General features: G+C 60.8%; 39 protein-coding genes, 2 tRNA genes, 1 pseudogene and 1 riboswitch. Of the genes and pseudogenes, 9 read left to right on the top strand and 33 right to left on the bottom strand.

Annotated features, from left to right (window positions below):
* The 19 genes from HMPREF2928_RS03105 to rpsB form a co-directional block, all read right to left on the bottom strand.
* A partial coding sequence (locus HMPREF2928_RS03105; protein WP_210399867.1) for a translation initiation factor IF-2 N-terminal domain-containing protein occupies positions 1-522 on the bottom strand: 522 nt, incomplete at its 3' end.
* Positions 523-741: 219 nt separating this feature from the next.
* Complete coding sequence (locus HMPREF2928_RS03100) at positions 742-1,083, bottom strand: YlxR family protein (protein WP_070629115.1); 342 nt, start codon at positions 1,081-1,083, stop codon at positions 742-744.
* Between the two features lie 253 nt (positions 1,084-1,336).
* Positions 1,337-2,422 carry a transcription termination factor NusA gene (gene nusA, locus HMPREF2928_RS03095; protein WP_070594115.1) on the bottom strand — a complete coding sequence of 362 codons (1,086 nt, stop codon included), beginning with the start codon at positions 2,420-2,422 and terminating at the stop codon, positions 1,337-1,339.
* A 109-nt stretch (positions 2,423-2,531) separates the two neighbouring features.
* On the bottom strand, positions 2,532-3,203 hold the full coding sequence (rimP, locus tag HMPREF2928_RS03090) for a ribosome maturation factor RimP (protein ID WP_070687341.1): 672 nt from the start codon (positions 3,201-3,203) through the stop codon (positions 2,532-2,534).
* A 99-nt stretch (positions 3,204-3,302) separates the two neighbouring features.
* Positions 3,303-5,135, bottom strand: coding sequence for a proline--tRNA ligase (locus HMPREF2928_RS03085; RefSeq protein WP_049328005.1), 1,833 nt, complete (start codon positions 5,133-5,135; stop codon positions 3,303-3,305).
* Positions 5,136-5,246: 111 nt separating this feature from the next.
* Positions 5,247-6,512, bottom strand: coding sequence for a GNAT family N-acetyltransferase (locus tag HMPREF2928_RS03080; protein ID WP_070687340.1), 1,266 nt, complete (start codon positions 6,510-6,512; stop codon positions 5,247-5,249).
* A gap of 193 nt (positions 6,513-6,705) precedes the next feature.
* A complete protein-coding gene (gene ispG / locus HMPREF2928_RS03075) occupies positions 6,706-7,848 on the bottom strand; it encodes a flavodoxin-dependent (E)-4-hydroxy-3-methylbut-2-enyl-diphosphate synthase (RefSeq protein ID WP_044142245.1) in 1,143 nt (380 codons plus the stop codon).
* 139 nt (positions 7,849-7,987) lie between these two features.
* Positions 7,988-9,343: a M50 family metallopeptidase gene (locus HMPREF2928_RS03070; protein WP_070687339.1), complete on the bottom strand. Its 1,356-nt coding sequence runs from the start codon at positions 9,341-9,343 to the stop codon at positions 7,988-7,990.
* A gap of 429 nt (positions 9,344-9,772) precedes the next feature.
* Positions 9,773-11,821: an ABC transporter ATP-binding protein/permease gene (locus HMPREF2928_RS03065; protein ID WP_070687338.1), complete on the bottom strand. Its 2,049-nt coding sequence runs from the start codon at positions 11,819-11,821 to the stop codon at positions 9,773-9,775.
* Between the two features lie 9 nt (positions 11,822-11,830).
* Positions 11,831-13,021: an efflux RND transporter periplasmic adaptor subunit gene (locus HMPREF2928_RS03060; protein WP_070687337.1), complete on the bottom strand. Its 1,191-nt coding sequence runs from the start codon at positions 13,019-13,021 to the stop codon at positions 11,831-11,833.
* A gap of 198 nt (positions 13,022-13,219) precedes the next feature.
* Positions 13,220-14,056, bottom strand: coding sequence for a YajG family lipoprotein (locus tag HMPREF2928_RS03055; protein ID WP_070687336.1), 837 nt, complete (start codon positions 14,054-14,056; stop codon positions 13,220-13,222).
* A 3-nt stretch (positions 14,057-14,059) separates the two neighbouring features.
* Positions 14,060-14,446: a peptidase inhibitor family I36 protein gene (locus tag HMPREF2928_RS03050; RefSeq protein ID WP_160311331.1), complete on the bottom strand. Its 387-nt coding sequence runs from the start codon at positions 14,444-14,446 to the stop codon at positions 14,060-14,062.
* Positions 14,447-14,943: 497 nt separating this feature from the next.
* The gene (dxr, locus tag HMPREF2928_RS03045; protein ID WP_070687335.1) at positions 14,944-16,269 is read right to left on the bottom strand and encodes a 1-deoxy-D-xylulose-5-phosphate reductoisomerase; all 1,326 of its coding nucleotides are present in this window, start codon (positions 16,267-16,269) and stop codon (positions 14,944-14,946) included.
* 139 nt (positions 16,270-16,408) lie between these two features.
* Positions 16,409-16,996: a cell division protein DivIVA gene (locus HMPREF2928_RS03040; RefSeq protein ID WP_012903944.1), complete on the bottom strand. Its 588-nt coding sequence runs from the start codon at positions 16,994-16,996 to the stop codon at positions 16,409-16,411.
* A 203-nt stretch (positions 16,997-17,199) separates the two neighbouring features.
* Positions 17,200-18,108 carry a phosphatidate cytidylyltransferase gene (locus HMPREF2928_RS03035; protein ID WP_049356008.1) on the bottom strand — a complete coding sequence of 303 codons (909 nt, stop codon included), beginning with the start codon at positions 18,106-18,108 and terminating at the stop codon, positions 17,200-17,202.
* Positions 18,109-18,114: 6 nt separating this feature from the next.
* A complete protein-coding gene (frr, locus tag HMPREF2928_RS03030) occupies positions 18,115-18,672 on the bottom strand; it encodes a ribosome recycling factor (protein WP_049350195.1) in 558 nt (185 codons plus the stop codon).
* Between the two features lie 295 nt (positions 18,673-18,967).
* A complete protein-coding gene (gene pyrH / locus HMPREF2928_RS03025) occupies positions 18,968-19,711 on the bottom strand; it encodes a UMP kinase (RefSeq protein ID WP_005507067.1) in 744 nt (247 codons plus the stop codon).
* Between the two features lie 195 nt (positions 19,712-19,906).
* Entirely contained in the window at positions 19,907-20,737 is an 831-nt protein-coding gene (gene tsf, locus HMPREF2928_RS03020; protein ID WP_005507065.1) for a translation elongation factor Ts, read from the bottom strand.
* A gap of 153 nt (positions 20,738-20,890) precedes the next feature.
* Entirely contained in the window at positions 20,891-21,688 is a 798-nt protein-coding gene (rpsB, locus tag HMPREF2928_RS03015) for a 30S ribosomal protein S2 (protein ID WP_005508818.1), read from the bottom strand.
* Positions 21,689-22,110: 422 nt separating this feature from the next.
* Here rpsB and HMPREF2928_RS09235 point away from each other — a divergent pair, with 422 nt between their 5' ends.
* The gene (locus HMPREF2928_RS09235) at positions 22,111-22,860 is read left to right on the top strand and encodes a M23 family metallopeptidase (RefSeq protein ID WP_246823547.1); all 750 of its coding nucleotides are present in this window, start codon (positions 22,111-22,113) and stop codon (positions 22,858-22,860) included.
* A gap of 131 nt (positions 22,861-22,991) precedes the next feature.
* On the opposite strand, the gene HMPREF2928_RS03005 is transcribed toward HMPREF2928_RS09235, so the two are convergent.
* The 10 genes from HMPREF2928_RS03005 to HMPREF2928_RS02960 form a co-directional block, all read right to left on the bottom strand.
* The gene (locus HMPREF2928_RS03005) at positions 22,992-25,232 is read right to left on the bottom strand and encodes a hypothetical protein (RefSeq protein ID WP_049356006.1); all 2,241 of its coding nucleotides are present in this window, start codon (positions 25,230-25,232) and stop codon (positions 22,992-22,994) included.
* 1 nt (position 25,233) lies between these two features.
* Positions 25,234-26,319: a hypothetical protein gene (locus tag HMPREF2928_RS03000; protein WP_049356004.1), complete on the bottom strand. Its 1,086-nt coding sequence runs from the start codon at positions 26,317-26,319 to the stop codon at positions 25,234-25,236.
* Positions 26,320-26,578: 259 nt separating this feature from the next.
* Positions 26,579-26,652 (bottom strand) — tRNA-Ile (locus HMPREF2928_RS02995).
* A 114-nt stretch (positions 26,653-26,766) separates the two neighbouring features.
* Positions 26,767-27,972, bottom strand: a complete 1,206-nt coding sequence (locus tag HMPREF2928_RS02990) for a glycosyltransferase (RefSeq protein ID WP_070687334.1) — start codon at positions 27,970-27,972, stop codon at positions 26,767-26,769.
* A gap of 329 nt (positions 27,973-28,301) precedes the next feature.
* Positions 28,302-29,174 (bottom strand): phage holin family protein, encoded by an 873-nt coding sequence (locus tag HMPREF2928_RS02985; protein ID WP_005508823.1) that lies wholly within the window; start codon positions 29,172-29,174, stop codon positions 28,302-28,304.
* Positions 29,175-30,011: 837 nt separating this feature from the next.
* Positions 30,012-30,087: transfer RNA gene (locus HMPREF2928_RS02980), tRNA-Asn, on the bottom strand.
* 216 nt (positions 30,088-30,303) lie between these two features.
* Entirely contained in the window at positions 30,304-32,403 is a 2,100-nt protein-coding gene (gene dnaG, locus HMPREF2928_RS02975) for a DNA primase (protein WP_070687333.1), read from the bottom strand.
* Between the two features lie 138 nt (positions 32,404-32,541).
* Positions 32,542-33,708: a tRNA dihydrouridine synthase DusB gene (gene dusB, locus HMPREF2928_RS02970; protein ID WP_049355088.1), complete on the bottom strand. Its 1,167-nt coding sequence runs from the start codon at positions 33,706-33,708 to the stop codon at positions 32,542-32,544.
* A 219-nt stretch (positions 33,709-33,927) separates the two neighbouring features.
* Positions 33,928-34,905: a GNAT family N-acetyltransferase gene (locus HMPREF2928_RS02965; RefSeq protein ID WP_070667184.1), complete on the bottom strand. Its 978-nt coding sequence runs from the start codon at positions 34,903-34,905 to the stop codon at positions 33,928-33,930.
* A gap of 126 nt (positions 34,906-35,031) precedes the next feature.
* Positions 35,032-36,411: a glycine--tRNA ligase gene (locus tag HMPREF2928_RS02960; RefSeq protein WP_005507052.1), complete on the bottom strand. Its 1,380-nt coding sequence runs from the start codon at positions 36,409-36,411 to the stop codon at positions 35,032-35,034.
* 232 nt (positions 36,412-36,643) lie between these two features.
* Here HMPREF2928_RS02960 and HMPREF2928_RS02955 point away from each other — a divergent pair, with 232 nt between their 5' ends.
* Positions 36,644-36,859 carry an RNA-binding S4 domain-containing protein gene (locus tag HMPREF2928_RS02955; RefSeq protein ID WP_005507051.1) on the top strand — a complete coding sequence of 72 codons (216 nt, stop codon included), beginning with the start codon at positions 36,644-36,646 and terminating at the stop codon, positions 36,857-36,859.
* A gap of 403 nt (positions 36,860-37,262) precedes the next feature.
* On the opposite strand, the gene HMPREF2928_RS02950 is transcribed toward HMPREF2928_RS02955, so the two are convergent.
* Positions 37,263-38,015 carry an alpha/beta hydrolase gene (locus tag HMPREF2928_RS02950; protein WP_070687332.1) on the bottom strand — a complete coding sequence of 251 codons (753 nt, stop codon included), beginning with the start codon at positions 38,013-38,015 and terminating at the stop codon, positions 37,263-37,265.
* Between the two features lie 94 nt (positions 38,016-38,109).
* Here HMPREF2928_RS02950 and HMPREF2928_RS09230 point away from each other — a divergent pair.
* Together HMPREF2928_RS09230 and HMPREF2928_RS09225 are read left to right on the top strand one after the other, a co-directional pair.
* Positions 38,110-38,391 (top strand): annotated as a pseudogene (locus HMPREF2928_RS09230) (MerR family transcriptional regulator); the annotation flags it as partial.
* Between the two features lie 72 nt (positions 38,392-38,463).
* Positions 38,464-38,925, top strand: coding sequence for a TipAS antibiotic-recognition domain-containing protein (locus HMPREF2928_RS09225; RefSeq protein WP_246823549.1), 462 nt, complete (start codon positions 38,464-38,466; stop codon positions 38,923-38,925).
* A 138-nt stretch (positions 38,926-39,063) separates the two neighbouring features.
* Here HMPREF2928_RS09225 and HMPREF2928_RS02940 read toward each other — a convergent pair whose 3' ends face one another.
* The 3 genes from HMPREF2928_RS02940 to HMPREF2928_RS02930 all read right to left on the bottom strand — a co-directional run bounded on the left by HMPREF2928_RS02940 (position 39,064) and on the right by HMPREF2928_RS02930 (position 42,636).
* Positions 39,064-39,414, bottom strand: coding sequence for a MerR family transcriptional regulator (locus HMPREF2928_RS02940; protein WP_012903963.1), 351 nt, complete (start codon positions 39,412-39,414; stop codon positions 39,064-39,066).
* A 355-nt stretch (positions 39,415-39,769) separates the two neighbouring features.
* Positions 39,770-41,098, bottom strand: coding sequence for a homoserine O-acetyltransferase MetX (locus HMPREF2928_RS02935; protein ID WP_210399866.1), 1,329 nt, complete (start codon positions 41,096-41,098; stop codon positions 39,770-39,772).
* Between the two features lie 191 nt (positions 41,099-41,289).
* The gene (locus HMPREF2928_RS02930) at positions 41,290-42,636 is read right to left on the bottom strand and encodes a bifunctional o-acetylhomoserine/o-acetylserine sulfhydrylase (RefSeq protein ID WP_070687330.1); all 1,347 of its coding nucleotides are present in this window, start codon (positions 42,634-42,636) and stop codon (positions 41,290-41,292) included.
* Positions 42,637-42,739: 103 nt separating this feature from the next.
* Positions 42,740-42,852: riboswitch (SAM riboswitch) on the bottom strand.
* A gap of 329 nt (positions 42,853-43,181) precedes the next feature.
* Between HMPREF2928_RS02930 and HMPREF2928_RS02925 the strand changes: the two genes are divergently transcribed.
* The 5 genes from HMPREF2928_RS02925 to HMPREF2928_RS02905 all read left to right on the top strand — a co-directional run bounded on the left by HMPREF2928_RS02925 (position 43,182) and on the right by HMPREF2928_RS02905 (position 49,558).
* The gene (locus tag HMPREF2928_RS02925; RefSeq protein WP_070616810.1) at positions 43,182-44,168 is read left to right on the top strand and encodes an ABC transporter ATP-binding protein; all 987 of its coding nucleotides are present in this window, start codon (positions 43,182-43,184) and stop codon (positions 44,166-44,168) included.
* A complete protein-coding gene (locus HMPREF2928_RS02920; RefSeq protein WP_070616808.1) occupies positions 44,165-45,037 on the top strand; it encodes an ABC transporter permease in 873 nt (290 codons plus the stop codon). Before HMPREF2928_RS02925 ends, HMPREF2928_RS02920 begins: the two co-directional genes overlap by 4 nt.
* 1 nt (position 45,038) lies before the next feature.
* Positions 45,039-45,869 (top strand): ABC transporter, encoded by an 831-nt coding sequence (locus HMPREF2928_RS02915; RefSeq protein WP_070687329.1) that lies wholly within the window; start codon positions 45,039-45,041, stop codon positions 45,867-45,869.
* 75 nt (positions 45,870-45,944) lie between these two features.
* Positions 45,945-47,165: a ribosome small subunit-dependent GTPase A gene (rsgA, locus tag HMPREF2928_RS02910; RefSeq protein ID WP_070687328.1), complete on the top strand. Its 1,221-nt coding sequence runs from the start codon at positions 45,945-45,947 to the stop codon at positions 47,163-47,165.
* A gap of 215 nt (positions 47,166-47,380) precedes the next feature.
* Entirely contained in the window at positions 47,381-49,558 is a 2,178-nt protein-coding gene (locus HMPREF2928_RS02905) for a S9 family peptidase (RefSeq protein WP_070687327.1), read from the top strand.
* The last annotated feature ends 151 nt before the right edge of the window (positions 49,559-49,709 follow it).

Raw genomic sequence — 49,709 nt, 5'->3', positions numbered from 1 at the left:
ACCGCCGTTACCGCCGGGGCGTGCGCCACCGTTGCCACCGGGACGACCGTTACGTGCCGGACGGGGACCGCCGGAACGCTGGGAGTCGCCGCCGCCACGCTTCATGCCCTGCTGGGATGCGAAGGGGTTGTTACCCGGGCGGGGGCCACCGGGCTTGGGTGCTGCTGCCGGCTTTGCGGCGGGCTTAGCTGCTGCAGGCTTGGGAGCTGCGCTCTCAGCTGCGGGCTTGGGTGCCGGCTTAGCGGCAGGCTTTGCCGCTGCGGGCTTGGGTGCCGGCTTAGCGGCAGGCTTAGCCGCTGCGGGCTTGGGAGCCGGCTTAGCGGCCGACTCTGCGGGACCTGCCTTTGCGGCAGGCTTAGCGGCTGCGGCGGGGAATTCCGCGCGCAGCTTCTTCAGAACCATGGGGTTCAGGGTGGAAGAGGAGCTCTTAACGAACTCGCCCATATCCTTGAGCTTGGCGATAACTTCCTTGGAAGGTACGCCTACTTCTTTAGCAAACTCGTGTACTCGAGGCTGAGCCAAATTTTCTCCATTCCCGGTCCGCACCGGGAATGGTGCGGACACTAATGTTTACGGGGTGCACGCCCGAAGGCGCGCCAATTCGTGAAATTGCCGGTGGGTGAGCACGAAAGGGTACTCATTTCGCGGCACTCATTAGATATCCATCAGTTTTCTGACTCGCTTTCAGATAAGAAGTCGTCAAACTCGTTGACTTACAGAGGGCATATACCCGAAAAGCGTCTACGAGGGGGTCGAGTCCGCAATCACGGCTCGAATCTGCTCGCAGCACGCCTGCAGCTGGGCTGCAGGGACCGCTTTTTTGAAGGCGCGCGCCAGACCGTTCTTTTTCTGCAGAGCGGCTACGCACTTTTCGCTCGGATGGATCCAAGCGCCTCGTCCGGGCATAGTTCCCGCCGTATCGGGCTGATAGGGCGGGGTTTCCGCCTGCTCGGTAGCAGACGTGACGGGTGTGCGGGCGATGCGCAGCAGGTTGCGCTGTTCATCGCGGGCACGGCATCCGATGCAGGTGCGGACCGGTCCTTCAAACGCTTCGGAGGTTGCGGTGAGGTCGTGATTGCTCATGGTCCTCTCCCCTCTCTAGCGTGTGTGCAGAACCGCGTTCGCAGTACATTCGTGATGCTCTATCCGGTGTGTGCGAGGGCGCGTTAAAGCGCCCGGTTACACACCGGCACATCTTAATAGTGTATCCCGTTTTTAAGAATCATGGGCAAAACTGTGACGCAGGCGCAAGAACACCGGGCACGTACCTGCCCGATATCTTGCGCCTGCATCAAACGGATATGCCGCGGGATACGCCCCTCACCGGGGCTAATGCTTATTCAGCGTTCTGTGCGGACTCTTCTGCTGCCTCTTCAACTGCAGCTTCTTCAGCCAGGCTACGAGCCACGCGAGCTGCAACCTCTTCCTCGGCACGAACCTGAGCGTACTTGGACTCGGAGAGAATATCGATACGCCAGCCGGTCAGCTTCGCTGCCAGGCGCGCATTCTGACCCTCACGGCCGATAGCCAGGGACAGCTGATCGTCCGGAACCACGGCACGAGCGGAGTACTCACGCGGGTTCGCGATAATGACCTCGGTGACCTTCGCCGGGGACAGCGCCGCAGCGATGAAGGTTGCCGGATCGGTCGAGTAGTCGACAATGTCAATCTTCTCGTCGTTCAGCTCGGCAGCAACCGCACGCACGCGGGCACCCATATCGCCGATGCACGCACCCTTAGCGTTAATGGTCGGGTTCTTCGCGGACACAGCAATCTTGGAGCGGTGGCCAGCTTCACGTGCGATGGAGTTAATGGAAACCAAGCCCTCAGAAATTTCGGGAACCTCGTGCTCGAACAGGCGCAGAACCAGGTTCGGGTGCGAACGAGAAACCACAATCGAGGGGCCCTTCGGGCCGCGGCGAGCCTCAACCAGGTAGGCGCGCAGGCGGGTACCGTGCAGGTACTTCTCGCCCGGAACCTGCTCGTTGCTGGGCAGAACAGCCTCAACGGTGCCCAGGTCAACCTGAACCATACGCGGGTTGTTGCCCTGCTGAATCACGCCGGACACCAGGGTGCCCTCACGGTCCTTGAACTCACCCAGAACGGATGCGTCCTCAGCGTCACGCAGACGCTGCGACAGAACCTGACGGACGGTTGCGGCAGCGATACGGCCAAAGTTGTTCGGGGTATCGTCGAACTCGTCAATCTTCTGGTTGTCCTCATCAAGCTCAGGAGCCAGAATGACGAACTCGCCGGTGGTGCGGTCGATGACGGCACGAGAGCCCTTAATAGCGCCGGGCTGCTTCATGTACGCGAGCAGCAGGGCGTTCTCAACCAGGGTGAAGAGCTCCTCCATGACGAGAGAGCGCTGCTTCGCCAATGCGCGCAGTGCGCCCAGGTCAATAGTTTTAATATCCTCCACGCTTTTCAGCCTTTCCCAGTTAGCACGGCGCCGGGACGCTTAGTGCGCCCCGGCTCCCGAACGGTATATACCTGGCACGGAGCACCCCGTGCCTGAAGCTTTAATAACTCTATTCTACCGGCTCAGCAGGCGAATTGAAGTCAATCTCGACGTGAGCAGAAGCAATATTTTCCCACGGAAGCAAAGACGGCTCGTGGTACGACTCCTTCTGACCCTTCTTCGTGTTCTTCTTACGAGCCAGCACCGGACCCTCGTCCTGCACCTCGTGCAGACGCGCCAGGTATTCGGTGCCATCGGGTGCGGTGACCGCAATCAGGCGGGTGCGGGCACGCTCCCAGTGGCGGCGCTCGGTCAGGGCGCGGGTAGCGCCGGGCGAGGACACCTCCAGCTCGTAGGGGAAGAACTCGTCGTTTTCATCCGCACGGTCCAGGGCGCTCGAAATCGCACCGGAAATCTCCGCGAGGGAATCCAACGACAACGAATCGGTACGCTCAGCGGTGTAGTCCACCGTAATCTTCACGGTGCGGTTCGCCGCCGGGCCCGAAATCTTCAGGCCCTCCAGCACCAGCGAAAACTCGGAGATAACCGGGGCAATCGCCTCGGCAGCTTCTTCCTCACGGATCGCGCGGGTACCCACGCGCACCGGTGCCTCCACCACGGGCTCACTCTCAACGCGAGTGCGGGGAGTGTTCACACCATTCGCCACGCGGGATGCGGCACGGCGAGCGCGCGCATTCGGGGCGCTCTTCTTAGAGCCAGAACGCTTCGGCTTGTACGCCATAGTTCTCTTCTTTCATTCTTCCGCCGCTACCCTGCCCCACCTCTTGGGAGGTAGGGCAGGTGGCGACGGTTTTACGTCTTTGCGGGCTAGTGGCGTGCCTTAGGCGCCGCGCACCTCAGCGATGACCTCAGCCACCGCGTTCTCGACGGACACCTCGCGAGCCTCACCGCTGCGGCGGTCCTTCAGCTCCAGCACGCCGTCCTTGAAGCCGCGACCAATCACCAGGATGGTGGGCACACCCAGCAACTCGGCGTCGCCGAACTTCACGCCGGGGCTGGTCTTCGGGCGGTCGTCCAGCATGACCTGCAGGCCGGCGGATTCCAGGGATGCGCTGAGCTCTTCAGCGTACTCGTGGGATGCTGCATCCTTGCCGGTGATGACGATATGCACGTCTGCCGGTGCCAGGTTACGCGGCCAGATCAGGCCCTTCTCGTCGTGGTTGCCCTCGGCGATAGCGGCAAGTGCGCGGGTCACGCCCACGCCGTAGGATCCCATGGTCACGGTCTGCAGCTTGCCGTTCTGGTCCAGGACCTTCAGGCCCAGTGCCTCAGCGTACTTGCGGCCCAGGGCGAAGATGTGGCCCATCTCGATACCGCGGGCTGCGACCAGCTCGCCGGAGCCGTCCGGTGCCGGGTCGCCTTCGCGTACCTCGCACGCCTCAATCACGCCGTCGGCGGTGAAGTCGCGGCCGAAGACCAGGTTCGCCACGTGCTTGCCCTCTTCGTTTGCGCCGGTCACCCAGCGGGTACCGCGCACCACGCGGGGGTCAACGAAGAAGGGAATACCGGTTGCGGAAGCTACCGCATCCTCGTCCTCGGTGTGCGCGCCGAACAGGGGCGCATCCAGGCTCAGGCCGGGGCCAATGTAGCCCTTGACCAGCTGCGGGTATGCCTTCAGGTCCTCTTCGCTGGCTGCCTCAACCTCAACCTCGCCGCCGATGCCCAGCAGGGCGCCGATGTTGACCTCAACGCGGCCCAGGTCCACGGCACGGTCGCCGGGAACGCCCACGGCGAAGACCTTACGCTCGCCGGAGGGGGTGATGACGGTGCCGAGGAAGCACTTGAGGGTCTGCGAAGCTTCCAGGGTGCCGCCGGTCACCTCGGAGTGCAGTTCGTTCATGCGCTCCACCAGGGTCTCAATGGTGGCGGAGTCGGGGGTGTCCACAACGAGTGCCGCCGGGGTGTCCTCGGTGATTTCGATTTCCTCGGGAACCACGGTGGTGACGGCCTCAACGTTTGCCGCGTAGCCGCCCGCGGAACGCACGAAGGTGTCCTCACCGATGGGGGTCGGGTGCAGGAACTCTTCACTGCGGGAGCCGCCCATTGCGCCGGACTGTGCGGTCACAATAACAATCTCCAGGCCCAGGCGCTCGAAAATGCGCTGGTAGGCGGCACGGTGCGCCATGTACGCCTCGTTCAGGCCCTCATCGTCAATGTTGAAGGAGTAGGAGTCCTTCATGACGAACTCGCGGCCGCGCAGCAGACCCGCGCGGGGGCGTGCCTCGTCGCGGTACTTGGTCTGAATCTGGTACAGGTAAACCGGCAAATCCTTGTAGGAGGAGTACAGGTCCTTGACCAGCAGGGTGAACATTTCCTCGTGGGTGGGTGCCAGCAGCATGTCTGCACCCTTGCGGTCCTTGAGGCGGAAGAGGTTGTCGCCGTACTCGTCCCAGCGGTTGGTTGCCTCGTAGGGTTCGCGGGGCAGCAGCGCGGGGAAGTGAACTTCCTGCGCGCCAATGGCGTCCATCTCTTCGCGGATGATGTTCTCGACCTTGCGCAGTACCTTCAGGCCCAGGGGTAGCCAGGTGTACACGCCGGGGGCGGCGCGGCGGATGTAACCGGCGCGGACCAGCAGCTTGTGGCTGGCGACCTCAGCGTCTACGGGGTCCTCGCGCAGAGTGCGCACGAAGAGGTTGGAAAGGCGAAGTACCACGATTCTCCTTGAAAGGTCGATAGGTTTAGGTAGGGTGCCCGAGGCTCACCGGGTGAGCCGTAAATAGGCACAGTCGTCTTTAATTTTATAGCGTTTTAGGGTTCGGCGTGTTTAGCGCTCAAAAATGATGGTCGAGAACTGCCCAATCTGCTCCCAACCGGTCCCCCGGTACATGGCAAGAGCACGGGCGTTGTAGTCGTTCACGTACAGGCTCAAATGCGGGTAGTAGCGCTGCAGAATCTGCGCGGCGGCGGCAAAGAACGGCTTAGCCAGCCCGTAGCCGCGGTAGTCCGGATGCAGCCACACGCCCTGCACCTGCGCGGCGTCCAGGTTCACGATGCCCGCATCCGCCTTGAAGATAACCCGCCCATTCACATCGGTGACAATGGCGCTGCGCTGACCGGCAATGAGCGTGCGCAGACGCGCCGCATAGCCGTCACCGTAGCGGGCAACAGGGTCGAAGCCGACCTCCTCGGTGAACATGGCGGCCGCGGCAGGCAGAAGCTCCCCCAGGTCCGCGGAGGTGGCAAGGCGCGCATACCCGGCAGCCTCACCGCCGAGTTGGACAGCACCGGCGGGACTCTCCCCCGGCTTGAGGGGCCTGGGTTTGATGGGCACGGGTTTGAGAGGCGCGGGCAGGTGCGCCGGCAGCTCAGGAAGCTCCGTCTCGTAGAAGCGGGCGAGGTCCTTCTCCGGCGGCAGATACAGCAACGGTTGATTGGGGCGCTCCGACAGAACCCGCGCACGGTGATCGCAACCGTCACCCAGGCTCGGCTGCAGCATCTGCAGTAGCGGGCTCTTACCGCCGCGAGTCTGCTCGCACAGCTCCTGCATGCGCGTCCACAGAGGCATCACGAAGGCGCTCTCACCGAACATGGAATCCAGTCGAGAACCCACCTGCAGTAGCAGCTGAGCCAGCGCGTCACGATGCGCGAGCGCCGTAGCATCCGGGGTGGTAGCGTCCGCCGCTTCAGCAACGGGAGAATCCGCACCTTGCTCAGCATGTTCAACGGCGGCGTGTTCAATTGCGGCACCGCACAGCCGCACCGGCACCACATTCGAACCCAACAACAGCACACAGCACAACTGCCCGTCACGCTCACAACCCACAAAGCCCTGATAGTAGTGCAGCGGAATACGCGGGGACCTCACCGGAAGAGGGCACGCCAAATAATGCTCAATGGAGTACAGATTCGGGACCGGGTCACTGAACAGGACCTCCTCCAGCTCATCGCACCACCGAGCATCCAGAGCAAAAACGTGTTCCTTCACGCGATCAGGCATAGGGGAAGAATCCATCGACGAAACAGCAGCAGACGAAACAGCAGCACGCCGGGCACGATCAGCCTTACGGCGGCGAGAAAAAAGAGTGAACATGACCTGTTGAGTGATAGAGAATGAGCGACAAAAAATAAGTGAAAACACGGGGACACGCACCCCCGAAAAAGCGACCGGATCCTGCGGCCACAACCAGCAGCGGCAAGCACCAAGCCTGCCACCACCATAACCGGACATAACCGGAAAAGCGCGGAGGCGCCCTCACCAGGGCGCCTCCGCGCACAAAAGCTAACTAGCTCACCGAAACAGCCGGGGAACCCTCGGGAACATACTCGCCCGAAGCCTCCATCTCAGCAGCAATACGGGTCGCCTCTTCAATCAGAGTCTCAACAATCTGATCCTCAGGCACAGTCTTAATGACCTCACCCTTCACAAAAATCTGGCCCTTACCGTTACCGGACGCCACACCCAGGTCAGCCTCACGAGCCTCACCCGGACCGTTCACCACGCAACCCATCACGGCAACACGCAGCGGAACCTTCATGTGCTCCAGGCCCTTAGTCACGTTCTCAGCAAGCTCCCACACGTTCACCTGCGCACGACCACACGACGGGCAAGACACAATATCCAGCTTGCGGGGGCGAAGGTTCAGCGACTCCAGGATCTTGGTGCCCACCTTCACCTCCTCAACCGGAGGAGCAGACAGCGACACGCGAATAGTATCGCCAATACCCTGAGACAGCAGAGTACCGAACGCCACCGAGCTCTTAATAGTGCCCTGGAACGCCGGACCAGCCTCAGTCACACCCAGGTGCAGGGGCCAGTCACCGCGCTCAGCCAGCTGACGGTACGCCTCCACCATCACCACAGGGTCATTGTGCTTCACAGAAATCTTGAAATCACGGAAACCGTGCTCCTCAAAGAGCGAAGCCTCCCACACAGCAGACTCAACCAGAGCCTCCGGAGTAGCCTTACCGTACTTCTCCAGCAGACGCTTATCCAGCGAACCAGCATTCACACCAATGCGCAGAGAAACGCCGTGGTCCGAAGCCATCTGAGCGATTTCCTTCACCTGGTCATCGAACTTACGGATATTACCCGGGTTCACACGCACAGCACCGCAACCAGCCTGAATAGCCGCATACACGTACTTCGGCTGGAAGTGAATATCAGCAATCACCGGAATACGGGACTGCTTCGCAATAATGGGCAGAGCCTCCGCATCCTTATCAGTCGGGCACGCCACACGCACAATATCGCAACCGGCAGCGGTCAACTCAGCAATCTGCTGCAGAGTCGCACCAATGTCGTGGGTCTTAGTGGTCGTCATCGACTGCACCGAAATCGGAGATTCAGAACCAACACCGACAGAACCCACCTTAAACTGGCGAGTCTTACGACGCGGGGACAGAACCGCGGGAGCGGGCTTCGGCATACCAAGGCTGACCGACAAGGTTTTCCTCCATACATGGGTTATGAAGGACGTACGACGCATCCTTCGTTCAACTTTTTATTGTGCCACTGACGCGAAAGAAAGCACTAATACGGGTACCCTTACCGCGCGTGACAACACACTAAAACAGGGTGATGGGCTTAACAATATCCGCCACAATCAGAATGACAGACATCACAATGAAGGCGCCCGCCACCACATACGTCAACGGCAGCAACTTCACCGGATCAAACGGGCCCGGATCCTTACGCCCAGTCAGACGCGCCAAGAAGCGACGCGTACCCTCCCAAAGGGCACCCAACACGTGGCCACCATCCAGAGGCAACAGCGGAATCAGATTGAACGCAAAAAGCATCAGATTCATATTCGCCACCAGCGAGACCAACATCGCCGCTTTCGCCTTCACATCAATACGGTCAGTAGCCGTCACCTCACCGGCAATACGGCTCACACCAACCACAGACACCGGCGACTCAGCGCTACGCTCGCCACCAGTCACCAGAGTCACCGTCAGCTCCCACACACGCTGCGGCAACGAAAGCATTGACGAACCCACACGCGAAAGCGTATCGCCCACCATCGCAGGCACCTCAGTAATAGAACCAGGCACCAACTCACTCGACGGCGAAACACCCACAAAACCGCCGCGAGTCGTCGCAATCGAACCATCCGCAGCACGCGCATACTGGCCCTTACCATCAGAAACCGGGCGAATCATCTCAACCGGAGTCACCGACAAATCCAGACGCTGACCATTACGCTCCACCGTCAAAGTGCTCGGGTGAGAACCCGCCGCACGAATCGCCGAAGACACAGCCTCCCACGAACCCGTCGACGCACCATTCACAGCAACCACACGGTCACCCACCTGCACACCCGCAGCCTTCGCAGGCGACGGGGTGGACTTATCCGTACACTCGCCATAGCTAATCGAATCATGAGTGACATTCACGCTCGGCACGCACTCAGACACCGCCGACACCTTATTCGTCATCTGCGCCGTACCAAAACCACAAATCAGCACGGCAGTACACACCACACCAATCAGCAGGTTCATCGTCGGGCCACCCAGCATAATTACCATGCGCTTGAGCACCGGCAACTTATAGAACAGGCGGTCCTCATCGCCGGGCTTCAGGCGCTCAGCATCCGCCGCACGAGCCTCCTCAGCCATGGACGCAAACGGGCTGGTACTGCCCGAATGGCCCTCCTCATGGTGCTCCTTCACCTCAGCAGGGCTCGGCGGGTACATACCAATCATCGAAATGTAACCGCCCAACGGGATCGCCTTGAAACCGTACTCAGTCTCGCCGCGGCGGAAAGAGAACACGGTCTTACCGAAGCCAATCATGTACTGCGGAACGCGCACATTGAACAGCTTCGCGGGCACCAGATGCCCCACCTCGTGCAGGGCAATCGAGACGGCAATAGCGATTGCCATGAGGATAATGCCCACAGCGTACAGCAGGATTTCCACGCTTTTTCTCGTTTCGGTTCGGGGATACGAAGCTTCTAGGATACTCGCTTAGCCTGTGAAGGCGCCCTCCCTCGCTTTCTGGAGGGGCTGGATGAGGACGGTAAGAGGGGCGGTGTTCGTCCTCGTTCCTACAGGGAACCCGCCCTCGCTTCGCTTCGGGCACCCTGATGTCACTTTCGGACGACACCGCCCCTCCGCGCACCAATCTACCCGAGGTGGCGCGCCGTGTTTTCCGGATGCGCTCTCAGGGTGTCAACCCGGACGCTCTCCGTAGCGAAGCAAGGAGAGGGCGGAGCGTCCGGGTGACGGGTGCCCCTGCGTAGGCGCGGAGGAAACATACGGCGTGCCGTCCCAGACACTGCATGAGGCGAGAGGACGAACACCGCCCCCTCCAAGCCCCAACCGGGGGCAAGCACCTACTCAACGCGATTAGCCTGCCGCCAGGGTCTGTGCCGGATCAATACGCGAAGCCTTCGCCGCCGGGTACAGACCAGCCAACACACCAACCAGTGCGCCAGCGCCCAGGCCCAGCAGAATAGTGTCAGCGCTAATAATCGGCGTCCAACGGTTCAGCAAAGACACAATCGAAATGCCGTTAACCGCCAGCACAATACCAGCCACCGCGCCCAAGATGCCGGTCAGTAGCGCCTCCGCCGAGAACTGCAGCAGAATACCCGAAGGGCGCATACCAATAGCCAGACGCAAACCCACCTCACGGCGACGCTCCATCACCGCAACCAGGAACGTGTTCATAATGCCCATCGCACCAATCACGAGGGTAATAACGCTCATGGCTAGAAGCATGGTGCGTTGCTGCTGGTCGACAGCCTCACGAAGGGTCTTCGGCTCCGGCGGCACACTCACGCTATACAGGGCGGGATGTTCCGGCGAGAGCGCGTACGGTGCTTCCTCCGCAATCTGGTTTGCGGCACCGGCAACAGTACTCACCACGATCTGAGTGGAACGCTTACCGGTCTGCGCCGCAGCGGCACCGCCACCGGCAGCGGGCTGCGCTTCTTCAACATCGGCACCAGGCTTCGCGCCCAGAGGCAGGTAGACCGAACCGTATGACAGAGTCAGCGAGGGATTCTCCCGCACCACACCGATGACGGTGTACGGCTCATCATGAATGTAAACCGTAACTCCGGGGCTATAGGGCAGTGCGAGCTGGCGCATCACACTTTCGCTGAGCACCACGACCTTATCGTTACGCTCCACATGCCCCTCATCGAAGGTGCGACCCCACACCAGTTCGTGACCCTGCACGCTAAAGATACTGGGCGTTGCCGCAAGGACGGCAGCCGTCACGTTAGCACCGCGCTCGCCAAAGTTGTCGGGACCGCGCTGAATATCCGCGGATTCATCCAGCTGATCCACCAGCGCGGTACCGGTCACTCCGTTCAGCTGACTAACGCGCCGATAATTTTCGCTTGCCGCCAGGCTCAAGAGTTCAGCCCGGCTCATGGATTCGGTGCGGGTAGAGCTTATCGTCAGGTGCTTAGCCCTAAAAATGTCGAAGCTGTCAGCCAGCTGCCCAGAAATGGTGGCGGTCAGACCGACGGTCAGCACAAGCGAAGCGATACCCAGAACCACACCAAGCATGGTGAAGATATTGCGCCTCACCCGGTGCACGGTAGCATCCCAGGCTTCTTTGAGGGAGGCGAGCGCCCAGGGTGCACGCCCACTCCCCTGCGGCTTAGAAACTTGTTCCTCAGCAAAGCTAGGCAGGTTCAGAGACGCGCGGGCGGTCGTTTCTTCCTGCCGCGGTGCATCCTGCTCGATGAGCTGCCCCTCGTGCATACGTAGCACCCGGTCGCAGTGCTCCGCCACGAGCGGGTCGTGAGTAATCACAATCGTGCTTTGCTGATCGCCCGTACATTCGCGGAGCAGGTCAATGACTTCGCGGGTGAGCTCTTCATCCAGCGAGCCGGTCGGCTCATCGCAGAGCAGCAACGCCGGTTCCCCAATGAGCGCACGAGCAATAGCCACACGTTGCTTTTCGCCGCCGGAGAGAGTGGTGATGGGTGCATCCGTTCGGTGGCTCAGCCCCAGCAGGGTGAGAGTATCCGCAACCCGTTGTGCTCGTTCCGCTTTGGGCACGCCACGGTAGATGAGCGGTAGCTCAACGTTGCGGTACACGTTCTTATGCTCGATGAGGTGGAACGCCTGGAAGACGAAACCGATGCTGTCCAGGCGCGCTTCAGCTCGCTGTGCCGCGTTGAAGGTTGCGGTGTCTGTACCGTCCAGCAGGTAGCTGCCGGAGGCGGGCGTGCTGAGCAGACCGAGGATGTTCAGCAGGGTTGATTTGCCGCTGCCGGACGGTCCCAGGATTGCGACGACTTCTCCGTAGCGGACTTTCAGGTCAATATTTTTGAGCACGTCAATTCGAGTGTCACCCTGCATAAAGTGCTGGGACACTCCCTGAATATTGACGCTATAGGCTGGTGGGTGCGCGTGAGCAGCGCGGGAGTCAGTCATGGCTACTCCCTACTTTTTCTCGCGCATGATTTTGACGCTGTCGCCTTCGTGCAGGTCACCGGTGACGGCGTTCTTGCCGTTGGCGTTGCTGATGACGGTAACGGTTACCTCACGTTCTTCGCGGGCCTTCGATCCGTTGGAGCTTTCGGGGCCGAGCACGATGACTCGGGTCTGTCCGTCACGGGTGTAGAGCGCCGATGAGGGCACGACCAGGTGCGCTTCGGGGGTTTCTTCGAGGGTGAGTTCCGCGTTGACGGCGCCTCGGAGGCTGTCCGCCTTATCCCCTACGTCGAGGGTGAGGATGCGTTCCCCTTCGGTGCTTCCTGCCGCACCGGCTGCGCCGTTGAGGTTGGATCCAGCCGCGCCTTCTGCACCATTGGCCTGACGACCGGCCTGGCTGTTGCCTGCGGCACCGGCGGCTTCGGAGGTGTTCTTGTATCCGAGGGTTGCGACGTACTCAGTATCACCGAGGGAGGGCACGGTTACCTTCTGGCCGCTACGGGCTTCGGGGGTGAGCCTGCCGGTGGTTCCGGTGCAGCTGAGGGTCTTGCTACCTTCTGCGATGGTGGCTACGGGACCATCTGCGATAGCGCCGGTTGCGCGGGGGTTGCCGGTGACAAGTCCGGCACGGTTGATGATGAGGAAGTAGCGGGCGGGAATAGGCTGGTCAGTCTTGACGTGCGCGTAGCCGAGGCTATCGAGGAGGTTGTTGAGAGCCTCGTAGGTGTCTTCGGTGATGCGCGCGGGCTGCGGGCCCTGGCGTCCCATGGCGGTCAGTGCCTCGTTGAGGAGTGCGGCGTCGGGGCCGCTGTCGTCGAGTTTGAGGTCGCGGTAGAGCGCGAATCCGCCGGTGAGGGTGATGAGAGGTTCACCGTTGACTTCTGCGATGAGGGTGCCGTTGCCGACGGTGTCACCGTGTTTGATGGTGATTGCGGTGTACTGTCCTTCGCCGCTGTAGCGTAGCGGGGTTGAGGTGGCGTAGTTCGCGGTGCAGGTCAGGGGCACGGTGGTGCGCAGTTTTTCGCGGGTGACCGTGGCGGTGATGGTGGAGGGGCTCGGGGGTGCCGCTTCCGCGTCTTTTTGGGCGGTGGTTTTGATGTTTTGGGCGCTGATGAGCGTACCCACGGTGATGATGAGGAGCAGGGCGATAATGCCGTAGAGCCAGAGGGTTTTCTTCTGGCGGGTGGGGGTGGCGCTCATGGTGTCCCTTCTTTGGGTGCGCGTACGGGAACGCTATTGTCTGTGCCGTTTGGGCTTAGGGGCGGCGATGCCGTGTGGGATTAGTTTGTGCCCGGCACGGGGATACGTGCCGGGCACAATACGCTGTGACGAGGTGTAGCTGTTGTAGCTACTCTATACGCCTGTTCCTGGTTAGTCCGGTCTGATTAGTCCGCAGGATTAGCTCAGAATCTTTCGGGCGTTCTCTTCAGCAGTTTTCTTGGCGGTGGTCACCTGCTCGATGAGGCCCTGCTCCTTTTCGAGGAACGTGGTCATATAGGCATCTAGTACCTGCCCAGTTTTTTCCTCGAAGTTAATTTTTTCGCGACACGTTGCATCATCAATCGCAGTTTGCTGTTCAGTGGGCGTTCCCCGAACAGCGTCATATGCAATATCTGAACTTGAATAGGTGTATCCACGCTCAGCCATACAACGTGCCCATTCATCGTCCAGCGACGAGTATGCTCCGTCAGATACAGAAACACGAATGTAGGGCAGCAGTTTTTTGGTAACTTCTTCCTGCGTCCCTGCCAAAGTTTCAGAGCCATATAGTTTCAGCTCAGCTTCTTCTCGACAGCCGCCCTTTCCGTTATCTCCGTAATATGCTTTTCCTTCTTGCTCTGTCATGTTTATCGAGCCTTCCAAAGAAGCATAACGAGACGGAGGGGTAGGGCTGGGATAGCCAGAATTTCTAGCATATTCCACGCTTAGAGGCTGCGGAGAAAGCAAGCTCCTCACAGGAAACGTTTCGACCATGTAATAGGTCTTCCTGTCAGGGTAACCCTTGGATACCATACATTCTGATGCAAGACGCTGATAAGCGCGCTCAACATTATCAGAAGTGGAAATCATTGAATCCACTTTTTCAGTAGCCTGTGTGTCAACACTGGCAGCGGCAGAAATATTTTGTTGAGCATCTGAAGACGGATTTGCTTGCGTTGAGCTAGTGCCCCCAGCGCAACCCGCAAGAAGAAATCCGACAGAGAGGATAACGCCGGGGGCCCATAGCTTTTTCATTTTTTATCCCCACATAACAAAGTCAACACGGTCATTAAAGTTATCGTGGACCAGGTTAGTACCACGGTACTGAGGAGGAAGGTGAGAACCATGGATCATACGTCCATGAGACCAATCACCAAGCCATTCACTACGGTAGTAGTTCGCATTCATCCACGAGGAACCACGGTCATGCATATACTCAGAAACATTGGCGTACGAGTAGTAACCGCTAATAGTGTCCTTGACACCACGGAAATCGGAATGCTCCCAGATGCAGACGTGGCTAGCAGGGCAATTCCAAACACCCGGATAGTCAGTAGCCTGAGCTGCCGGGGCAACAGCAACGATGCTGCCAGCACTCGCGGCAAGCACAGCAGCACTTGCCAAAACCTTCTTCAGAGACATCATAGTCCTCCTTGTTAGATAATCCATTTAGCATGGAAATTCGAAGATACAGAACTTTAGCAACAACAACTTACTGAACACTGTTCTAGGATTATAGATAGTTTCAAACACCCAAGTCAATAGATTTTTTCTCGTAAGGGTAATTTTATTCAGAACTAACGGCAACGTTTTATCAATTATGGGGAGTCACGCCGCATATTTCCTCCGGGATACGACTGGAGGGGCGGCGTTCGTCCTCGTTCCTACAGGGGCACCCGCCCTCGCTTCGCTTCGGGCACCCTGATGTCACTTTCGGACGACACCGCCCCTCCGCGCGCCCAAGCACTATCAGAGCGAGCCGGTGCACCTTCCGGAAGCGACATCAGGGTACCCTCTCGGGTGCTCTCCGCAGCGAAGCAAGGAAGAGCGGAGCACCCGAGAGGGTGGGTTCCCCTGTAGGAGCGTAGGAAGGTCCGCACCGGCCGCATCCCATAGAAATGCGAATACCGCCTCAGAACCGGTTAGTTGCCGGTCATACCCAGCAGCTCATTCGCGCGAACGCGAGCCCAACGCTCTGCATTCAGCACAGCCTCCAGCGTCAAATCAGCGTCAGAAACAGCCTCAGCGCTGCCGGTGTGCTCCTCCAGCACACGCGCCACCGAATCGACAATGTCGGTAAAGCGAATCGCCCCTGCATGGAATGCAGCGACGGCTTCCTCATTGGCGGCGTTGAACACTGCCGGGTGCGTGCCGCCGACCTTACCGGCGTCCTTGATCATGCGCACGGCGGGGAATGCTTCCTCGTCCAGCGGCTCAAAAGTCCAGGATGCAGCCTTCGACCAGTCACAAGCAGGCACGGCACCGGGGATTCGGTGCGGCCAGGTCAGACCCAGCGCGATGGGCAGAACCATGCTCGGCGGGGACGCCTGCGCAATGGTCGATCCGTCCACGAACTGCACCATGGAATGCACGATGGACTGCGGGTGAACCGCCACGTCAATACGGTCCAGGTCCACGCCGAACAGGTGGTGTGCCTCAAGCACTTCGAGCGCCTTGTTGACCATGGTTGCCGAGTTGGTGGTGACGACCAGGCCCATGTCCCAGGTGGGGTGTGCGAGCGCCTGCGCGGGGGTCACGTCGTGCAGCTGTTCACGCTTGTAGCCGCGGAACGGGCCGCCCGATGCGGTGAGGATGAGTCGGTCGATTTCTGCGTCGGTTCCGGAGGCGAGCGCCTGCGCGAGGGCGGAGTGTTCGGAGTCGACGGGCACCATGGGGGTGTTCAGGGGGGATGCGTCGACGGCGGCGCGTACGAGCGGGCCGCCTGCGATGAGGGATTCCTTGTTGGCCAGTGCCACTCGGTAGCCGCTGTTGAGGGCGGTGAGGGTCGGTTCCAGGCCGATGGAGCCGGTGATGCCGTTGAGGACGGTGTCTGCCGGATGTGCTGCCGCCTGTACGGAGGCTTCGGCGCCGTGGGCGATCTGCGGGGTGTAGCCGGTGACGCCTGCTTCGGAGGCAGCCGCTTCGATGAGTTCGCGGAGGCGCTGCGCGTCGGCGGCGGTGCCGCTGGTGGCGACCAGTTCGGCGCGCACGTGCACTGCCTGGCGTGCGAGCAGTTCGAGGGATCGGGAGCCTGCGGAGAGGGCGACGACTTTCAGCGGTGCGTCGGCGTCGGAGGCGCTGGTGCCTTTGAGTGCGGCGAGGTGGTCGATGACTTCCATAGCTTGGGTGCCGATGGAGCCGGTTGAGCCGAGGAGGGTGACGCGCTGCGGTGCGCGGGTGAGTTCTGTGAGGGCGTCGGTGAGGCGGTCGCGGCTGCCGCCGACGCGTGCTGAGGATCCAAACTTCATGGTTCTAGTGTCTCATGAGCTCGCGGGTGTATCCGGGCGTGTAGCCTCGCCTCGGCGCAGAAGCCGCTACATAGAAAACCTCAGCGCAGAAGAATCCCCCACCCTGTCATACGGGGCGGGGAATTCAACACTTCACGTTTTAGAGCAGATCCTGCAACAGCTCAATGCAGCGGTCCAGGAAAGCGTCCACCTGGGATTCCTCGTAGCTGACGGTGCCCGAGGCGGGGCGGAACTTTGCGTGGCGCACCACGGAGGGGTCCAGCGGCTCCTCGCTGTTGAGCTGGGCGTACACGCGGTCGCAGATGGCGTCCACGTCGCCGACGAAGTAGCCCATGTGGCGGCGCTTGCTGGGGCGGCGGAAACGCTCACCGGCGGGGCGTTCCAGGCGGCCTGCGAGCAGCTCGCCGGTCTCTACGAGGGAGCGTTCCCAGTTGTCCAGGCCGTACGCCTCAATGTAGCGGCTGCGTTCGAGCTTGGCGAAGCGTTCCTCAATCTTTTCGAGGGCGCGGTCGACCACATCCAGCTGGTAGCCGCCGGGTTCTTCGCGGAAGACGACCTGGCGGATTCGTCGGGAGGTGTAGAGGTCTTCGGGCAGTTCGGCGGCTCCGCTGAGCTTCTCGTAGTCCTCGGCGAGGCGGGTGAACAGGCGGTCTACTTCACTGCGCTTGTAGCCGGGTTCGGTTTCTGCTGCACGGGCAAATCCGCCTCCGTGGGTGGTGCTTGCCAAGGTGGGCTCCTCTCGACGATTGAACTTTAAGAATACCAATGCGCAGGCTACCTGGTGCAAGGTGGGCGGGCGGCGTCTTAGATATAGCCTTTTACGCCTCTATTCACCGGGTACAGCGAAAGCGGGCACAGCAAAGGCGGGGCGCCCCTCCCCCATTCGTGGGAAGAAACGCCCCGCCTCCATAAGCGATAAAGCTTGAAGCTTTAGAGCGGCATAATAAACCGGAAAATCAGGCAGCCAGCCGCCGCAGCGAAAAGGATCGAGTCCAGGCGATCCATCATGCCGCCGTGACCGGGCAGAATATTCGACATGTCCTTCACACCCATACGGCGTTTGAACACGGACTCGACCAGGTCACCGGCAGTCGAAGCGACCACCATGACCGCCGCCAGCGGAATAGCCCAATACCAGGGCGAACCCATGACCGCCAAGGCGATAGCGCCAACAACTGCCGAGCCGACGAAGGAACCAGCCAGACCCTCCCAGCTTTTCTTCGGGGAGATCTTCGGCGCCATCGGGTGCTTACCCCAATTCACACCGGCAATAAAGCCGAACGTGTCATTGCAGATTGCCATCAGCAGAATCATGAGGATGCCGCGCTCGCCGTGGTCCGTCTGGAAGTAGACCATGGCAATACCCAGCATCAGCGGCACCCACAGCAGAGCCAGGGCGCTACCGCTCAAAGACTTACCCAGTGAGACCTGACGGTCAGCACGCACGAGAGCAGAAGAGAGCAGCAGCGCCAGCAGGCTCACCGCCAGGGCGATGCCCAGCCCGGTAAAACCGAACAGGTAGGACACCACCACAATTGCGCCAGACAGGGCACCCAGCAGGTATTCCGGGATGCCGTAGCCGCGGCGGGTGTTGAGCACGTGCCCAATTTCCCAGGCGCCCAAAGCTGCCGCGCCGGTAGCGATCGCAACAAAAACCGGCTGGTAAATCAGGCCCAGCACCAATAGCACGCCGAAACCAACGCCCACACTAATGGCGGCGGGCAGGTTACGGCCAGCTTTGGCGCTGCGCGACTTCACCGGCGTTGCAGCGGTCTGCGGGCTCGGCTGTGGAGCAGGCGGCGCGCCTCTCTCTTCTTTCGCTTCTTTGCGTGTACTCATTAGGGTTTAGACCTCGAGCAGTTCAGCTTCCTTGTGCTTGTACAGTGCGTCGACCTGGTCGATGTGCTTCTTGGTCTGTGCGTCCAGTTCCTTCTCAGCACGTGCGCCTTCGTCTTCACCGATTTCGCTGTCCTTGACCAGCTTGTCAATAGCGGTCTTAGCGTGGCGGCGAACGTTACGGATGGAGATACGAGCCTCTTCAGCCTTGTGGTTGACGAGCTTGGTGTATTCCTTACGGCGCTCAGCGGTCATTTCGGGCATGACAACGCGGATAGCTGCACCGTCGTTGCTGGGGTTAACACCCAGGTCAGAGTCACGCAGAGCCTTCTCAATAGCCGCCAGTGCGGTCACGTCGAAGGGAACGATCTTGACGGTACGTGCGTCCTCAACGTTGAAGGACACCAGCTGCTGCAGCGGGGTCGGTGCACCGTAGTAGTCGGCGGTCAGGCCGCTGAAGATTGCGGGGTTCACACGACCGGTGCGGACCTTAGCGAACTCAGTTTTGGTTGCTTCGATGGTCTTTTCCATCTTCTCGCCGGCTTCGGCAAGGATTTCTTCGATCACGAAAGGATCTCCTTTGTCGGTATTCTGGGGTACCAGAATTGTCGGTGGGTGCGCGTTCAGCCTTCATGATTTCCCTACCGGTTCGCGGCGCATCCGAGGCGAAAACCTTACGGATACCGCGAAGTCGATGGGAAAGAGGCAGAACGTCGTATTTGATATAAGTCTAGACGGTACCGGCGGGCATAAGCGAGTTTTAGCGCTTACCCGCGCGGTACCGTCCAGAATAAGTCCGCGCTATCGAGCACGGTCACAATCAGAGGGGCATCAAACATGCCCCGGCCTAGAAAATTAGGCGTTAGCGAGTAACGAGGGTACCCATCTTCTCGCCCAGAATCGCGCGGGTCACGTTACCCTCACCCTGCATGCCGAACACGCGCATGGTCACGTTGTTGTCACGGCACAGGGAGAACGCGGTCTGATCCAGCACGCGGATGTTGCGCTGCATTGCCTCATCGTAGGTGAGGTTGTACAGGCGCTCAGCGTTGGGGTCCTTGTTCGGGTCAGCAGTGTAGATGCCGTCCACGCCGTTCTTAGCCACCAGAACCTCATCTGCGTGGATTTCCAGGGCGCGCTGAGCAGCCACAGTGTCGGTGGAGAAGTAGGGCAGACCCGCACCAGCACCGAAAATCACGACGCGGTCCTTCTGCATGTGGCGAATCGCGCGGCGAGGAATGTAAGTCTCAGCAACCTGCGGCATGGTGATAGCCGACTGAACGCGGGTGTCAATGCCCTCCTGCTCCAGGAAGTCCTGCAGAGCCAGGGAGTTCATGACGGTACCGAGCATACCCATGTAGTCTGCACGAGAGCGGTCCATACCCGCCTGAGAAAGCTCAGCGCCACGGAAGAAGTTGCCGCCACCAATCACGATGGAGGTCTCAACTTCGCCAACGGTTGCGGCAATCTGCTTAGCGATGCTGCGCACGACCTCGGTCGAAATGCCAACTTCACCGCCACCAAAAACCTCACCGGAAAGCTTGAGCAGGACGCGGCGGCGGCCGGTCTCGTCACGGTGCATCGGGCGGGGATTCGCTTCAGTCATGGTTCCTCCAGTGGCTTACCTAGGGATTGTTATGGGTGATTTGGGCGGGCTCCTGCCGCCTAGTCCTTATCAAGGATACAGCAAAGCCGGGTAGCCACCAGTGGTGACTACCCGGCTTCAGGCTATAATCCCAACCTCATACGATTTCCCTTACCGGGAACCCGTAATACGGGAGGGTAGAACTGCAGCGAGTCCTTATGCACCCACGCGGAAACGTGCGAATGCGGTTGCGGTTGCGCCAGCCTCGGACAGAACCTGTGCAACAGACTTCTTGGAGTCCTTTGCGAAGTCCTGATCCAGCAGGGTGTTCTCCTTGAAGAAGCCCTTCAGGCGACCCTCAACGATCTTGTCCAGAATCTTCTCGGGCTTGCCCTCAGCGATTGCGGTCTCGCGAGCAACGCGCTTCTCGGTCTCGATCTGGTCTGCGGGGATGGACTCGGAATCCAGGTACTTGGGGCTCATTGCAGCAATGTGCACTGCAACGTCGTGTGCAATCTCGTCGGTGTTCTCACCGGAGACAGCCAGCAGAACGCCAACCTGTGCGGGCAGATCCTTGGAGGTCTTGTGCAGGTAAACTGCAACGTTCTCACCCTCAACGCGTGCAACGCGGCGGACAACAATCTTCTCGCCGAGCAGTGCACCAGCGTCGGTGGTCAGCTCCTCAACGGTCTTGCCCTCGTAGGATGCAGCCTGCAGCTCTTCCAGGGTGGAAGCGTCAGCAGCAATAGCAGCCTCGAGCACGTTCTGGCCGAAAGCGATGAAGGGGTCGGACTTTGCCACGAAGTCGGTCTCAGAGTTGACCTCGATCATGTAGCCAACGCCGTTCTCAACGCGTGCAGCTACCAGGCCCTCAGCGGTTGCGCGACCCTCGCGCTTGGTGATGCCCTTCAGACCCTTAACGCGGATGATCTCGGCAGCCTTCTGCTGGTCGCCGTTAGCCTCGTCCAGAGCCTTCTTGACGTCGAGCATACCTGCGCCGGTCTTCTCGCGCAGTGCCTTGATGTCTGCTGCGGTGTAGTTCGCCATTGTGAACTCCTTGTGTTGCTGTAATAAATCGGGATGACATCCCGGTGGTACAAATGGCGGACGGCGCCGCGCCCAGGTCAGGGCGGGCGCCGTCCGAACGTGGTCCCCGCAGGCGGGGGCCACAAAGCATAAAGCTTAGTGGGCTAAGAAAGCTTACTTAGCAGCCTCTTCAGCCTGTGCAGCCTCGTGCTGCTCCAGGAGCTCGCGCTCCCAAGCTGCCATGGGCTCCTCAGCTGCTTCAGCCTTGCCGTTCTTCTTAGCGTTGCGCTCGATCAGGCCGGCTGCCACTGCGTCAGCAATCACGCGGGTGAGCAGGTTGACGGAGCGGATAGCGTCGTCGTTACCGGGGATCGGGAAAGCAACCTCGTCGGGGTCGCAGTTGGTGTCGAGGATAGCAACAACGGGGATGCCCAGCTTCTGAGCCTCGTTAACTGCCAGGTGCTCCTTCTTGGTGTCAACAACCCACAGGAGGGAGGGAACCTTGGACAGGTTACGGATACCGCCGAGGGTCTTCTCGAGCTTCTCGAACTCGCGACGCATGAGGAGCAGTTCCTTCTTGGTGTAGCGAGAACCTGCTACATCGTCGAAGTCAATCTGCTCGAGTTCCTTCATGCGCTCAATGCTCTTGGAGATGGTGCTGAAGTTGGTCAGCATACCACCGAGCCAGCGGTGGTTCACGTAGGGCATGTTCACGCGGGTTGCCTGCTCAGCGATAACTTCCTGAGCCTGCTTCTTGGTACCCACGAACAGGATGTTGCCACCGTGTGCGACGGTCGACTTAACAGCCTCGTATGCCTTGTCGATGAAGGCGAGGGACTGCTGCAGGTCGATGATGTAGATGCCGTTGCGCTCGGTCAGGATGAAACGCTTCATCTTGGGGTTCCAACGGCGGGTCTGGTGACCGAAGTGAACGCCGGAGTCCAGCATTTCACGCATAGTTACGACGGGCATGTCGTCTCCTTTTTGGTGCCGCGCGGACCTCCCATTCGGGCTAGCCCAACGCGCGCATAGTAGTTATCAGTTTTTCCTGGCGGCGGTTAGCGTTCACGGTTACCCGTTCAGCTCAGGCCCTAACCACCCCGTGTGGGTGGACCGAAGGTCCCTTATCGGCTCCCCGTTTGAGGATGCCGCTCACGCCGCGCGTCGTCAGTGAAGCTGTGCGGCCCCCTCACAGAGGGAGAATACCCGCGCAGGCACACTGCAATACGACATTGTACCGTATATTCCGCGATTAATCCGCCGGATTGGGGTTAAGCGCGGCGGGTGTGTGTAGGGGCACTGTGGATAAAGGATTTTAAGGCGGAAACGGCGGGGTTATCCACAATTTTTCGTGGGGCGCTGCGGGGCGGGGCGATTCGTGATGTGATCAGAGGATGAAGCAGAACATGAAGACATTAGCGACAACGCTACGGCGCGCAATGCTGATGGCGTGCTGCCTGCTGGGTGCACTTGTGAGCGCGGGTGGGCAGGGCTACATGGGTGGGCAGGGCTATTCGGGCAGTCAGAGTTATTCAGGCTGGCTCAGTTTTCCAGGCGGGGCTGGTTTTACTGATTGGGCAGGTGTTACAGACAGCGCCACCTCAAGTGCGCAAGCTCCCAGCAGCGCGCACCTTCCCCACACCGTTGAGCTCACCGCGAGCCGACTACGCTACCGCTCCCCCACCGCCGAATCCAGGCCGCGGGTGATCCGCCCCTTTGAGAAGCCCGCCCAACGCTGGAGCGCGGGGCACCGCGGCGTAGACCTTGCCGTACCCGAGAACGACCGGCGCGTCTACGCACCGGCACCGGGAAAAGTGGTTTTCAGCGGCACGGTCGTCAACCGCAAAGTGTTGGTCATTGCGCATCCGGATGGGCGGCGCAGCACCTTCGAACCTATGGATGAAACGCTCCCGGTCGGCACCACGGTTACAGCCGGTGATGTCATCGGTACCGTCGCCGTCACGGCGAGCGGCAACAGCGAGCGCTCCTACCGGCGATGCTCCACCCCGTGCCTGTACTGGGGCGTACGCCAGGGAGGCGCCCGCGGGGACGGCAGCGGCAAGGAAGCAGAGTATATCAACCCCATGAGCCTGCTGGGGTCGAAGAAACCTAGCATTCTGCTACCCGTGCCGGGCGGATATTAGGCGCGGGTATTAGCGCCGAGTATGAGCCGAACCAGATACAGCTGTGGCCCGTCACCTCCGGGGAAGGAGGCAACGGGCCACAGGAGCCAGCCTAAGTTGTGCCCACTAGCGTAGGTGCTAGAGGCAGCTACTTACTGGAGGACGTCACCGTCATCAGCACCGAACTGGTTCGGCTGTACAGGCTGTACAGGCTGTACAGGCTGGTTGGGCTGTGCAGGCTGCTGAGCAGTCTGACCGGGCTGAACCGGCTGAGCGGGCTGCTCAGTCGGAGGGATATACGCGGGCATTGCCTTGGTCGGTTCGTTCTCGCCGTAGTTCAGGCCGTGTTGCGGGGTGAACACCTGAGTCGGCGAATCATCACCCGCAGCGTAGGCGGTGTTCTGCGCCGGGTAGCCCCCCTGTGCCTGGTAACCGGGCTGAGCGGCATAGCCATTCTGAGCAGCGTAGCCGCCCTCGCCCTGTGCCTGGTAGCCGTTCTGCGCGTCAGCCTGGGTTGCGCCGTAACCGGTCGCAACACCCGCCGCCGCGCCCAGTGCCGCAGCCGAAGCGGCACGACGCTCACGGCCCTTCGCACGAGCCGCCGCAATCTTCTTGCGGAACAGGAAGAGCAGAATCAGGATGAGCAGTAGCAGACCCACAATAACCGCATCCACGATTACGTCAGTCATGCTCAGACCGGACACCGGAATAGTCAACGCGTTACCGCTAAACACACCGTTCTCACTCTTGACGCTCAGCTCGCCACCATTGACGGTGAACTGCACACCGGCACGCGCCAAATCATAGTTGAGGGTGTTCACCTTCTGCTGGTCCAGCGAGGAGAAGGTCGGTGCCTTGAAAGTGAGTTCGTAAGGAACACGGTAGTAGTTACCCAGCTTCTGAACGAGCTTAATATCCGGCTTCAGAGTGTAGTCACTGCCGAAGGGGTGGTAGCCACCGGAGCGGGTGACGGTCACCTTCGATTCGGGCAGGTATTCATTCAGTCGCTGGTTGAACTCAGCTTCGTCTTTACCGCGAACCTTCACGCTCACGATGGTGGCGTCGCCGTCCTGGCGGACCTCAGTCTCGTCATTGCTACCACCAGCAAAAGCATTCTTCAGAGCCTCTTCTGCACCAGCTACGTCAGAGCTCGGGAAGGAGTAGAGGAAACGTGCCTCCATGGAACCGTCCAGGCCCAGGGAAGTAGCCACCTTCATGCCCTTCATAGCCACCTGCTGCGAAAGGTAACGGCTCAGGTGAAGGACGCTCTTCGAAGAGGAAGAGCCAGAGTTGCCGGTGTTATCAACCTGATAGCTGTGGCCGGAGCTGTCCTTCAGGATGACTTCCAGGCCGTTGCCTTCCGGAGAACACAGCAGCGAGCAGTCCAGCACGCCCTTCATGGTCTTACGCACATAGAAGGTCTTCGACTCTTCCTTGACCTCTCGGGTGTAGCTCAAATCGGTGGTACCTGCACCCAGCAGCTTCTTCAGCTTAGTGTTCAGGTCGTCCAGGGAGGATGCGCTGAAGGTCAGGGTACGACCCACTTCTTCCTTCGCCGCACTGGTAGAAGCAGATGGAGCCATGTAGGTTGCCTGGGAAGACTCCAGACCCTTCTTCAGCTCGGAGCCTTCAGGCTTGACCTGGTTCAGGTAGGCGTCGATCGCAGCAGCGGTCTCCGAGTTCATGATGTCCTTCGCTACGAAGGAGGCAGTAGCAGAGTAGCCACCGTCCTTTTCCTGAAGCTCAAGAACCATCGCCTTGAATCCACGGTCCTGCACGTCCTTCGCAGAGATAGTGGAACCGCCGGAATTCTTTACTTCCTTCTCGCCAAACTTCACAGTGGTTTCGCTGCCGCTGCTGTTGAACACACTGTTCTTGTTGGAGGATTCAATCACGCCATCAACAACAAGAGCTTCGGGGACCCAATCCAGCAGCTCCTTCGAGCTGAAGTTTTCCTTCACCTGGATACCCTGCACCAGGCCCTGCTCGGTATTGAGAATAGTGACGGTAGGCTCGGTCTTGGAACCAGCAGCCTTCAGGATAGAAGCAACCTTGTTACGGTACTCATCCACAGAGGAGAAGGGAATGGTGAAGGTCGCACGTGCCTTGTCACCCTCAGACTGAATACCACCGTATTCCAGGCCCTCGGGCAGGTGCTTACGCACGGACGCATCCAGAGCCTCCGAACCGCCCTTAATCTTGTCCTTGTTGTCCTTGAGGTTAAAGGAAACCTGCATGGTACGGGTGCCCTTCTCGGCACTCTCAAGGCCCAGCTGAGTCTCAATCTTCGCACCGCAGGCGCTCAGAATCAGGGCGGCAATGGTCAGCAGAACCGCCAGGAACATCCAGCGCTGACGAGCCGGTGCACTCGGGGCGTGAGTCATTGCGTGCATACTAGGCTCCCATCAGGCGAATAGCCACGTAGTAAACAATCATGGAGGCAAAAACCCAAGCAGTGCTCAGCGCCGCGTGCATGATAATCGGGGACTTCGCGAAGCGGCCCAGACGGTTCAGACCCAGGTAGGTGAGCGCCTCGCCCGAGAACACGGCGAAAGCAAGCACCAGGCCCATGAGCATGGTCAGGAAGAACGCCCCGCCACCGCTACGGGTGAGGCTCAAGAAGAAGATGAGCAGGTTCAGCACCAGGAACGAAGGAATCAGCGCCAAAGAAGACACCGACACCGCGTGCATGCTCGCGGTGAAGGATGCCGGAGCCTTGCCAATGCGCGCGGTCAGCTGCAGCTGCACACCGCGCAGAACCTGCACACCAAAGATGGCGAGAGCCATCAGCACGTACGCCAGAATCATGCGTCCGGTCGGCACAGCCTGTGCGGCGTAGGCACCACCGTAGGCGGCACCACTTCGGCCACCAAACATGTATCCCAACATGGACATCATGACAACCGCCGCCAGAATTACCAGCCGGCTGAAGAAGAACGCGCCCGCCAGCGCCTGCAGAGTCGTGGGAACAATCCAACCCCACGCACCTGCGGAAGAGATACGAGCGTGCGCGGTTGCCGGGTTGCTGGAGAAAACGTCCAGGAACGCGTTCCAGGTAGCACCCAGCGCCTTCACCGCCGGATGCGGTGCGCTCGGCGCATAGGTTGCCTGGCCGGGCTGACCGGGCTGCGCGGCCCCAGGCTGAGCAGTACCGGGCTGGGGTGCGGCGGCGGGCTGACCGGGCTGTGCGGGGGTTGCCTGAGCCTCAGAATTCGGCTGTGCATTAGCGTTTGCCTGAGCGGGCTGGGGTGCCTGCTGAGGCTGAACAGGCTGCTGCGGTGCTACCGGTGCGGCAGGCTGAGCAACATTACCCTGCTGGCTCGGCTGCACGGGCTGGCTCGGCTGGGCAGCCTGAGCTGCATTACCCGGCTGAGCAGCCTGACCCGGAAGCGAAGCATCCTGCGCGGGATGCGCGCCAGCATCGTAGCCGTAGCCGCCGGCTGCACCCTGCGACGGGTTGTTGGGAGTGTTCTCCGACATTGAGATCCTCTCGTATGGTGTGTGGATGCAACACCTACCGGCTGAATCGGCATCTACCGGCGGCATCACACTGTCTTTCGTGACAAGACTCTTCAACCCTACCGTATTGAACGCTATGGTGCGTCTTCGTTCGTCATTTACTCATTTTCATCACCGTTGATGCATTCCATGAACAAAAATAGGCACCCTGAGTGCACGACAAAAGAGCACGAAAAAGCCCCGCCCGCCGACAAGTGGGTGAAGTCGACGGGCGGGGCCGTAGGGAGTGCGGGGCTCGAACCCGCGACCAAGGGATTATGAGTCCCCTGCTCTAACCGGCTGAGCTAACTCCCCATCCGGTGCAGTGACGGCGCGCAATGGGCGCCTGCACCATCCTCTAGAGTACCTGAACGGCGACTGAGAACGAAAAACGCTCTCTCATACTCAACGCTCAGAACCTAGAGAAGCTTAGCGGCGCGAATCCAGGTAACGCTGGTACGGAGCATCGCTCACGTAAAGTTCCTCGAAGGTGCGCCAGGTGTTCTCAGCACTGTGGAAGCCCACGATGCGGCGGGACTCGCGGCCCATCTGCTCGCGCTCAGCAGCGGGCAGGGAGAGCACAGCCTCCAGCTTTTTCGCCAAATCCTGAGCGTTATTGGGTTCGAAGAGGTAGCCGTTCACACCGTCCTCCACCAGGTGCGGCAGAGCCAGCGCATTCGCAAGCACCACGGGGGTGGAGGCGCTCATCGCCTCCAGGGAAACCAGGGACTGCAGCTCGGCGGTACCGGGCTGGCAGAACACGTCAGCCATCTGGTACACCTCGGGCAGATGCTCATCGGGAACGAAGCCACGGAAAATCACGCGGTCGGACACACCGCAATCGTGCGCCTTCTGCTCGAGAGCCTCACGCAGCTCACCGCCACCGGCAATATCCAGCACCACGTGCTCGAGGGTATCGGGCAGCAGGGAGAGCGCCTCAATGAGCACGTCCACGTTCTTCTCTTCGGCAAGGCGACCCACAAAGGCAATACGTAGCTCACCGGGAACCTTGCCGGCGTCTGCTCCCTCAGCCAGCTCGTAGTCGCTGATCTCAATACCGTTAGAAACCGGCATGACGGGGCGGTCAAAATGGCCCAGGTCGCGCATCGCATCCGCACCAATCTGGGTGGGGGTGGTAACGACCGCAGTCTTGGAGAAGCAGAAACGCATGTCCTTCCAGGTGACCTTCTCAATCACGCGCTTCACGGGAGCGGGGAAGGGCAGGAACGGGTCAAGGTTCGCCGGCATGAAGTGGTTCGTTGCGATAACGCGGATACCGCGGCGCTTCGCCTGGAAGATGAGGGCGCGGCCAATAATGTAGTGGCACTGCACGTGCACCACGTCCGGGCGAACCTCGTCAAGGATTGCGCCGACCTCGGACCAGATCTCCCAGGGAACGCAGATGCGGTTCGTCTCGTGGGTCGGGGGCAGGTGCGAGCGCAGGCGGTGCTCCACGATGCCGCCCTCTACTTCGGTGCGGTAGCTGGGGCCGGGGATGGGGCTGGCGGCGACTACGTGCACGGAGTGGCCTCGCTTGAGCATGGAGGTGGCGAGGCGGTGACCGAATTGCGCTGCACCGTTGATGTCCGGCGGGTAGGTTTCTGCGCCAATCAGAATCGTCTTTGCCTGTTCCATGACGGGGCTCCTCATCGGGGTGTAGTGTGTCGGTGACTTTGGGGGTTTCGGGTGCGACGGCGCGCCGCTTCTACCTCTGTCTGCCGCGTGCACCGGGTGGATCCAGTACGTACAGCACTTGTCTATTCTACCTGTGAGCTGCGTCCTTCTCCGACTCGTAGAGGGAGGGTTTTGGCTGGGAGTTACCTCTAAACCTCACGTTGAGACAGAAGTCGGCAACCTGCCTGTAGACGCACAAACGCCCCGATACAAGTATCGGGGCGTTTGGACGCTTGGCGTTAAACCTATGCGCCGGCTTTAGCGGCGACTGGGTTTATGGTGTACCGGGTTTAGCGGCGTACCAGGCGGTTCAGGAAGTGCAGGACGGTTGCAATGGATGCGCCCAGTGCTGCGAAGGACTTCCAGCGTGCCTGCAGAACCTCGGGCTTGCGCACATTCTCTGCCAGGCCGCGGCCGGTAGCTGCTGCACCTGCAGCAACCTCGGAGGGAACTGCCTTGAGAGCGTCCAGAGCCTGCTGGGTGTTGTTCTGAACGTCGCCGGTGTAGGACTGCAGGTCGTCGCGCAGGGCTGCCAGGTGCTGGCGACGCTCTGCGGTGCGCTGCTTGAGCTCTTCGAAGGTCGGCGGCTTGGGCTCTTCCTCGCCGCGTGCCTTGCGCTCTTCAGCTTCCTGACGTGCGCGTTCTGCTGCTTCTTCAGCTTCCTTAGCCTTCTGCTCTGCACGCTCTGCCTGTTCCTTCTTCAGGCGCTCAGCGGACATGGCGGTACCTTCCTTGAGTACGCCGAGGTCGAAGAGCAGACCGAAGATTGCGGATTCGGGCTTGAACGGCAGCTGTGCCTTGACCTTCTTCAGACCGACCAGGGCGCAGATTGCCAGGACGATGAGGAAGATGAGGGCGAAGACCAGCGCGGATGCCCAGTAGGGCATGACGGTGCCGAGGCCGAGGATTGCTGCGGCGACCAGCGCAATGATCAGGAACAGACCGAAGACTGCTGCGACGCCGAAGAAGGCCGCACCCTTACCAACGGCGATGCCCTTGGTCTTCAGCTCGTGCTTTGCAATCTGGATTTCGTCCTTGACCTGGCTGGGTCCGAGGGTCTTGAAGGTTTTGCCAGCGTCGATGATGTTCGCGACGCCGGACTTAATCCCGCTGATGCCAGCAAAGAAACGCTTGGGTGCCTTGGGATTAGTAGTAGTGGTCATGACCACCTCTCCGTGACGTGTTTTTGGAGGCTTCTTTTTCGCACTCCACCTCCTATAGTTTAGCCCCTTATGATACCTCCGCGTGACCGTTTGGGTGGGGGTTTGCGCTATCTCTTCAGGTATTTTCGACTTTCTGGAGGCTACATTGAGCTGCAGGCGTAGCTTTCTGGGTTTGGTTGCGCCTGTGGATTTGCTCTGGAGTAGGCGTAAGAGGATGCCGATGCGCCGCTCCCCCGCTACGCGCCGAGTGGGCGTGTGGTTGATGTGGGTGGGGAACTTTCCTGTGCGTTAGACTTCACATTTTTGCAGGGTGAAGTATCTTTGCCTCGCCGGGGGCGTAAGCCCGAGGGGTTACTAGTTCACGGCTTTGGAGAGAACGTTCCGACTGGACTCGAACCAGCGAGGCGAAGATTTTCCGAGCGCGAGAGGAAGTAAAAACCGTTACCCCGCCGAGGGCGCAAGCCCGAGGGCCTGGAGGGAGCGCCCCAGCGCCTGCGTAGGGCGGAGTGGTTACTGGTTCACGACTTAGAGGGAACGTTCCGACTGGACTCGAACTAGCGAGGCGAAGATTTTCCGAGCGCGCGAGGAACCAAAAATCTTTGCCTCGCCGAGGGCGTAAGCCCGAGGGGTTACTGGTTCGAGCCAGAGGAACGTATATAGCAAGAGCCCCGGAACTTCGTTCCGGGGCTCTTGCTATATTTGCTCCCCCGACTGGACTCGACCAGACGAAGTTAGGTGTGGGCGCCCCAGCGCCTGCACCTAACGCAGTGGTTACTGCGTTCGAGTCCCGTCGGGAAAATGGAAAAGCCTCAGAACTTCGTTCTGAGGCTTTCAGCTTGGCTCCCCCGACTGGACTCGAACCAGTAACCCTTCGATTAACAGTCGAATGCTCTGCCAATTGAGCTACGGGGGATTATTTTGTTTTCGTTGCTGGTTTCCCTTGCAACGAGTAATAACTATACCGGGGCTGTTTGGGCTCCGCAACTTGAAATGCCGTGAAGTGCATCACTCTTTGGGTTGTGTGGCTGGATTGGGTGGTGCAGGCTCCGGCGAACCCGCGGTATTCCCCGGCAACCTGCAGAACACAGGACATTCGGCAGGTTGCCGGGGCGTAGCGGAAGAACCGTACTTAGCCGCGCTGTGCGCTGAGCTGGCGGCGGCGCATTTCCAGTTCGAGGAGCTGACGCTGTACCGCTTCGAACTCTTCGTCGTCGGGGTTTGCGCTGAGCTGCTCTAGGCGCATCATCAGGTCGGATTTTTGGCGGGCGATTTGCTGTTCGAATAGGGCGTTGAGCGCACCAGTCACAAAACCGGGCAGACGCTCAGCGCTGCTGACCGGTAGCGGTGAGACGGCGAGCTCCGCGATGGCGGGGTGTACGCCCTCTACAGCGCCGGAGCGCACGCAGTTGATCCATTCGATGCCGGGGGTGGGCGCCATGACGGTTGCCGCATGAATGATACCGGCGGCCACCTCACGATGGGTGCGGTAGCGGAACTGCACGGTGGCGAGGTTACGCCACTGTTCCACGCTGATGAGCTCGGGGTGCTGCAGGGCAATCTCGAGCGCCGCCTTTTCGAGGCGGGCAACCGGGTCGCGCGGGTCGGGGGTGAGGAACTCCTCGACGGCGGGGGCGGTCGCCTCCGGCTGGGGTGCGGCGGGCTGAATGCTGCTCGGCGGGTGCGCGGCAGCGTTCTGCCCGGCGTAGGCGCTGGGTGCGGCGTAATCTTCCGGGGGCGGTGCATCGTAGGCGGGGTCGTAGGGCGCGTCAGCATGAACTGCCCCCTGAGCGCCCGCGTAACCCTGAGCGCCCGCGTATCCCGGTGTGCCCGGCGGCCCCTCATTCAGACGCTCGTAACGCGGCGCGGCTGCGGGAGCCTCCGCCTGCTGGGAGCGAGAAAGCTTCGGGTGGTTCTGCGCGTACGCCACGGCACGCTGAATCTCGTCGAGCTCCAGACCGAGCTGACCGGATACCTTACGCATGTAGGCGGGGCGCAGGTCGCGGTCCTTAATGCCGGCAATAATCGGGGCGATAGCGCGCATCGCCAGCACGCGGCCTTCAAGGGTCGCCAAATCGTACTTGGCGAGGGTCGAATCAATCGCAAACTCGAAGAGCGGGCGGCGCGAAGCAATCAGGGAGCGCACGGCGGCGTCGCCCTTGTGCAGGCGCAGGTCGCAGGGGTCCATGCCGTTCTCGGCAACCGCCACAAAGGTCTGCGCGACGAAGCGCTGGTCCTCCTGGAAGGCGGCCATGGCGGCTTTCTGGCCTGCGGCGTCGCCGTCGAAGGTGAAGATGATTTCGCCGCCGGAGCCGTCGTCGGTAATCATGCGGCGCACCATCTTGATGTGGCCGGGACCGAACGCGGTGCCGCAGGTGGCAACGGCGGTGGTGATGCCGGCGAGGTGTGCCGCCATGACGTCCGTGTAGCCTTCCACGATGACGACCTGCTTGGTCTTGGTCATATCGCGTTTTGCCAGGTCAATGCCGTAGAGCACCTGGGATTTCTTGTACAGCTGCGTCTCGGGGGTGTTCAGGTATTTGGGGCCCTGGTCGTCATCGAAGAGGCGGCGGGCACCGAAGCCGATGGTTTCACCGGCAATGGTGCGGATCGGCCAGATGATGCGGCCACGGAAGCGGTCGTACAGGCCGCGGTTGCCCTCGGAGAACATGCCGGTCGCCTTCAGCTCCTCGTCGGTGAAGCCCTGGGAGCGAAGGTGCTTGAGCAGGTGGTCCCAGCCGCGGGGTGCGTAGCCGACACCGAACTTGCGGGTTGCGGCGGGGTCGAAGCCGCGGGCACCGAGGAAGCGCTGCGCCTCCTGCGCATCAGCGCTGTAGAGGTTGCGTTCGAAGAACTCGGCGGCAATCTTGTGCGCGTCGAGCAAGCGGCGGCGCATACCCGCCTCGTAGCGGTCGCCGGGCTTACCGCCCTCATAGTGCAGGGTGTAGCCGATGCGCGCGGCAAGACGCTCCACCGTCTCAACGAAACTGGTGTGCTCCATCGCCATGACGAAGGAGTACACGTCACCGGATTCACCGCAGCCAAAACAGTGGTACGAGCCGACCTGCGGGCGCACATTGAAGGAGGGCGTGCGCTCGTCGTGGAACGGGCACAGCCCCTTGAAGGTGCCTATACCGGCGCTTTTGAGGCTCACATAGCCTTCAATGATTTCGCGGATATCGGTACGGGCGCGGACTTCGTCAATGTCTTCTTTGCGGATTAATCCAGCCATAAACTCAATTCTACGGTGAGGGTCAACAGGTAGCCTCTGCAGGCGTTGCAGGAGCGGCAACATAGCGCGCGAACAGGCTCATAAAAAGGATGCGCCGCGACGCGCAAACAGCACGCCGCGGCACACAAGTACAGGGGTTTAGCCGCCGGAAATATCCAGCTCAGCCTCCGCCAGGCCCAGACGCTCAGCATCCCCCAGGATGCGCGAATCCAGCCAGCCATCGGGCAGGTGCGGTTGCTTGGGGCTGCCGGCGCGACCGCGCGAGCCCTCCACGGCGGCACCCGGGTAACCAATCGAGTGGTCCAGCTGAGCAATCAGCTCACGGAAGGTCGCCAGGTCGGGCACCTGGGCCATCTTCGCACGCAGCTCGCCACCGACCGGGTAGCCCTTGAAGTACCACGCCACGTGCTTGCGGATCTCGCGCAGGCCTCGGGTCTCATCGCCGAAGGTTTCCACCAGCAGTTCTGCGTGGCGGTAAATCATGTCCGAAACCTCAGTCAGGGTCGGTCGGATACGCTCCGACGAACCCTCAAACGCATTCTGCAGGTCGCCAAACAGCCACGGGCGACCCTGGCAGCCACGACCAATCACCACGCCATCCACGCCGGTCTGCTCAACCATGCGCACCGCATCCTCAGCGGAGAAAATATCGCCATTACCCAGAATCGGCACATCCGGAATCAGCTCACGCAGCTGCGCAATAGAATCCCAGTCAGCCTTACCCGAATAATGCTGAGCCGCAGTACGACCGTGCAGGGCAATCGCCGCGACACCGGCATCACGCGCGATCTTGGCGGACTCCAAGAACGTAATATGGTCATCGTCGATGCCCTTACGCATCTTAATAGTCAGCGGAATATCGTTGCGGGACGCCTCCTTCACCGCGGTCTGCACAATCGCAGTGAACAGGTCAGTCTTCCAGGGCAGAGCGGCACCGCCACCGCGGCGAGTCACCTTAGGAGCCGGGCAGCCAAAGTTCAAGTCAATGTGGTCGGCACGGTCCTCTTCAACGACCATGCGCACAGCCTTACCGACGTTGACCGCGTCCACACCGTAAATCTGGATGGAGCGGATCTTCTCGTCCGGGTCATGCTCAATAATGCGCATGGACTCGGGCTTACGCTCCACCAGGGCGCGCGCAGTCACCATTTCGGTAACGTACAGGCCGCCGCCATATTCACTGCAGAGGCGGCGGAAAGCCTTATTGGTCACGCCAGCCATCGGGGCGAGAACCACGGGAGTATCAACGGTCAGATTGCCCAGTTTCAGGGGCGGAAGGGTAAGACGGGGTGCTTCAGAATTCACCCCTATATTGTGGCATACGGGGGCAAATCGAGAACCGGACTCAGCTGAGGGGGTACAGGAGCACTGTGCAAGCTCAGCAACCGTGAGGAGGCGCAGGTACGCGAGAGGGGCGGAGGAGCATTCCACTCCCCCGCCCCTTCAGCAAGAGTCAGCCAGCAGGTTCAGTACCGAGAATCTACTTGGCAACCTACGAACCTACTCGAGAATCTACTCTCGAACCTACTCGGTCACGTAAATATAGGTCGGGTCACCCTCCACCGAAGCAGTACCGGCACGCAGCAGCACGTCGGTCACCTGAACCAGCGCCTCCATGGCGTCGTCAACCTCAACCAGCACCGGGTACTTAGCACTCAGCAGGGACAACACCTGCATAATCGCCTCCACAGCGCCCTCATTATCGAAGTCGTAACCCAGCAGCAGTTCCGTGGCGGTCTTCTCATCCACCAGCGCCGCCTCCGGGTCAGTCTCAAAGGGGTGGTAGCTCACCGCAAACGCAACAATCGGGCCCTTCTTACCCTCTGCAGCCGCCTCACGAATATGGTCACGAAGCACCACGGCGCCAAAAGCACGCACCTCATCCGAAAGGAAGTAGCGGTTCACCGTGCCCAAACCAACCTCGGCGGGAACATCCCACTCGTGGGCGCGGCGGTAGAAATCCCACAGCGCGGCTGTCAGCTCAACCGAACCGGTCGCCAAATCCTCAATCGCCTGAGTCTCGTTACCGTCAGCATCCTCACGCAACGACACCGGAGGAATCGCCCCCGGCTCCACACGCACCATACGGGAACGCTGAATCAGCTTCATGCCAGTAGCCTGCGCGAACTCCTCACCGTCACTAAACGGCGACAGCTTCACGCGCAGAGCAGTCGTCTGGCCGTGCGCCGCCGCAATCTCACGCAACGCATCCAGCAGGGCAGTACCAATACCCTGACGGCGGTGATCAGCTGCCACCTCAATGTATGACCATAGACGCGTCGGATGCAGCAGCGAAGCCACCACAGTACCCGCAGCCACCGGCACACCAGAAACAGTCACCACCAGGGTGCGGCTAAACGGCGCGTCCGTATCCGGGCCGAAAAGGCCACGCTGGCGCTCCTCAACCTCATTGCGGGCAGAGTTCCAAATCTCAAGCAGGGCAAGGTCATCACCCTCCTGCCAGGGGCGAATCTCAAATTTTTCGCTGAGGCGTTCAGCCATATCCGTGCACCTTTCCTTCGCTCGCTTCAATCGTGCCAATCAGTCTAACCAGGGTAGCCCAAATACACGACGGCGGGTAGCCTCTTTCGCTCTAAGAGGCTACCCGCCGACCATGTTATGAAAGTTTTAGCCTGCCAGGCGTGCAGCCAGGTAGGACTTCACCTGATCCAGAGCCACACGCTCCTGGTTCATGGTGTCGCGCTCGCGGATGGTCACAGCCTGATCCTCGAGGGTATCGAAGTCTACGGTAATGCAGAACGGGGTACCGATCTCATCCTGGCGGCGGTAACGGCGGCCAATAGCGCCCGCCTCGTCGTAGTCCACGTTCCACAGGCCACGCAGCTCATTCGCCAGCTTAGTTGCCGGCTCAGACAGTTCAGCCTTCTTCGACAGCGGCAGAACAGCAGCCTTCACCGGTGCCAGGCGCGGGTCAAGCTTCAGCACGACGCGCTTATCCACGCCACCCTTAGTGTTGGGTGCCTCGTCCTCGACGTATGCGTCGACGAGGAACGCCATCATGGAGCGGGTCAGGCCGAAGGACGGCTCAATCACGTACGGCACGTAACGCTCACCGGTAGCCTGGTCGAAGTACTCAAGCTTCGCGTTGGAGTGCTCATTGTGCACGCCCAGGTCGTAGTCGGTACGGTTCGCAACGCCCATCAGCTCGCCCCACTCCGAACCCTGGAAGCCGAAGCGGTACTCAACGTCAATAGTGCCAGCCGAGTAGTGTGCACGCTCCTCCTTAGGAACGTCGAAGCGGCGCATGTTATCCGGGTTGATACCCAGGTCAACGAACCAGTTCCAGCAGTCCTCAACCCACTCGTTGAAGTACTTATCAGCGTCATCCGGGTGCACAAAGTACTCAATTTCCATCTGCTCGAACTCACGAGTACGGAAAATAAAGTTACCGGGAGTGATCTCGTTACGGAACGACTTACCAATCTGGCCAATACCGAACGGCGGGCGCTTACGAGAAGCAGTGACCACATTGTTGAAGTTCACGAAAATACCCTGAGCGGTCTCCGGGCGCAGGAAGTGTAGACCCTCCTCATTATCAACCGGGCCCAGGTAAGTCTTCATCAGACCGGAGAAGTTCTGCGGCTCAGTCCACTCACCACGAGTACCACAGTTCGGGCAAGCAATCTCTTCCATGCCCTCAGCCGCGCGGCCCTTCTTCGCCTCAAAGTTCTCCAGCAGGTGATCCTGACGCAGACGCTTGTGGCACGACAGGCACTCAACCAGCGGGTCGGTGAAGGTCGCCACGTGACCGGATGCCTCCCACACCGCACGAGGCAGAATAACGGAGGAATCCAGGCCAACCATGTCCGCACGGGAACGGACGAAACGCTGCCACCACTGCTGACGGATGTTTTCCTTCAGCTCTGCACCGAGGGGGCCGTAGTCCCATGCGGAGCGGGAACCGCCGTAAATTTCACCGGCCTGGAAAACAAAGCCGCGGCGCTTCGCGAGCGCAATAACGTTATCGAGGGTGGACTTTTCAGCCATAGTTACTCCTTCTGCCCCGCCACCGGCTGTGACGTGCGTGAGTTCGGGTTCATAAGGGACGCGACCCAGAACGGGGCGCCCGTATTCGCGCTCATCGGCGCAATATGCACACTTTTTGATGCAAGACACTAGGGTACCATCACCACCCCACCCCTGGGTATGCCTACCCGGCCCACCACACCCCCATTTTTGCCGGACACCAGTATGCACCCGGCGGGATAAACTAGAGAGCATGGAAGAAATTTTTATTCGCGACGACATGATCCGCCTCGGCCAGTTCCTCAAGCTCGCCAACCTCGTAGAGGACGGCGCGCAGGCACGCGAGGTCATTCAGCACGGCCTGGTAAAGGTCAACGGCGACATTGAGGAAGCACGCGGCAAGCAGCTGCACCCCGGCGACACCGTGACCCTCAACGGCGTGACCGTGAAGGTTGCGCACGAGGACTAGTCCGCATTTGGTTTGTCTGAGCGCTGGAGGCGCTAGTGACCGTCCTCGTTCCTCCCCTCACTAAGCAGGGACGGGGCGCCGCATATTTCCTCCGCGCCTACGCAGGGGCACCCGTCACCCGGACGCTCCGCTTCCTCCTCGCTCCGCATCGGAGAGCGTCCGGGCTGACACCCTGAGGGCGCATCCGGAAAACGCGGCCGCACCCGCACAGCGTCCCAGCGCGGAAAGGCGGTATCGTCCGAAAGTGACATCAGGGTGCCCGAAGCGAAGCGAGGGCGGGTTCCCTGTAGGAACGAGGACGATAACCGCCTTTCCAAGCGGAACTGCACAGAACCGAGCGGAAGCAGAACTACACGTAAGGCCCCCGAGTCATGATGACTCGGGGGCCTTCCCTATAGCCGTTTTAGGCGTCAGAGCCTTCCGCGGCGCCGGTCGCCTCCGCAACCTTCTGCGCACGAATACGCGGTTCCTTACCCTGCACCTTCACCTCCAGGAACTCGCCCACATGGCGAATCTCCATGGCGCTCACGCCGTGACCCGCACCGGCATACAGCACCTTAATGCCGTCGGTGTACTTGCGGATCCAGTCGTAGGTGTAGTTCACCATCTCCTGCGGGATGACAGGGTCTTCCTGGTCGCGGCCGAAGAACACCGGCAGTTCGGTCTTCTTCAGCTCCTCGTCCTTGAAGTACGGTGAATCAGAATCTACCGCATAGCCGGACAGTCCCACTACGGCGGCGAACTCGCCGGGGGCGTGACGCACCATCGAAGTTGCGATGCCCATACCCTGCGAGAAGCCCAGCAAGGTCACCGAAGCATACTGCTCGCGGTTCGCGCGCACCCACTCCAGCACGTAGTCGCTCGCCTGCTCAATGGCGCGCTGGTCAGATTCGAGCTGCTGGTTCAGCGGGTACCACTGGTAGCCGATAGCATCTGCGGCAATGTAGGCGCCGGTCGAGTCCGCGGAGAACTGGGTGCCAACCGGCTGCGGTGCACGCATGGAGGCGTAGGTGAAGCCCTCCTGCGGAAGGTGCGCCGCCAGAGACAGCAAATCGTGCTCCTGGGAGCCGTAGCCGTGCAGCATGAGCACCAGGTGGGTGCCTGCACGTTCGTTCTCGGGGCGGGTGTATTCGACGACGTATTTGTTTTCGCTCATGAACCCATCTTAGCGAGGACTCCCCCACAAACCTGCACCGCAGGTTCCGCCGCTAGCTTGACCCTCACCTAACGTGAGGTTTTAGAGTGAAACCATGGACGCGAACATAACACCACCTGACGGGCAGCACGAATACACCGTGGGAGAAGCGGCATCATTGCATGGGCTCACAGTCCGCACGCTTCACCACTGGGAGCAGCGGGGCTTACTCAACCCGGCACATGATGAGTTCAACGGGTACCGGTACTACACCGATACAGACCTTGAACGAATCACCGTCATCATGGGATACCGCGCCATCGGCATGAGCCTTGACGCTATTCGCAACATACTGCATGACCAGGCGAACAGCACCGAGCATCTGCTCGCTCAGCGGGATATGCTTCAACGCAAAATCGCCGCGTACGGGCGCATGCTTGAAACCATCGAACACCTTTTGGAGGACACCATGGCACCTAAAAATGAGCAGCTCAGCGCCACCGAAAAAGCAGAGATCATGGGTGAGGGGTTCAGCCTCGCCCACCAGCAGGAAGCGCAGGAGCGTTACGGAAAAACTGACGACTGGGCTGAATACCAGCGCCGAACTGTAACGATGAACCGTGCCGACTGGCAGAACGGCAAACAGCAGGTTGACGAGGTAGAGCAGGCCCTCGTCGAGGCATTCAACCGCGGCGTGAAGCCGGGCAGTGAGGAGGCGAACGCACTCGCCGAGCGGCACCGCGCCTCCCTGTTCTTCTTCGAGGTCACCCCCGCTAAGCACGCTATTCTAGCCCGCGGCTACGTTGAGGATGCCCGTTTCAAGGCGCACTACGAGAAGCTTGCGACCGGGCTCGCGGAGTGGTTGCGGGATGTCATCTACGAGAATGCTCGTGCACATGGTATTGACCCGGAAAAAGCGGCTTGGGGTTAAACCTACGGGCTGAAAATACCCAGTAGCTAGGGGTGAGTAGCCGAGCATGCCAGCTGAGCACAGAAAAACGCCCGGTATTCCCCACGTCGGGAATACCGGGCGTCGGCGTGCATACCTGCATGAAAATTAGACGGTTATCTAGCGGGTGCCATCGAGGTGACTGCGGTGCTCCTGAATACGGCGATCCAGGTGCTCAAGGTTCTGCTGCAACCCCGCAATCTCGTTTTCAATCTTTCGGCGGGCTCGCTCCATCACATCAACGGAGAGTGCATGATCATCCGGATTGTCCAAGATTGTACGAATGTCGGCAAGACTCATGCCGGCCTGACGGCAGGTAGCAATAAACCGTGCTGCGGAGATAGACTCCTCATCAAAAATACGGGTTCCGTGAGCATCACGGGGCACCGCAATGAGCCCCTCTTTTTCGTAATAGCGCAGGGCGTGGGTGCTCACCCCCAACTGCTCCGCTACCTCTTGAATACTTACCACAGCGTTAATGCTATGGGGTTAGAGCGGGTCTAAAGCAAACTGAGAACCCTTACCTTCCAGTGCAACAGGAGGCTGCTTCCGCGGTATCTCGCGGAGCTTTCAAAAAGTGCCAGAAAAACCGGAAAATATTCCCTGACTTGGCACAACACACTTCAAAAAGATAGAAAAAATGCCGGACGCTCGCATCATACGAACGCCCGGCATTCTATTACATAACCCTAAGGGTGAAGGTTAATTCACGGTGGGCGGAAGGACAGTTGAGAATACCCAGTCATTCCCTCACAATCCCACACCCACTGTTTGGATAAAACAACATTCAACAGGATGCGTGAAACGCCTTCGGGTGCCGGTTGAGTTAGCGAGTAACAGCGCCGTACAGACGAGTCATCGAGTCCAGCGCCTCACGCTCACGCTGCGCCTCGCTCGGGGTAGCAGATTCATCTTCAACACCCAGGGCGCGCGCCAGAATCTTCTCCACCTGCTTCGCCTCAATCAGGAAGCCGTCATGGCCGTGGTTCGACTCGATAATATCCACGGCGACCGGGGTGGGCAGCGCCTCCGCCAGACGGTGCGACTCGTGCGGGAAGAACAAGCGATCCGTGTTCACCGCCGCAATCGTCCACTCGCAATCGGTATGCGCCAGCGCCTGCGCCAGAGTGCCGCGACCGCGCGCCACATCGTGCGAAATCAACGCCTCATTGACCGCAAGGTAGCTGTTCGCGTCAAAACGCTCCACGAGCTTGGCACCGTGATGATCCAGGTAGCTTTCGATGGCGTAGCGGCCGCGTGGCTCACCCAGCGAACCGCCCACGGTGCTTTCGCCGCGGTTCTCCTCGCGACCGAAGCGGTGCTCCAGCTCGGCGGGGCTGCGGTAGGTGGTGTGCGCAATACGGCGTGCCAAAGCCAGACCGGCAGTCGGCGCGGGACCGTTGTAGTAGTCGCCACCGGCGAAGTTCGCGTCCGAACGAATCGCAATGTTCTGGGTGTGAGCCCAGGAAATCTGCTCCGCCGTAGCAGAAGGGCCGGAGGCGATGACCGCGCATCCGCGCACCAGCTCGGGGTTGGTTGCCGCCCACTCCAGGGCGCGAGCGCCACCGAGAGAACCACCAATCACGTAGCGGAAGCTGGTCACGCCCAGGGCACGCGCCAGGTGCGCCTCAGCACGCACAGAATCACGGATGGTTACCTGCGGGAAGCGGGAACCCCAGTGCTCACCGGCACCCGGGTAGCCTTCCGGAATGATGCTTGCCGGCCCGGTGGAGCCGTAGCAACCGCCCAAAATATTGGGGGCAATCACGAAGTAGCGATTGGTGTCCACGACCGAGCCGGGGCCCACGATGCCTTCCCACCAGCCGTCGGACTCGATGGCGCGAATCAGCGGGGCGGGCATATCCGGGGTGGGTACGCCACGGGAGACGTGCGTATCACCGGTGAGCGCATGCAAAATCAGGATGGCGTTATCGCCAGCCTCGTTGAGGGTGCCCCAGGTTTCGTAGCCGATGGTGACCTGCGGCAGGGTTACGCCGGATTCGAGCTCCAGGTCGCCGATGTTCAGCTGACGCAGGTAGCCTTGCGCTTCGGGATGCTCGCGCTGGGTACCCGCCACGGGGATGGGTGCGGTGACAGGCTGGTTGATAGTGCCGGGCTGGGTGGTGCCGGACTGGCTAGTGCTCTGGGCGGTCATGGGGGTTCCCTTCACTGGGTTGGCCGGCGAGGTGGTGCCGGGTGTGAGCGGGGTACTCGTCTGTGGGTAGAAGAAGCAACAGGTTGGGCGGCAACAACGCCGATCAGTCACAAAATGCTCCGTAACGGGGAATCCGCAGGTGGACCGAAAAGCCGTAGTCTTTCCGGTCCACCTGCGGGTTGCATCACCGTTTAGGAGAGGGTGTCGAAGCCCAGCTGCAGGTCGGCGAGAATATCGTCGATGTTCTCAATACCGACTGCCAGGCGCACGAAGTTCGGGTACACGCCAATCTTCTCCAGCTCTTCAGCGGAAAGCTGGGAGTGGGTGGTCGAGGCGGGGTGAATCACGAGCGAGCGCACATCACCGATGTTCGCCACGTTGGAGTGCAGCTTCAGTGCATCCACGAAGTCGCGGGTCTGCTCCAGGGTTGCACCCTTGAGGGTGAAGCCGAGCACCGCGCCGGGGCCCTTGGGCAGGTACTTCTGTGCACGCTCGTACCAGGGGGAGGATTCCACGCCAGCCCAAATGACCTTGTCGACCTGCGGGTTTGCTTCGAGCCAGCGGGCGACCTTGGTGGCGTTCTCAATGTGGCGTTCGATGCGCAGGGAGAGGGTCTCCAGGCCGATGCCGATGTTGAAGGCGTTGGTCGGGGAGATAGCAGCACCGGTGTCGCGCAGCAGCGAAACGCGTGCCTTCAGGATGTAGGAGAGGTTCGCGCCGAATGCGGAGTCCTTGCCCAGGTCGCGTGCGTAGACCAGGCCGTGGTAGCCGGGTGCGGGCTGGTTGAACTTGGGGAACTTCTCGGGGTCTGCACCGTAGTCGAAGTTACCGGAGTCAACAATCACGCCGCCGATGGAGGTGCCGTGACCGCCCAGGTACTTGGTGGCGGAGTGGACGACCACGTCCGCGCCGTGCTCGATGGGGCGCAGCAGGTAGGGGGTGGGCACGGTGTTGTCCACGATCAGGGGTACGCCGTTTTCGTGCGCAATTGCGGCAATGGGCTCAATGTCGAGCACGTCGTTGCGGGGGTTGGGCACGGACTCGCCGTAGAAGAGCTTGGTGTTGGGGCGGACTGCGGCGCGCCATGCATCCAGGTCGTCCGGGTCCTCAACGAAGGTGGTTTCGATACCGAGGTCGGCGAGGGTGTACTTGAGCAGGTTGTAGGTGCCGCCGTACACGGAGGGCGATGCGACCACGTGGTCGCCGGCGCCGGCAATGTTCAGGATTGCGTAGGTGATAGCTGCCTGACCGGATGCCAGCAGCAGCGCGCCAACGCCGCCTTCCAGGGAGGCGATACGGTTTTCGATAGCTTCCTGGGTGGGGTTGTTGAGGCGAGTGTAAATGGGGCCCAGCTCGGCGAGGGCGAAACGGTTCGCTGCCTGCTCGGCGCTGTCAAAGACGAAGGAAGTGGTCTGGTAGATGGGTAGTGCCCGAGCTCCCGTTGCGGCATCCGGCGCCTGACCTGCGTGAATCTGGCGGGTTTCGAACTTCCAACCTGCGGGGTTGGCGGGAGTCGGGACGGTAGTGTTGTTGCTCATGCGTGGCTCCTAATGGGGATTCTTAGGGGGCCGCATGCCGACGGTACAGGAATCGTCGTCGAATAATCCTGTCACGATTGATGTACCGTTTTCGGTCACATCGGTCCCGCGCTTGCGTCACGCTTGTGCGTGCCGCCTGGTCTTCACCCAGGGCACCCCACCGCGGAGGAGGGTTGCCGGCCAGCTAGCTGGGGCTTGTCGCTGGCGCTCTTGACCTGTATTCAGGGTGTCACAGGGCACGGGGCGGGGTCAAGGGTTTTGTGGGTAGACGGCACTTTAAGACATTTCATTGCAAAGATGACGTTTTTTAACGTCTGTCATAAAACGTGAGCGACGGTGCCGGGGCAATCCGAGGGCGAGGCAATCGAGATGCGGAGGCGGACACCCACCATCCACACAGTAACCCCCATCACTTTTATCTACGGCTTTTCGGTACACTGAAATGACACATACACTCACGCAGGGTACAACTCGCTACGCCGTTTATCCTGCTCAGCATCCCTCCGGTATAGGGGCCAGAGGGTCATACCCGAAGGTTACCTACCATGTCTCTTGTTCTTGATGCGGCGCAGCTCAGCCGCGTCTTTGGCAAAGGTGAAAACGCTTTTACCGCCGTCGACCGTGTGTCACTTCGCGTCAGTTCCGGTGAGATTCATGCCCTCCTCGGCCCCAACGGTGCGGGCAAAACGACGACCGTGCAGATGTGCTCGACCCTGCTCACCCCCACCGGCGGTAGCCTCACCGTGAACGGTATTGACGCTATCGCCGACCCGCAGCGGGCGCGCCGTCACGTGGGTCTCGCACTGGGCGGGGAGAACGGCTTCTACCCGCGCGCTAGTGCCCGCGACAATCTGCTGTTCTTCGCCGATGTTGCGGGGGTTTCCGGGCGGACCCGACGACACGAGGTGGAGCATGCCCTAGCCCGTGTGGAACTCACCGATGCGGCAACGCGGCCTGTCCAGGAGTTTTCCCGCGGCATGAAGCAGCGCCTACATATTGCCCGCGCCCTGCTCGGCTCCCCCGCTCTGCTCCTGCTGGATGAGCCGACCAACGGGCTCGACCCCGATATCGCCCTGACCGTGCGTGCCCTCATCAGATCTCTGGCAAATGAAGGTACCGCCATTCTGCTGACGAGCCACCTGCTGGGCGAGATTGAGGACCTGGCGCACACCATCACCGTTTTGGGTGCCGGTTCCGTTGCTGTGAGCGGCAACCTCGAGGACGTTGCCGCGCACGCCGGCATTGCCGCCACGACTGTGGTTCAGGTCGAGGCCACCGCCACCGAGGGGCTTGATACGCTCCGCGGATTCCTCCACGATAAGGCGGCGGTGCTGTTTGCCCCGCGCGGTTCCGGCTGGGAACTCACCCTCTACTGGCACGGCGAGCGCACCACGTTCGAGGCGGGTGAGGCTCACCGCATCCTCACGGAGGGGCTTGCCACCGCGAACATTGGGGCACGGACCGAACCGTACACGCGACCGGCAACTCTGGAAGAGGCATACCTGGCGATGGCGGAGGGGCTCAAGCGATGAACGCTCAGACGCAGCATCCAGCAGAATCTCAACGACCGCGCGACCTGCAGCACCTGCTACACGACGTACAGCAGGAGTGCGCCCGCCAACTGCGACTCATGGGCTTTAGCCTGCGCCAGTTCCTGACGGTCCCCTACTTCATTCAGCTGCTCATCAGTACGGTACTCGGCTCGGTCATCCTTCAGGCGCTCGCCGTGCATGCGGCGGCGCAGAGCTCCGCGGGTCACTCCGTTGACCCGACCCTCGCGTGGACCCGCGCGGGCATTGTGGGCATGTGGTCGGTCTGCATCGTGTCTGCGGGCATCATCAATTTCGAGCGTTTCCGTGGGACCCTCGTGTACCTGTGTTCGGGGTCGATTTCTCCGGTGCGGGTGCTGGCGGCTATCGTTTCGAGCGCATCCATTGTGGGTATGGCGGCTTTGCCCCTGTCGTGGCTCATCTGGGCTCTTGTGACGCTTAACCCGCAGGTCACGGACTTTTCAGCACTCTGGCCGCGCTACGTTCTGGGCGTTCCCCTGCTGTGGCTTGCGTGCCTGTCGGTAACGTTCATGATTGCGGTGTTCTTCGTGGCCACACCGAACGCTATCGCCTACGAGGAGCTGTTGCTCGTGCCGGTTTTTATTCTTTCCGGGGTTCTCTTCACGACCATTGAAGCGCCCGCCTGGCTAGATGCTGTAGGCACGCTCATTCCCCTGCAGGCGCCGGTTCATCTCCTACTTGGGCGTACCACCATCACTACCCCGGCGGATGCGCTCCTGCCCGTGGCACAGACCCTGGTCGTGAGCTTCATCTGGGCGTTGTGTGCTTTCCTCTTTGCCCGGAAGGCTCTTGCCTCCGCCCGCCGTCGCGGCACCCTGGGGGCGATGTAGCGTGCGTATTCTCTCTTCTGCCGCTCTGCCTAGCGTGGCGCGTCGGGCTCTGTCGACCGCCTCTATTGGCTGGTCATCTTCTATTACCTTCGCAACCCTCGGAACGGCTGTCACGACCCTGGTTCTCGTACCCGGTCTTAACGTGCTTTTCACAGTGCTTCTGGGCGCTGATCTTGCCGCAAACGATACTGTACGCATCGGCTGCGCGTCTGCTCTGATTGCCACCCTCAGCTCCGTGGCAGCCGGTATTGTTGCGCGCGTTGCCACAGACCGGTGGATTGGCGTCTTCGAGTACGTGTGTACGGCTCGCCCGGTGGATGCTGGCTACTGGCTCGGTGCGGCGGCGGTACCCGCGTTGCTGGCATCCGTGACGGGTCTGAGCAATGTGGGCATCGTGTGGTTACTGTCCCTCACGGCACCCTCTACCGGGGCGGCTTCGGGGCTTCTGATTGGAGCCATTGCGCTGATGCCGGTTGCGGTTCTGGGCGGGGTCTGCCTGGGCATTTTTGCCGCCGGGCTCGGTCTGTACCTGTCGGATCCGTACACGGGGTCGAATTTTCTGTCGATTATTCTGCCAGTGAGCGCGGGCGTGATTGTGCCGGTGAGTACCTACCCCGGTTGGCTTGCATGGCTGTGTTCCTGGGTTCCGGGGTCCCGGCTGGTGCAGGTTTTAGATGCCTCTAGCGGTATCGCGAACGGCACCGCGCCGGAGCTTTTCGCGCTCCTGGCGACGGACGCGGCACTGGCGGTGCTCTACGCCGCAGTGGGGTTGGGGCTGACTTTGCTTGCCGCCCGCCGCATCCGTGCCGGCGCCCGCGCCTCGCTGTTGTAGACGGTGAACCCTGAAAAAGAACGAACCTTGTAATCACCCGCTATCCGGGCGCCGCAACCAAGAAAGACTATTCCTGTGACCATTGCTCCCGCTTCATACACCTTAGAGACCCTAGGGTTCGACCCTTCCTGGCAGGGTTCAGCAATCCGCGCCGCGTTCACCCTCGGCGGTACCCTCGAAAACTTTACCCTCGCCCGTGTCAGCGCCGTGCACCGCACCCGCTACGAGCTACTGACCTACGAGCGGGGTGAGCTCATTAAGCTTTCCGCTCCGCTGCGTCCGGTTGAGAACGACTACGGCGAAGAAGAGTACCCCGTCGTCGGCGACTGGGTACTCACCCAGCCCATCCCTGGAACCGGTAGCGATAGCCAGCCCGCGGAGCACAAACCCCTCGCGATACTGCCCCGGCGAAGCTACCTCACCCGACCCAGCGCCACCCGAGAATCCGCGGATCAGCCTGTCGCCGCCAACGTGGATATGCTCTGCATCGTTGAGCCCTGCTTCCCCGAGCCGTCCATTGGGCGAATTGAACGCTACACCGCTCTGGCGCACGCTTCCGGGGTGCAGGTCGCGCTAATTCTCACCAAGGGTGACCTAGTAACGGCCGAACAGCTCACCAACTACAGGGACTCCCTCGCAGGTGGTGTGGATGCGGTACTCGCCGTATGCACGGACAACGGCTACGACCCTGCCCCGGTGGCGGAGCTTGTCGCCGGACGCACCGCCGCGTTCCTGGGCCGTAGCGGCGCCGGAAAATCCACCCTGGTCAACGCCCTGCTCAACCCCGGAGTTGACCCCCGCGAGGATAGCCAGGAATATCAGGTGCAGGTCACTTCCGCTGTCCGAGATGCTGACGGCAAGGGGCGCCACACCACCACCAGCCGCCAGATGCTTGTTTTACCCGGTGCGGAAGGCTCAAGCGAAGGAGACTCAACCAACGCAAAAACATCATCTGGCACGGTGCTGATCGACACTCCGGGCGTACGAGCCCTAGCCGCAACGAGCGATAGCGCCGCGATTGACGAAACCTTCGACGACGTCTCCAGTTACGCTTCCGCCTGCCGGTACAGCGACTGCTCCCACGGCTCCGAACCCGGATGCGCGGTGCAGCAGGCCATCACTGACGGCTCCCTCGACCCCGAGCGTTTCGAACGCTACCGCAGGATGATAGCCGAATCCGCGCGTCTACGCCTGCGCTCTCAAGAACGTGAGTACCGGCAGAGTAACCGTGCCTTCACGAAGGCAAACAAGGCAGGCCGCCGTACCCTCATGTCCATTAAGGGGCGCGCCAACTAGCTACCGAATTCGCACGTTCCAGAAGAGTGCAGGGGGCTAATCTAGGTGATACTGCCCAGGCCGCAATATAGTAGCCTGCCTCACTCTTCGATACACTAGAACTAGGCGTGCCCACAGCCCCCGCGCACCCTCACCGCCACCCGGCGGCACAGGAACGCGGGCGCAGACGGCACACACCATTCACAAACCCATAACTCAATGAAAGAGGTGGCAGCATGGCTGAACAGAACCTCACCCCGCCCGTACCGAAGAAGGTCGAGCACCGCCGCGAACACCACGGCGACGTCTTCATCGACCACTACGAATGGCTCCGCGACAAGGAAAGCGAAGAGGTCCTCAACTACCTCAAGGCAGAAGCCGAATACACCGAAGCTGTCACCGCAGACCAGCAGCCCCTCCGCGAATCCATCTTCAACGAAATCAAGGGCCGCACCCTGCTGTCGGATCTGACCGTCCCGAACCGTATCGGTGACTGGTGGTACTACAGCCGCATGGTGCCCGGCGGCCAGTATCCCGTCTTCTACCGCTACCCCGCCCTGCACGAAGGCGACGAGGTGGTGCGCTACACCCCGCCGACCGTCACCCCCGGCGAAGTACTCGAGGGTGAGGTCGTCATTCTCGACTGCAACGAATACGCCAAGGACATGGAGTTCTTCTCCCTCGGCAGCTTCCAGCCCGCACGCAACGGCAAGCTGCTGAGCATCTCCGTGGATGAGAAGGGCGACGAACGCTACGAGCAGCGCTTCCTCAACATGGAAACCGGCACCTTCCTCGAAGACACCATCCCCAACATTGCGGCTGGCTCCTTCTTCATCAACCACGCCGAGCAGCTCATCTACCTCGTGCCCGACGAGTCGTGGCGCCCCTGGCGTGTCTACGTGCACGACGTCGGACAGGGCACCGAAGACCACCTGATTTACGAGGAACCGGACAACACCATGTGGCTCGGCGCCGCCATGAGCTCCGACCGTTCCTCCGTGGTCATTACCAGCTCCAACTCCGAGTACACGGAGGTGCGCCTCATCCCCACCCGCGAACCCAAGGGCGAGCCGACCCTGCTCATCCCCAAGAGCGCAGGCATCGAATACTACGCCGAGCCGCTTAACATTGCCGGCGAGCAGCACCTGCTGATTCAGCACGACTACAATGCGCTGAATTCCGAGCTGGTGCTTGCCGACATGCCGCGCGAGGGCGAAACCCTCGAAGAGTACGCGCAGCGTTGGGTGCCGGTCATCCGTCACAGCGAACACGTGCGCCTGGAAGGCTTCACCTTCACCGCAACGCACCTGGTTGTTACCGCCCGCGCGGACACGACCACCCGCATCTTCCTTGCACCGCGTGAGCAGCTGCCCATCCAGTGGCGCCGCCGCCGCCCCGCCGGCGTGACCTTCATGGAGCCTGCCGGTTTCGACGAGGAGCTGTACACCGCCTCCGTGCTGCGTGCTGAGAACTACTCCCCCGTGCTGCGCATCGCCTACACCTCGTACCTGACCCCGCGCCGCGTCTACGACTACTTCCCCATGTCGCAGACCCTGCTGCTGCGCCGTGAAACTCCGGTACTCGGCGGCTACAACCGTGAGGACTACCGCGCCTACCGCGACTGGGCACCGGCGGCGGACGGCACGCTCATCCCGATCTCGGTGATTCACCGCGCCGACCTGGACATGAGCAAGCCGCACCCGGTCATCCAGTACGGTTACGGCTCGTACGAGTCGTCCATGGACCCGATGTTCTCCATCCCGATGCTGTCGATCCTGGACCGCGGCGTCATCTACGTCATCGCACATATTCGCGGCGGCGGCGAGATGGGCCGCTCCTGGTACCAGAACGGCAAGAAGCTCGCGAAGAAGAACACCTTCACCGACTTCGTGGACGTCACCAGCTACATTGCGGCTAAGCCGTGGGCTGATGAGGCGCGTATCGGCTGCTACGGCGGTAGCGCCGGCGGCCTGCTCATGGGCGCCGTCGTGAACCTCGCCCCCGAAAAGTACGCCGCCTGCCTGGCTGCCGTGCCGTTCGTGGATGCGCTGACCACCATCCTCGACCCGGAGCTGCCGCTGTCGGCAATGGAGTGGGAAGAGTGGGGCAACCCGATTGAGGACCCGGAAGTGTACGCCTACATGAAGTCGTACACCCCGTACGAGAACATCCGCCCGGTCCGCTACCCGGCGATTGCTGCAGTAACGAGCCTGCACGACACCCGCGTGCTCTACGTGGAGCCCGCCAAGTGGGTTGCGGCGCTGCGTGAGCAGATTGACCCGTCGTCGCCGGTGCCTCTGCTGAAGATTGACATGTCGGGCGGTCACGGTGGTGGTTCCGGCAGGTATACCCGTTGGCGTGAGATCGCGTGGGATTACGCGTTCCTCATGAGCAACCTCGGCGTTACTGAGTAGCTGGTCTCTTAAATAGAACGCTCCGTCTGTATCTAAGTGATACGGACGGAGCGTTCTTCGTTTAAGCACGTTCTGCGTATGAGGGGCGCCGATCGTCCTCGTTCCTCCCCTCACCAAGCAGGGGCGGGGCGCCGCATATTTCCTCCGCGCC

The organism is Rothia sp. HMSC072B04, assembly GCF_001813725.1.
Lineage (GTDB): Bacteria > Actinomycetota > Actinomycetes > Actinomycetales > Micrococcaceae > Rothia > Rothia mucilaginosa.
Note: the sequence above shows the minus strand (reverse complement) of the source record. Positions and strands in the feature narration are given on the sequence as shown.

Bases quoted from the DNA above. Each gene is read 5' to 3' on its own strand.
- HMPREF2928_RS02955 (WP_005507051.1), top strand. From the start codon at position 36,644: ATGGAAGAAATTTTTATTCGCGACGACATGATCCGCCTCGGCCAGTTC.
- HMPREF2928_RS03005 (WP_049356006.1), bottom strand. From the start codon at position 25,232: ATGCACGCAATGACTCACGCCCCGAGTGCACCGGCTCGTCAGCGCTGG.
- tsf (WP_005507065.1), bottom strand. From the start codon at position 20,737: ATGGCGAACTACACCGCAGCAGACATCAAGGCACTGCGCGAGAAGACC.
- HMPREF2928_RS02905 (WP_070687327.1), top strand. From the start codon at position 47,381: ATGGCTGAACAGAACCTCACCCCGCCCGTACCGAAGAAGGTCGAGCAC.
- HMPREF2928_RS02960 (WP_005507052.1), bottom strand. From the start codon at position 36,411: ATGGCTGAAAAGTCCACCCTCGATAACGTTATTGCGCTCGCGAAGCGC.
- HMPREF2928_RS02985 (WP_005508823.1), bottom strand. From the start codon at position 29,174: ATGACCACTACTACTAATCCCAAGGCACCCAAGCGTTTCTTTGCTGGC.
- HMPREF2928_RS09235 (WP_246823547.1), top strand. From the start codon at position 22,111: ATGAAGCAGAACATGAAGACATTAGCGACAACGCTACGGCGCGCAATG.
- HMPREF2928_RS03080 (WP_070687340.1), bottom strand. From the start codon at position 6,512: ATGTTCACTCTTTTTTCTCGCCGCCGTAAGGCTGATCGTGCCCGGCGT.
- HMPREF2928_RS02965 (WP_070667184.1), bottom strand. From the start codon at position 34,905: ATGGCTGAACGCCTCAGCGAAAAATTTGAGATTCGCCCCTGGCAGGAG.
- rimP (WP_070687341.1), bottom strand. From the start codon at position 3,203: ATGGCGTACAAGCCGAAGCGTTCTGGCTCTAAGAAGAGCGCCCCGAAT.
- HMPREF2928_RS03100 (WP_070629115.1), bottom strand. From the start codon at position 1,083: ATGAGCAATCACGACCTCACCGCAACCTCCGAAGCGTTTGAAGGACCG.
- HMPREF2928_RS02925 (WP_070616810.1), top strand. From the start codon at position 43,182: ATGTCTCTTGTTCTTGATGCGGCGCAGCTCAGCCGCGTCTTTGGCAAA.
- HMPREF2928_RS02950 (WP_070687332.1), bottom strand. From the start codon at position 38,015: ATGAGCGAAAACAAATACGTCGTCGAATACACCCGCCCCGAGAACGAA.
- HMPREF2928_RS09225 (WP_246823549.1), top strand. From the start codon at position 38,464: ATGGCACCTAAAAATGAGCAGCTCAGCGCCACCGAAAAAGCAGAGATC.
- ispG (WP_044142245.1), bottom strand. From the start codon at position 7,848: ATGCCGAAGCCCGCTCCCGCGGTTCTGTCCCCGCGTCGTAAGACTCGC.
- HMPREF2928_RS03060 (WP_070687337.1), bottom strand. From the start codon at position 13,021: ATGAGCGCCACCCCCACCCGCCAGAAGAAAACCCTCTGGCTCTACGGC.
- HMPREF2928_RS02935 (WP_210399866.1), bottom strand. From the start codon at position 41,098: ATGACCGCCCAGAGCACTAGCCAGTCCGGCACCACCCAGCCCGGCACT.
- HMPREF2928_RS03055 (WP_070687336.1), bottom strand. From the start codon at position 14,056: ATGAAAAAGCTATGGGCCCCCGGCGTTATCCTCTCTGTCGGATTTCTT.
- HMPREF2928_RS03035 (WP_049356008.1), bottom strand. From the start codon at position 18,108: ATGAGTACACGCAAAGAAGCGAAAGAAGAGAGAGGCGCGCCGCCTGCT.
- HMPREF2928_RS03065 (WP_070687338.1), bottom strand. From the start codon at position 11,821: ATGACTGACTCCCGCGCTGCTCACGCGCACCCACCAGCCTATAGCGTC.
- dnaG (WP_070687333.1), bottom strand. From the start codon at position 32,403: ATGGCTGGATTAATCCGCAAAGAAGACATTGACGAAGTCCGCGCCCGT.
- HMPREF2928_RS02920 (WP_070616808.1), top strand. From the start codon at position 44,165: ATGAACGCTCAGACGCAGCATCCAGCAGAATCTCAACGACCGCGCGAC.
- dxr (WP_070687335.1), bottom strand. From the start codon at position 16,269: ATGAAGTTTGGATCCTCAGCACGCGTCGGCGGCAGCCGCGACCGCCTC.
- rpsB (WP_005508818.1), bottom strand. From the start codon at position 21,688: ATGCCCGTCGTAACTATGCGTGAAATGCTGGACTCCGGCGTTCACTTC.
- HMPREF2928_RS02930 (WP_070687330.1), bottom strand. From the start codon at position 42,636: ATGAGCAACAACACTACCGTCCCGACTCCCGCCAACCCCGCAGGTTGG.
- HMPREF2928_RS03050 (WP_160311331.1), bottom strand. From the start codon at position 14,446: ATGATGTCTCTGAAGAAGGTTTTGGCAAGTGCTGCTGTGCTTGCCGCG.
- HMPREF2928_RS02990 (WP_070687334.1), bottom strand. From the start codon at position 27,972: ATGGAACAGGCAAAGACGATTCTGATTGGCGCAGAAACCTACCCGCCG.
- HMPREF2928_RS03000 (WP_049356004.1), bottom strand. From the start codon at position 26,319: ATGTCGGAGAACACTCCCAACAACCCGTCGCAGGGTGCAGCCGGCGGC.
- pyrH (WP_005507067.1), bottom strand. From the start codon at position 19,711: ATGACTGAAGCGAATCCCCGCCCGATGCACCGTGACGAGACCGGCCGC.